Raw genomic sequence first — 57,165 nt, 5'->3', positions numbered from 1 at the left:
GTGTTCGTTACGAAGAGGTCATCCCCAACGAGCTGAACTTTGTGACCGATTTTGTCAGTAAGCAATTTGAAGCCGTCCCAGTCGTTTTCGTCGCAACCGTCTTCGATTGAGATGATTGGGTACTTGTCAACGAGCTCAGCGTAGAAGTCTACAAGCTCAGCAGTCGTCATTGACTTGCCTTCGCCAGCGAGTTCGTACTTGCCAGTCGACTTGTCGTAGAACTCAGACGATGCAACGTCCATTGCGAGGTAGATGTCTTCGCCAGCTTTGTAACCAGCTTTTTCGATCGCTTCAAGGATAACTGTGATCGCTTCTTCGTTCGACTTAAGGTTTGGTGCGAAACCACCTTCGTCGCCGACAGCTGTGTTAAGACCCATACCAGAAAGAACTGATTTGAGGGCGTGGAATACTTCTGCACCCATGCGGAGCGCTTCACGGAACGTTGGCGCGCCTACAGGCATGATCATGAACTCTTGGAAGTCAACGTTGTTGTCAGCGTGCGAACCACCGTTGATGATGTTCATCATTGGAGTTGGAAGCGTCTTCGCGTTGAATCCACCGAGGTACGTGTAAAGTGGAAGGCCGAGCTCGTCTGCTGCCGCGTGTGCTGCTGCCATTGAGACACCAAGGATCGCGTTTGCGCCGAGTTTACCTTTGTTTTTCGTACCGTCGAGCTCGATCATTTTCGCATCGAGTGCGTTTTGGTCGAAAACATCGTAGCCGATGAGTTCAGGTGCGATTGTGTCGTTTACGTTAGCAACGGCTTTGAGTACGCCTTTACCAAGGTAACGTGACTTGTCGCCATCGCGAAGCTCGACTGCTTCGTGCTCACCAGTTGATGCGCCTGATGGGACGAGGGCACGACCGAAGCCGCCGTCTTCTGTGAATACTTCTACTTCGATTGTTGGGTTACCGCGTGAATCCAAAATTTCGCGTGCGTAAATTTCTGTGATCATTGACATAAAAATCGCTCCTTTTTGTTTGGAAAGTTAATGTTACTTCGTAACGATTGACGTACCGGTCATTTCAGCCGGTTGCTCTCCACCAAGAAGGTGTAAGAGTGTTGGCGCGAGGTCGCAAAGCGAACCTTTCATAACTGGTTTCAGTTCAACGCCTGGCTTCGTGACGATACATGGTACTGGTTCAGTCGTATGGGCCGTCATCGGTGAGCCGTCCGGGTTCGTGACAAGGTCAGCGTTCCCGTGGTCCGCCGTGATGATCGCCGCGCCGCCTTTGGCGAGTAGTGCGTCCACCACTTTACCGAGGCATTCGTCGACGACTTCGACCGCTTTTTTCGTCGGTTCGAGCATGCCGGAATGACCGACCATGTCCGGGTTCGCGTAGTTGATGATGTACGCGTCGTACGTGTCTGATTCGATTCGCTCGAGAAGACCTTCTGTGAGCTCGTATGCGCTCATTTCCGGTTTCAAGTCGTACGTCGCTACTTTCGGCGACGGGACGAGGAAGCGATCTTCACCTTCGAACGGTGTTTCTTGTTGTCCGTTCAAGAAGAACGTGACGTGCGGGTATTTCTCAGTTTCCGCGGCGCGGAGCTGTTTGTACCCTTGCGCGGCGAGTGTTTCGCCGAGCGTGTTTTTCAAATCTTCCGGCGGGAAGACGATATCCGTATCGATCTCATCCGAGAATTTCGTCATCGAGACGAGCAAGACGTTCTCCGGATGCGCGCTCGAGAGCTCGAATCCTTTGAAGCCTGTCTTCTCTTTGAACACTTTCGCGAGTTCGATCGCCCGGTCCGGACGGAAGTTGAAGAACATGATCGCGTCGTTGTCTTTGATCGTCGCGACCGGTTGACCGTCTTTCTCGATGACCGTCGGCAAGACGAACTCATCTGTCAAACCGTCTGCGTACGATTGCTTAAGCACGTCGACCGCATTCGTTCCGACTTCGCCTTTCGCGTTGACGAGGACGTCGTAAACTTTCTCGACGCGCTCCCAACGGTTGTCGCGGTCCATGGCATAGTAACGTCCAGACACACTAGCGACTTGACCGACACCGAGTTCAGCGAGCTTCGCTTCCGTCTGTTCGAGGAAGCTTGCACCTGATTTCGGATCACAGTCACGGCCGTCCGTGAAAGCGTGAATGAATACTTTTTCAATGCCGTGGAGTTTCGCGAACTCGACGATGGCGAACATATGTTGAATGTGCGAGTGAATCCCGCCGTCTGAGACGAGTCCCATGATGTGGAGACTTGAATCATACTTCTTCACATGTCCAGCCAAATGGTTCATTGCTTGACGGTCGAAGAGCGACCGGTCTTTGATGGAGTTGTTGACGCGTGAAAGTGACTGATAGACGACTCGGCCGGCACCGATATTTAAGTGACCGACTTCCGAGTTGCCCATCTGACCTTCCGGGAGACCGACGTACTCACCTTGCGCGTTTAAAAGCGTGTGTGGATACTGCTCCCAGAAACGGTCGAAGTTCGGTTTGTTCGCCGCAGCGACCGCATTACCGAACGTTTCGTTCCGCATACCGAAACCATCTAAGATGATAAGGGCGACAGGTCTTGCCATTTAAATCGCCTCCAACAACTTGAGGAACGAAGCAGCTTCGAGTGAAGCACCGCCGACGAGTGCGCCGTCGATGTCTTCTTGAGCCATATACTCCTTGATGTTCTCAGGTTTGACTGAACCGCCGTATTGGATGCGAACCGCAGCCGCCACGTCTTCACCGTAAAGGCCTTTTACAACGTCGCGAACGTATTTGCATGAGCTTTGCGCGTCTGCTTCGTCCGCTGATTTGCCAGTACCGATTGCCCAAACTGGCTCGTACGCGATGACGAGTTGTTTGACTTGGTCAGCTGAAAGATCGGCGAGGCCACCTTCGACTTGCGTCTTGATGACTTCTTCGAACTTGCCGCCTTCGCGCTCGTCAAGTGTTTCACCGACACAAACGATTGGCGTAAGACCGTGTTCGAACGCTTTTTTCGTTTTGCTGTTGATGAACGCATCTGACTCGCCGAAGTACTCACGGCGCTCCGAGTGTCCAAGGATGACGTAAGTGACGCCGAGGTTGGCGATCATCGCCGGGCTCGTTTCACCTGTGTATGCCCCGCTGTCTTTGTCGTACATGTTTTGCGCACTAAGCTTTAAGTTCGATCCTTTAGCCGCTTCTACCATTGGGGCCAAGAATACTGCTGGTGCACCAATCGCCGCGTCAACTTTGTCCGTTGACGGGATATTGTTTTTAACTTCCTCTACGAAAGCGACCGCTTCCGAGAGTGTTTTATTCATTTTCCAGTTACCTGCAATAATCGGTTTACGCATCGATAATCCTCCTCAGTTTTACTTGTCGTTCAACGCTTCGACGCCTGGAAGTTTCTTGCCTTCCATGAATTCGAGTGAAGCGCCGCCACCAGTTGAGATGTGACTCATCTTGTCAGCGAGGCCGAATTTGGCTGCTGCCGCGGCTGAGTCGCCACCACCGATGATTGAATACGCGTCGCTGTCTGCGAGTGCTTGAGCGACACCTTTCGTTCCGTTAGCGTATTTATCGAGTTCGAATACGCCCATCGGTCCGTTCCAAACGACAAGTTTCGATTCGCGAATCGCTTCCGCGTAAATTTCGACCGTCTTCGGTCCGATGTCGAGACCCATGTGATCCGCAGGGATCGAGTCGATATCGACTGGTCCGACGTATGTTTCTTCGCCGAATTCTTTCGCAATCACACAGTCGACCGGCATCAAGAACTTCACGCCTTTGTCTTCTGCTTTTTTCATGAACTGACGAGCGAGGTCGAGCTTGTCTTCTTCAAGGAGTGACGTTCCGACTTCGTGCCCGAGTGCTTTCGAGAACGTGTACGAGAGTCCGCCACCGATGATGAGTGTGTCAACGATGTCAAGAAGGTGGTCGATGACCCCAATCTTATCCGCTACTTTTGAACCGCCGATGATTGCCGTGAACGGACGATCCGGGTTCAAGAGTGCCTTGCCGAGCACTTCAAGTTCTTTCTCCATCAATAAACCAGAAACTGCCGTGTCGACGTTTTGTGCGATCCCTTCTGTCGAAGCGTGGGCACGGTGAGCCGCACCGAACGCATCGTTGACAAAGACGTCAGCGAGCGCCGCAAAGCCTTTAGCAAGTTCTGGATCATTTTTCGTTTCACCAGGGTAGAAACGGACGTTTTCGAGAACGACGACGTCGCCTTCACCAAGTTTTGAAACAGCTTCTTCTGCGACAGGGCCATACGCCTCTTCTACGAGTTGTACGTCTTTGCCGAGAAGTTCAGCGAGACGTTTTGCAACTGGTGCAAGTGAGAACTCAGGATTTTTCTCGCCTTTTGGACGGCCGAGGTGGCTCGCCAAAATCACTTTCGCGCCACCGTCGATCAAAAACTTGATCGTCGGGAGAGCTGCTTGAATCCGAGTTTCATCTTGAATGACGCCATCTTTAAGTGGAACGTTGAAGTCAACGCGGCAAAAGACGCGCTTCCCTTTTACATCGATGTCACGAATAGACTTTTTGTTCATAAACCTTCGCCTCCATATGTCGTGCGTGTCAATTTCATAAATAGAGCGGAGAACAATCTCTTGTTTCCGCTCCTATTTGGTTCTATTTAGTTCACGAACTTACTTCGCGATTTCAGCAAAGTGCTTGAGTGTGCGAACCAATTGTGCAGTGTATGACATTTCGTTGTCGTACCATGCAACTGTTTTAACAAGTTGCTTGTCGCCGACTGTCATGACTTTCGTTTGTGTCGCATCGAAGAGTGAACCGTAAGTGATTCCGACGATGTCAGAAGATACGATTTCGTCTTCAGTGTAACCGAATGACTCGTTCGCTGCTTTTTTCATTGCTGCGTTGATTTCGTCAACAGAAACTGTTTTCTCGAGAACTGTTACGAGCTCAGTCAATGAACCAGTTGCAACTGGTACACGTTGTGCTGCGCCATCAAGTTTACCTTGAAGTGCTGGGATAACAAGGCCGATCGCTTTAGCCGCACCAGTTGTGTTCGGTACGATGTTCGCTGCTGCCGCACGTGCACGACGGAAGTCACCTTTAGGGTGTGGAGCGTCGAGCGTGTTTTGGTCGCCAGTGTAAGCGTGGATTGTTGTCATGAGACCTTCGATGATTCCGAACTGATCTTGGAGAACTTTCGCCATTGGCGCCAAGCAGTTTGTTGTACAAGAAGCACCAGAGATTACTGTCTCAGAACCGTCAAGGATTTCGTGGTTCGTGTTGTAAACGACTGTCTTCATGTCACCTGTAGCCGGAGCCGAGATCACAACTTTTTTCGCGCCAGCTTTCAAATGAAGCTCCGCTTTTTCTTTGTCTGTGAAGAATCCAGTACATTCGAGGACGATGTCAACACCGAGCTCGCCCCATGGAAGTTCTTCTGGGTTACGGTTAGCAAGTGTAACGACTTTCTCGCCGTTTACGAGGAAATGACCGTCGTGTACTTCAACTTCTCCGTCGAAACGACCTTGTGTCGTGTCATATTTGAGAAGGTGAGCAAGCATCTTCGTGTCAGTCAAGTCGTTGATTGCAACAACTTCGACTCCTTCGTTCTTGATGATCTCGCGGAATGCCAAGCGACCAATACGTCCAAATCCGTTAATACCAACTTTTACTGCCATAGTTAATTTCCTCCTTAGGGTAGAAGCTATTTATTAGAAGAGCCAACGGGGGTCAACTCTTTAATAACGATTTAATAATTCTGTGGCCGCACCTTCGTCTGTGACGAGGATGATGTTCGGCCTATGTTTCGCATATGCGGCAATCGCTTGTGCCTTCGACTTTCCTCCGGCGACGGCGATGACGGTGTCCATGTCGTCGAGCTCCTCTAATTGGATGCCGACCGTCTTGACCCGATGAACGATTTCGCCTTCTGCGTTGAAATAATATCCGAACGCTTCGGCGACGGCTTCGTGCCGTTCGATCATCCGCAAATGCTCCGGTGTGGCGTGACGACGTTTTGCCATCGTTTCGGCCTCACCAATTCCATGTACCACTATTCGAGCCGCTCTAATCATTTCCAGCACATTTTTTATGCTTGGTTCCTCCACCATCCGTTCAAACGTCTTTTGTGAAACCTCATCCGGAATGTGGAGTAAATGATAGTCGGCGTGGGCCCGGTCCGCCATCCGAGAACAGACGGTGTTCGCCTGTAACTCGAGCGTTTCGCCGAGTCCGCCGCGTGCCGGCACGAAATGCATCGGTCGTTCTTTTTTATCGGGCGACATCATTGCCGCAACCGATGCCATCGTCGTCCCGCCTGTGACCGCGATGATATTGTCGTCAGGTGCCAGTCGCGCTTTTAGTTGCGTGACGGCGGCCCGACCGATATCTCGCTGGACCCAGAACGTCTCGTCCGAATCTCCCGGTACGATGACGACTTGGCGAACGCCTAGTTTTTGCTCGAGGACTCGTGCGACTTGTGAAATCCCTAGGATTTCTCCCATGACCTCGTGCAAGTCTCTGAGAACGTTTCGGCCCGATTCTGTAAGTGAGATCCCTTGGGTCGCGACTGTGAGAAGACCTTGGTCTTTCAAAAAGTCGACTTCTCGTCTTAAGATTCGTTCCGTCAGCCCGAGGCTTGTGGCCAACGTCCGGCGGCCGATTGGCTGCATGAGCCGGACATAATGTAAGATGTCATAACGATGTCGGAGCGTGTCGAGCAGGTCAGGGACGATTTGCTTCTGAACTTGAATCAGTTGCTGGATCATGCTCATTCCCCCTCGACTTAAAGTGTGGACAAAATTTGTCCCGCTTTTATTTTTACGTCCCACCGCTACGAGTTCATCTTACCAATCACCTTACCGTCTGGCAACCCCTTCAAACGTTTTTTTTCGATGTAAGCGTATACTTAACAAATTCTTCAACTTTCTCATCATCGTATCGCCCTTGACTGATAAGGGTTCCTTCATGTACAACGACGGGAATCTCAAATAAATATTTTTCTTCAAGCAACGCGTCACCCGTGATGTCGATTTGCTCGAGCTCGAACGGATAATCTTCCTGTAGCCATTCGAGCATGACGAGCGCCTCCTCACAAAGCGAGCAGTTCTCCCGGCGATATAACGTCAGTACCATGTCACGTCTCCCCTTTCCATAACTGTCTTTCCCGCTCCCGCGAATTGCCAAAACCTAGCGCCTCGCGATAATTCGCGACCGTCCGCCGCGTCACGGTGTAGCCAATCTGGGCCAGCTCCTCGGTGAGCGCCTGGTCGCTCAAAGGCGCCGTCTCTTGTTGGATCAGCTCGGCGAGCGCCCGTTTAATCATGAACGGGGCTTGGCCGTGGTACGTGGCGCGGACGAAGAAGTGACGCCACTCCATCACGCCGCCCGCGGTCTTGGCGTACTTGCCTTGAATCGCGCGGCCGACCGTGGACTCATGCTTGCCGATCTCGATGGCGACTTCTTTTCGTGTGAGCGGATGCAGGACGAGCTGCCCATGGAGCCAGTCTGCCTGGCGTCGCTCGATGACGGCCCACACGGAGCGGAGCGTCTCTGCGCGCATCGCGAGCGTCTCTTGCCACCACTTCGCCTCCCGGTCCGAACCGACGTCTAAGGCGATCATCGGGCTGAACCACGTCGTGATGAGTTCCCCGTCTTGAACGACGACCTCGAGTTCGGGCAGAATATGCTCGGTTTCTTCATATAATATTGGTGTCCTCGGGAGTGTGGCGACGATTCGGCTGATTCGCTCGTATTCGTCGGTCGTCATCCCGAGCTTGTCCGCTATATGCTCGACCTTTGCGTCAAGCGCCTCGAATACGTCGAGCACGTGTGGATCGTCATGCTCGATTGCGTGACGGTATTGGCAGTCATGTTCTGAAATCGCACCGATCCCGGTCGGCTCTAAAAATAACAGTGCGCGCCGGGCCAGATCGACGTCCGCCATCTCGACACCGAATCGCTTCGCGAGGACGGCATCGGTCTCCGGCAGTAGCCCGCGATGGTCGAGCGCCATGACGAGTTGTTTTTGAAGCTGTTTTTGGGCCTCGGTCCCGCTTCCTTCGTCAATCTGTTCAAATAGCCGTGCTTCAAAACCGCCCGCCGCGTCCGCAATCCATTCGACCGTACCGCCCGTTGTGATGTGCGCGTTTCGTTTAGCCAACCGGGAGAGCTGCCACTCGAGCGCGACCCGGTCCGCCTCAAGAACCGGCAGACGCCGGACCATGTCTTGTGTCAGCTGAAGCTTCTGCAGTTGTTGCTGTTCTTGCCGTTGCATCGGTCACACCCCTCTCACTTCTAATTGTAACGAATGGTCGCCGAACGCGCTTGCAAAAAAAAGACATAACAACAGGATTGCTTTTTCAAAAAAACAATTGTATAATAAATCGTGTCAGAGAACATGCACCCGTAGCTCAGGGGATAGAGCACTGGTTTCCGGTGCCAGGTGTCGGGAGTTCAAATCTCTCCGGGTGTATCAAATCAAGAGGTCAGGCAGATGCCTGGCCTCTTTTGTCGTTTATAATTGGTCGAACGGTGGAATATGTGAGAAACAAAGACTATCGTTTGACCAACATTGACTATAACGGTTATGATAGGTTTACACGATACATACAAGGAGGCAAATTCAATGTTAATTCCAACAGTTATCGAACAAACAGGTCGCGGGGAACGCGCGTATGACATTTACTCACGCTTGCTTAAAGACCGGATCATTCTTCTCGGAAGCGCGATCGACGACAACGTCGCCAACTCGATCGTCGCCCAGCTTCTTTTCCTTGCAGCTGAGGACCCAGATAAGGACATCTCACTCTACATCAACAGCCCGGGTGGCTCGATCACTTCCGGAATGGCGATCTACGACACGATGAACTTCATCAAGCCGAACGTATCGACAATCTGTATCGGAATGGCCGCATCGATGGGTGCCTTCTTGCTCCAAGCCGGTGAAAAAGGTAAACGCTTCGCGCTTCCAAACGCGGAGATCATGATCCACCAACCGCTCGGCGGAACACAAGGTCAAGCGTCGGACATTAAAATCCACGCTGAACGAATCATCAAGATGCGTGAGAAGTTGAACCAAATCATGTCCGACAACACAGGACAGCCGCTTGAAGTCATCGAGCGCGACACAGAGCGCGACTACTTCATGTCAGCTGAAGAGGCGAGCAACTACGGTCTCATCGATAAAGTCATGACACGTTAAACCAAAAGCACCTTTCCCAGCTTCGGGAAAGGTGCTTTTTTTATTGGATCGGTAACCAAATCTCAATCAAATCATCGGCCCCTTCTTGCCCATGGATATAGCGCTCAAAATCGACTGCATCACGCAACGTCACATCCGGCAAAGCCAAAAGTTGATCGTACGTCGATGGAATGGCCGGGATCCCCCCTTCGACCGTTGCGACCAGGTAACGTCCTGCCGACAATTCGACTTGTCGGGCACCCTTCCCATGTACGGGTTCGGTCATGCCTGCCAGATAAGCTTCTTCTTTCGGCAAACAGACACCGTACGACTCGTTTGTCGTCAGCTCTGGATTTAGTTTTTCCCATACGACCGAGATTGCTGTGAGTTCGGATACGTACCCGTTCACAACTTTAGGTTGCTCCCATGTCTCATAGCGAACATTCATTTGATTCCCTCCTGTTTGCATCCATTCGATTTGTTGCTCGATTTGTCGCAACGCCTCGATTTCACGTTGGACTTCATCAAGCCTGCCTTCAAGTAACTCGCTCACACTTCCTGCGGTCTGAATCTGTTCGAGCGAAATGCCTATTTGCCGCAATAACTTGATTTCGTTCAAGCGTCTTATTTCTTCTATTCCGTATAACCGATACTGATTGTCTAAACGAGTCGGCTGGACGAGCCCTTTCGCTTCATACCACTTTATCGCTTTAATTGACAACCCCGTTAGATGGACAACTTTTCCGATTTGAATCATTGGCGTTCCCCCTTCTCGTTTATGTTAAAGCCGTCCGTAACGGACAGGTCAACTCTTTTATTCCTCCACCTCGACGCCGAACACGTAACGGCTGTCGCCTTGTGCCCAGTCCCCGCCCGTCTCGAACAAATAGACGCCGGGTTCATCGGGAACGACTTGCTCGGACGGGACGAGTTCCCCGTCGACAATCTGATTGAATGAAAAGTTCGACGGCTCGGCGTGGAACGTCACGTCGATCGCATCACCCGGTTTGACCGGGACGAGCTGCAGGTCGTCCGCTCCCGGTAACCCGTGGTCTTCACATACCCCTTGTCCCTGATCGGACCAACAAAACGTCGACTGTCTCACTTCGGCGGTCACTGAACCGACCCGGACCGTCGGCAGTGGCGGGCGTAGCGACGATTCTGTTTTCCAAAAAGACATCGCGAGCAATCCTCCCCCGACTACCAGTAACCCGATCACCAACACCCATCGCCCTTTTCGCTTCAACGCACTCATCTCCTTTCCCTGTCTATTCCCCACTCCACAAAAAAAGACCCACTTTCGTGAGCCTTCCGTTCATTTCGGGCGTCGTAGCCCTTTCAACATATATCCACCTTTGAAGTCGACCGGGTCGAACGCGACGAGGAACGCCTTCGGCTCATACTCTTCGACCATTTGGCGCAAATCCTTCATCCGCGTCCGTGCCGCCAAGACGTCAAGGCGATACCGGACCCCGTCCCGGCCTTGTCCTTGGTAATGTGTCACACCGTAACCGCTGTCGCGCATCTTTTGGATGAGCTCGGCCGGAAACTCTTGCGTGTGGACTTGGATCATGTTGTAGCCGATCGCAAGTTTCCGCTCGACGAAGCCTCCGAGAAGAATACCGAGACCGAACCCGACCGCATACACAATCATCCCGAGCGTCGTCAAATCTTGGAAGACGATGCCGAGCGCGAAGATATAGATGAGCGTCTCGAGCGTCCCAAACAATCCCGCAATCACCGTTTTCCCTTTGACGAGCATGATCGTCCGTAGCGTCAGCACCGGAACGTAAAGTAGTTGTAACAATAGGATGAGCATAATTTGCCCCATACGTTCGACCTCCATTTCGATTCAGTAACTCCACTATTCCAAATTTTTGTCACAGATGCAACCAAAAAAGGCTGACCGCGGTCAGCCCTTTTCTCATTTGCTTAAATTATCAACGCTCGTGAGCAGTTCATAGTCTTTACGGATAACTTGGTAAATCGCGTTCGTATCGCCCGACAACATCTCTTCAGCACGTAACTGGTTGAGGAAGAGGCTTGTCGCGAATGTCACGAGCGCACTTTTCGGAATCCCGATTTCTTTGGCCCGGTCCGTGATGACCCGGTCTAGCTCAGCGTCAATCGTGAGCGAGAGTCTTTTCTTTGCATTCGACATAATGTTGAAGCTCCTTTAGTTTACATTTCAAATTCCTATACACAATTGCTAATTATATAGGAAGAATGCTTTTGGCGCAACCGGTGTCAGGATGACCCGATTTCTTCGCCGCTGCGAACTTTCTCTGCAATCTGGTCGATTTTGCGAAGCCGGTGGTTGATGCCCGACTTCGAGATCGGTCCCGTCTCGAGCATCTCCCCGAGTTCTTGGAGCGACACGTCTTGATGGGTGACCCGAAGCTCGGCGATCTCACGGAGCTTGACCGGTAAAACTTCAAGCCCGACCGTCCGTTCGAGATACTTGATATTCTCGACTTGCCGGAGCGCCGCCCCGACCGTCTTGTTCAAGTTCGCCGTCTCACAGTTGACGAGCCGATTGACCGAGTTGCGCATGTCTTTGATGATGCGGGCGTCCTCAAAATCGAGCATACCGCGCGTCGCCCCGATCAGTTTAAGGAAGTCGGAGATCTTCTCGCTCTCTTTGATGTAGAGGATATGTCCTTTTTTCCGCTCGAGCGTCTTTGCGTTCAAGCCGAAGCGGTTGGCGAGGTCACGGAGCGCCTGGTTATGGTTCTCATACAGACTGTACACCTCTAGATGATACGACGACGTCTTCGGATGGTTGATCGATCCCCCGGCGAGGAACGCACCACGCAAGTAAGCGCGGGCCAGGTTCTGGTTGCGCGTCATATCCGAGTTGAGTGTCCGGATCATCTCATAGTTCTCCCCGAGGATCTCTAAGTCACGGAGCATCGTCTCGGCACGTTGCGAGACACGGACGATGTAGACGTTGTTCTTCTTCAACCGCATTTTCTTCCGGACGAACAGATCCAAGTGATGGTCGTACAGACGTTTCATGAGGGAGTAGATGCGGCGCGCGATCGCGGCGTTCTCGGTCGAGACGTCAAGCGTCATCCCCCGTCCTAAAGCGAGCGAGATGACACCGTTCATGCGGACGAGCGCGGACAATTCCGCTTTCGCCTCGGCATCGGTGACGTCGAGTTGCGTCAGTTCTTTTTTCACCTCTGAGGCAAAGCTCATCTCGGTCCCCTCCTTTCCATTCCTGCTATTTCAGTTCAAGCTCCTGGTACGAGCGTGGTTTCTTGATCCGCAGCACGCGTTGCATGACGAGCCCGGCAATCGCGTCCGAATCGTGACGGATATAGTCCCGGTTATAGTCGACGATGTCCCCGGCGAGCACGTTCGTGCCATAGTTGCGGAGCTTCTTCCGATCGAACCGGACTTCTTCCGATCCGTCTTCGAGGTAGCGCTCTAAATAAATATCTTCAATCGGTTCGTTGTTGACGACGATCGTATCGACCGTCGACTTCCCGAGGTACGCCTCGACCGACTTCAAATGCCGCATCGCGTCGTAGCCTTGCGTCTCACCTGGTTGCGTCATGACGTTACAAATATAGACGATCGGGACGCCGGCACGGACGATGGCGTCGCGCACTTCCGGGATCAACAAGTTCGGAATGATGCTCGTATACAGGCTTCCCGGACCTAGGACAATCACATCCGCCTGTTCAATCGCTTCGACGACACCCGGTGCTGCTTTGATGCCTTCTTCAAGCAAGAACATGCGCTTGATCGCTTTTCCGACGAGCGGGATCTTTGATTCGCCTTTGACGATCGTCCCGTCCTCAAATTCAGCGGCGAGCGTCATGAGCGTCTCCGTGACCGGCAAGACCTTCCCTTGGGCGTTCAAAAGTTGCGACAGTACGTCGATCGCCTTGACGAACGATCCTTCACAAATATGTGTCGCCGCCGTCAACATCAAGTTGCCGAGCGAATGCCCCTCGAGCCCGTAACCGCTGTCGAACCGATACTGTAAGATGCGGTCCATGAGCGGCTCGACTTCAGATAACGCCAAGATGACGTTACGGATATCTCCGGGCGGTAGCATATGGAACTCGTCGCGGAGCCGTCCCGAGCTGCCGCCGTCATCCCCGACCGTGACAATCGCCGTGATTGCAAGCGGATAATGCTTGAGACCACGGACGAGCGTCGATAGACCCGTCCCGCCACCGATTGCGACAACTTTTCTCTCGCGTCTCATCTTACTTCTCCTTCGTCGCGTGGACGAGGTCGCGATGGACGGTCTTGACGTTGTAGCGCTCGGCGAAATGGGCCGATACTTTTTCAGCGAACGTGATCGAACGGTGCTTCCCGCCCGTACAACCGAAAGCGACGACAACTTGCGTTTTCCCTTCCCGCTTATATTGCGGCAACAGGAACTCGAGCATATCGATCACTTTTTTATAAAACGCTCGCGCCTCAGGATGCGACATGACGTAATTTTGAACTTCTTCCGTCTGCCCAGTGAGCGGCCTGAGCTCCGGGATGTAGAACGGGTTCGTGATGAAGCGGACGTCGAACAACAAGTCGATGTCGAGCGGCACGCCGTGCTTAAAGCCGAACGACATGAAGTTGACGGTGAACGGGATCCGCTCTTCGTTGAACTGGAGCAAGATCCGGTCTTTGAGCATTTGTGGCTTCAAGTCGCTCGTATCGTAGAGCGTGTGGGCCCGGTCACGGAACCCTTCGAGCAGCGAGCGCTCCATTTTGATGCCGACGAGCGGTGCGTCTTCCGGGGCGAGAGGATGCGACCGGCGCGTCTCTTTATAACGACGGACGAGCACTTCGTCCCGTGTGTCGAGGTAGAGCAGATGCGGGTGCACGTTCTTTTGTTCGAGATCATCGATGACGATGAACAAGCTATCGATGAAGTCCGGCGTGCGCGTGTCGATCGCGACCGCGATCTTCGGACGGACCGAACTGATGACATCGATCAGCTGCGGCAACAAAACCGGCGGCAAGTTATCGACGCAAAAATAGCCGAGGTCCTCAAAACTATTCATTGCGACCGATTTACCAGCCCCACTCATCCCGCTGATGATGATCAATTCTTCTAATCCTTTAAAGTCTTCCATGTCGCTGACGCCCCCTTAAATTTGACAACCGAGCCGTGTGTTCAGCTCTCTTCTATCCTCAGTATAACGAACGCCCGAAAAAAAGAGAAGGGATTGCGGTTGCCCGCAATCCCTTCTGCCTTGGTCACGCGTTTTGTTCTTGTAATTTCTCGAGGAGACCCTCGATGAAATGTTGCGCGTTTTGAGCGGCGATCGACCCGTCGTTCGTCGCTGTGACGACTTGACGGAGCGTCTTGTCGCGAACGTCTCCGGCTGCGAAGATCCCAGGGATCGTCGTCTCCATCGCTTCGTTCGTGACGATATAGCCTTGTTCGTTCAAAATGCCGAGGTCTTTGACGAATCCAGTGATCGGGTTCATCCCGATGTAGATGAACACGCCATCGATCTCATGCTCCGACTCCGTGCCGTCGATCGTGCTGACGAGACGGGCGCCGCCGACTTTACCGTCTGCTTCCACGATTTCTTTCAACGTGTGGTTCCAGATGAAGTCGACTTTCGGGTTGTCGAACGCACGTTTTTGCAGGATCTTCTGAGCCCGTAGCTCATCGCGACGGTGGACGATCGTCACTTTGTCCGCGAAGCGCGTCAAGAACACGCCTTCTTCGACAGCAGAGTCGCCGCCGCCGATGACGAACAAGTTTTTCCCTTTGAAGAACGCACCGTCACAGACCGCACAGTAGGATACACCGCGGCCGCCGAGCTCTTCTTCGCCCGGTACGCCGATTTTTTTATACTGCGCCCCTGACGCGAGGATGATGGCGCGTGCCTTGTAGTCACGGTTATGGGCGTGGACGACTTTATATTCGGTTTCGTCCGAGATGCTTTGGACATCGCCATACGCGTACTCCGCACCGAACGCTTTCGAATGGTCAAACATTTTTTGAGATAGGTCAGGACCGAGAATGCTGTCGTAACCTGGATAGTTTTCGATATCTTCCGTGTTCGCCATCTGTCCACCTGGGATGCCTCGTTCAATCATAAGTGTCGACAAATTGGCACGCGACGCGTAAAGTGCCGCCGTCATTCCGGCTGGGCCGGCCCCGATGATAATGACGTCATAGATTTTTTCTTCTGTCATAGTGATTCCACCTCTGCATGAAATTGATTGACTTCAGTATAAGAAACCTAGGGAGGTATCGTCTATCTTTATGCTTGCTCGAGTGTCTGCTTGAACGCTTTGATCGTCCCGGTGAGCGTGTCGACCGAGATGCCGAACGTATCAGCGCATTCCTCGAGCAGGAGTGATTCGCGTTTCGCGTAAAACATCCAGACGAGCGCCGCGGCCGATGTCGTGACGTCTTCGAACGTTTCTCCCGCTAGCAGCAGTCGCGAGAAGCGCTCATAGAAATCGCCGTCGAGGCTCATCTGCTCTGCTTCCGTCACTTCTGTTTCGGCGAGAACGAGCGCGGCGTATCCTCGTTCGATCCGGGCGTCGCCCGTGAACGGAGAACCGCAAATTTCAGCGCGACACTTTTCGGCGAACGAGATCACCGTCTCGTTGTCGGTCAATCCGTTCGTCAAGGCGAGCGCCTCGAACGCTTCGTCATCGGCGAGCTTTGAGATGATCCGAATGATCTCGATGCGGGCCGTGTCTTCCTCTTGGCGCAGACCTTGGACGAGCGCCGAGCGGAACTCGAGGTTGTCGCGAATGTCGAACGGATTTTTCTCTTCAAACTGTTTCAACTCGTCACTGTTCAAATAGGTAGCCGCTTCTTCAGAACGTCCTGTCTTGTAGGCGGATACGCTGAGCCAATGCCCGAACAGTGAGTCGCCACGGAAGCCGCGTTCTTTCAATAGACGCAGTTCTTCGTAGGCATGGTCGTACTGGCCGACGAGAGCTAGCGTCGTAGCGAGCTTGTAGCGCAATTCAAATTGGATCGGACGGACGCGTGTGAGCGGGACCGACAGTTGCAGCGCCGCTTCCGACTGTCCGGCCTCATGTAATAGAAGAATCGTGTTCAAGATCGCATGCAAGTTGCCCGGATTTTGGTCGAGGACGTACTCGAGCGTCTCGAACGCCGATTCGTCGTTGCCGAGGTAAAAGTGGACGATGGCCAAATTGTTGAACGCCGGCCAAAACGTCGGATATTGATCGATCAAGCGCTCGAGCGTCGACTTGGCGGCGAAGAGCCGACCTTTGTCGATGTGTTGCTGCGCCTCGGTGTGCCACGTGATCAACTCGTCCTCTTCTTCGTCCTCAAGCTCTTGTTCAAGCTCGATCAGTTCGAGAAGGGATTGGACCGATTCCGCGTAACGACCGTGCGCTTCCTGTTCAAGATAGCGGCTCGCATACGTGGCCGCTTCTTCATACTGTGAGATATAGGCGCAGTTGCTCGCGAGGTGATAAAGTGCCTCGGTCGCCGTTTGGTCGAGTTCTAATACCCGTTTCCACACATCGTTGGCGTGGTAGACCTCCCCTACTTCGAATAACAGTTCAGCGTACTGTTTGTGGTAATCGACGCGATGGGCTGCCGCAGCAGTTGCTTCAGCCATGAAAAAAGTCGCTTCATCTAGGCGACCTTCTCGTAACGCTCGACGACCTCTATAGTAGTGGAGCTCCGCAGCAAGCGGAGATTCTGGTTCGGGTAGCGTCATTAGTGCTTCATAGTTCGCTTCCATATTCTAAATCCTCCACATCGTCTCTAGTATCTTTTTTTAGTTGCAGGATTAAGAATACCGCACTCAATCCATGAGGGCAACCGAAAAAGTTTAAAAAAATCGGGACTATATTCCTTCTATAATGAATATATTTTACTAGGTCTGACAATTGTTTTTCGACAAAAATATACATGACGGCTCACCTCGCGACACCACACAAAAAAACGGCATCACCTTCAAATAAAGTGATACCGCTCAAGTATTTTTCACACGAAGACCAATCGAACAGCTGGAAATGATTTCGCACTAAATTGTGTCTATTTCGTGTCGATGGTTTGTAGTTTGGCGCCGACGACGCGTTCACCAGGCAAGACATCGCGATGCACGACGGCGCCGGCTCCGATGACCGCCTTGTCCCCAATCGTGATGCCCGGTAAGATCGTCACGTTTGCCCCGATCAAGACGTCGTCACCGATCCGGACGTCACCGATCCGATACTCGTCGACGAGGTATTCGTGACAAAGGATCGTCGTGTTGAAGCCGATGACCGTGTTGCGTCCGATCGTGATCCGCTCCGGGAACATGACGTCAGGCGTCACCATGAGGGCGAGGGCGCTATACTCCCCGATCTTCATCCCGAGGAAGTTCCGGTACAGCCAACGCTTCGCCTTGACGGACGGGAAGTAACGACCGACGAGGACGACCGTCGTATTTTTAAAGACGCGCAAGAAGCGGATCGTCCGATACATCTGCCAGAGCGGATTGGGCCCGTCCAGATGATACCGTTCCGTCTTACGCATGGACCGTGACCTCGTCGAGCCACGTCTCGAAGTGCTCCATCGAGTCGATGATGACGTCAGGCTCGAGCGTCTCTAAGAACGCCCGACCCTTCAAGGCCCAACCGACGGCGACCGTCTTCGTGCCGGCGTTTTTGCCGCTGAAGATGTCCGTATCGTTGTCCCCGACCATGACGGCCCGCTCCGGAGTCGAACCGAGCGCGCGCAGCGCCTGCTCGACCGGCTCGGCGTGCGGTTTCTCGTTTTCGACGTCGTCAGCCGTGACGACGACGCCAAACAAGTGGTCGATGTTGAACAAGCGAAGTCCGTGTTCGACGACCGGCCGGCCTTTCGATGTGACGATGCCCATCTTATAGCCTTTGGTGTGCAGACGATGCAGTCCTTCGATCACGCCAGGATATTCGGCGACGAGCGCGTCGTGCATGGCGATGTTAAAGCTACGATAGAACGCCTGCATCTCTCTCCATTCCGGTTCATTGAGCGCTTTGAACGACTTCTCGAGCGTCGGTCCGATGAACGGGAAGATATCTTCGTCCCGATACGTCTCGTTCGGGAAGTAATATCCGAGCGTATGCCGAAAACTCGCAAGGATGAGCGGGTTCGTATCGAGCAACGTACCATCTAAATCAAATAAAATCGTATCCATCAATCAAACAGTCCTTTCTCAGAAGGGTCATCGTACCGCTTCGCTTTCCGGCGCAATACCATCATCACGATCCCGAACACGATCATCGCGATCGAGACGAGCTGTGCCGTCCGTAGATCACCGGCCATGAGGCTGTCCGTACGGAGTCCCTCGATGTAGAAGCGACCGATCGAGTACCAGACGAGGTACGACAAGAAGATATAGCCACGCGGCGGATTGCCGACCATGCGCCAAACGACGAGCAAGATGACGCCGAGGATGTTCCAGACACTCTCGAACAAGAACGTCGGCAAGTAGTACGCCCCGTCGATATACATCTGGTTGACGATCCAATCCGGTAACAATAACGTCTCTTTCAAAAACCGGCTCGTCGTCTCAGACCCGTGCGCCTCTTGGTTCATGAAGTTGCCCCACCGGCCGATCGCTTGACCGAGTAAGAGCGATGGCGCGAGGATGTCGGTCACTTTCCAGAACGACATCGATTTACGCATCGAGTAGATGATGACGACGAGCAAGGCGCCGAAGATGGCCCCGTGAATCGCGATTCCACCTTGGCGGATATCGATGATCTGCCCGAGGTTTTGGCTGTAATAATCCCATTGGAACACGACATAGTAAATCCGGGCGAAGACGATACTGATCGGGATCGCCCAGATGATGACGTCGACGATGCGCTCCGAATCATAATTGAGTCGCTTCGCTTCGAACAAGGCGAGGACGAGGCCTAGCATCGCTCCGAACGCGATGATCATGCCGTACCAATAGATCGGGAGCGACCCGATCTCAAACGCTACGCGGTCAAACGTCGGCTCCACCATCATTCCATGTCCCCTTCGTTATCGTGGATCGCGTTGGCGAGTCGTTCGGCGAACTCTTCCGCCGTGTTGATACCCATGTTTTGTAAGCGATAGTTCATCGCCGCGACTTCGACGATGACGGCCAAGTTACGTCCCGGACGGACCGGAATCGTGAGTAGCGGTACTTCACTGTCGATGATTTTCATCGTGTTATGGTCGAGCCCGACGCGGTCATACACTTTGCCGGCGTCCCAGTTCTCGAGGTTAATGATCAAGCTGATCTTTTTGTGCGAACGGACGGCGCCCGCTCCGAACAACGTCATCACATCGATGATGCCGATCCCGCGAATCTCGAGCAAGTGGCGAATCAGTTTTGGTGCCGACCCGACGAGCAGCTGGTCGCCCGTCTGCCGGATCTCGACCGAGTCGTCGGCGACGAGACGGTGGCCCCGTTTGACGAGCTCGAGCGCGGTCTCAGATTTACCGACGCCGCTCTGTCCTTTAATGAGGACGCCGACGCCGTAAATGTCGACGAGGACGCCGTGCATCGCCGTCATCGGTGCGAGTTCCATCTCAAGGAAGTTTGTGATCTGTGACTCGATCGACGTCGTCACCGCATTCGTGCGCATGAGCGGAACGTTCGCTGACTCGGCCTCTTCCTCGATTTCTTTCGGGATGTCGAAGCCGCGCGTGATGAGAATACCCGGTGTCGACTCCGTGCAAAGAATTTTGGCACGCTCGCGCCGGCTTTCTTCAGACAGGCTCGCGTAAAACGTGAGCTCCGTCTTGCCGAGCACTTGGAGACGGTTCTTCGCATAGTGTGTATAGTAGCCGGCGAGGACGAGTCCTGGTCGACTGAGGTCCGGTGTGGCGACAGGACGGTGAAGCCCTTCTTCCCCGGAAATGACTTGAAGCTTGAAGCGCTCAACGAGTTGAGCCGTGCGTACGATATTTTGCATAAGTATCTGCCCCTTTCACGCTCATTATTGTATCATAGCTCCTTAGCAGAAGCGTTAATGAAAAGTGAGGCAGAACTTGTCAATTCGAAAGGAATGAAACTAATTTGTGGCAATTGCGTAGAACGGGTATAGATGATTAAGGAGGTGAAACAAAATGAACGCACTCTTTTGGATTGCCATCGTCTTTATTTTCATCGTCGGGATCGCGGCGCTCGTCTATTTGATCAAATCGCTCATCGACATGTGGCGCGAATATACGGCGACGAAGAACGAGACGGTGCTCTTGTTGTTCATCCTGAACATCGTTGGTCTCTTCTTGTCTGGCTCGCTACTTTCAATGATCGTCGCCATCATCTTCTACTGGAACCGCTCGAAAAAAATGCGGAACCTTGGGATCTTCCTACTCATCGCTGGACCGATTCTGTTTATCCTCTTTATCATCGGCTCGTTCACGTTGTATGACGGTCAGATGATGGATTGGCAGCAAATGGAGTATGAAATGAATCTATGACGAATGGGTCCGAAGGCAATCGCCTTCGGGCTTCTTATGATTCACGCTGTACAAAAACAACCCCGAAGGCGCTCGCCTTCGGGGTTGTTCGTCATTGTTGATGGAACGGGTTGTTCAAGTCAGCCGGATTGACCGGGTCGACCGGGTCAAGCGGTTCCGTCGGTTCGTGCTTATCTTCTTCTAAGAACGTTGACGGTGTGTGGAGCGAACCGTGCTCGAGGTCGATCGTACCGGTACGTGTACCGGCCTCGACTTCGATGCGCGGCGTCTGGCCACGTCCTGACATAAACTCGAGGCGACGCTGGGCGACATCTTTACGATCGCGAACGATCTCGAGGTCGTCCAAGTCACAGTGGAGCCCACCGAAGTTCGTCTCAAGATCGCCTTCGACTTCGACGCCATGCGGCAAGACGAGTCGGATGTTGCCAGCGAGCGAAGCGAGTTCGAACTTGGCCGGACGCGCCGTCGCGAGTTCGGCGCGGATATTGCCGTTGCCTGTCTTCAATGACGCTCTGTCATACTTCCCGTTCACGATGACAGAACCGTTACCGGTCCGTACGTGGACGAGCTCAGACTCGGTCCCTTCGACTTCGACCGTACCGTTGCCCGTGTTGACGAGGATTTCTGAAGCGTGCACCTCGTGAAGCACGACGCGGCCGTTAGCTGTCTGGACACGGAGACTCTCGACGTCGATCCCGTCGGCACGGACTTCTCCGTTCAACGTTTGGACGTTCATGTGGTCGAAATGATGATGCGGGACGTATAGTTCGACGTGGGCCCGAACGAGCTTGTCACGAAGTGAGACGACGAGACGGTCACCGATGACCGAATGTTTGACCGCCGACTGGAGCTGTTCGAGCGCCTTATCAGCGTCTTGCTGCCGGAGCGGACGACCGGTGACGATCAGCTCACACTCGTCATGGTCCGACGAGACGATCGTCGCCGAGGCGTTGAACAAGTCGAGCAAGATGTCTTTCCCGGTGAACGGGAACGATTTCGAATATGTCACTTCCGGCCCGAAATTCGAACTGAACGAGAAGTCGCTGTCGCGAAGTTTCGTCACGAGTCCTTCGACCGCTGACGTCAGTTTCGTCGTGAGCGACTCGACCGAGTAGGCATCGACCTTCTCCGTCTGTTGATGCTCTTCAAGCGCTTGGATACGCTCCGGCTCCAACTTCTCGAGCCGTTCGAGTTGGGTCATCCCTTCCTCGATCGTCAGTTTGCCATCTTTCACTTGCTGGAGAATCAGTTCACGCATTTCTTGTTTCACGTTCGTTTCCCCCTTCGATTTGGTTACACGTCAATCATGTTCCCGTTTCTAAACATTTCTATACTTATTTCTTTTTTCCTGCTTTCGGTTTGGCCCGGGCCGCATCGCGTTCGAGCACCGGTTTCAAATATTTACCGGTGTACGACGCCGTGACTTCGGCGACTTCTTCCGGCGTCCCGGTCGCGACGATCGCGCCGCCGCCGTCCCCGCCTTCCGGTCCGAGGTCGATCAAGTAGTCGGCCGATTTGATGACGTCTAAGTTATGCTCGATGACGAGCACCGTGTCCCCGTTCTCGACGAGGCGCTGCAATACGATTAACAACCGGGCGATATCGTCGACGTGAAGACCGGTCGTCGGCTCGTCCAAGATGTAGATCGTCTTGCCGGTCGAACGTTTGTGCAGCTCAGACGCGAGCTTGACGCGTTGCGCTTCCCCGCCCGACAGTTCGGTCGCCGGTTGTCCGAGCTTCATGTAGCCGAGGCCGACGTCAGAGATCGTCTGGATCTTCCGCTTGATTTTCGGAATTTTGTCAAAGAAGTCGAGTCCTTCCTCGATTGTCATGTCGAGCACGTCGGCAATCGTCTTCCCTTTATACTTCACTTCGAGCGTCTCCCGGTTGTAGCGTTTACCGTGACAGATTTCACACGGGACGTAAACGTCTGGAAGGAAGTGCATCTCGATCTTGATGATTCCGTCCCCGCGGCACGCCTCACAGCGTCCGCCTTTAACGTTGAAACTGAAGCGGCCTTTCTTGTAACCGCGCATCTTCGCCTCGTTCGTCGAAGCGAACACGTCGCGGATGTCATCGAACACACCTGTATACGTCGCCGGGTTAGACCGCGGCGTCCGTCCGATCGGCGACTGGTCGATATCGATGACTTTATCGATCTGGTCAAGCCCTTCGATCGTCTTATGCTTCCCTGGCTTCGCTTTGGCGCGGTTAATATGGTGCGCTAGCGACTTGTACAGGATCTCATTGATTAGCGTCGACTTCCCAGATCCCGAAACGCCGGTGACGGCGATGAACATACCGAGCGGGATCGATACGTCGACCTCTTTCAAGTTGTTCTCTGCTGCTTTGACGATTCTGATGAAACGATCGTCCGGCACTTTGCGCTCGGCCGGCAGCGGGATGAACCGTTTCCCGGACAAGTATTGACCGGTGAGCGACTTTCGGTTCTTCATAATCTGTTTCGGTGTGCCGGCGGCGATGACTTCTCCGCCGTGCTCTCCGGCGCCAGGTCCGATGTCGATCAAATAGTCGGCTGCCATCATCGTGTCTTCGTCATGCTCGACGACGATGAGCGTATTGCCGATGTCTCGCATCTGTTTGAGCGTCGCGATCAAGCGGTCGTTGTCACGTTGGTGCAAGCCGATCGACGGCTCGTCCAAGACATACAAGACGCCGGTCAGCCGCGACCCGATTTGCGTGGCTAGACGGATCCGCTGTGCTTCCCCGCCTGATAACGTCCCGGCCGCCCGCGACAACGTCAAGTAGTCGAGACCGACGTTGTTCAGGAAGCTGAGCCGTTCTTTGATCTCTTGCAAGATGAGCCGGGCGATGGCGATATCTTTTTCGCTCAGTTCGTCCATGAGCGAATCGAACAAGGCGAGCGCATGCTCGACCGAAAGTGTCGTCACTTCCCCGATGTGGCGGTCGGTGATCTTGACGGCGAGCGTCTCTTCTTTCAACCGATAGCCGTTACATGTCGGGCAGGCGTGTGTCGCCATATACGTCTCCATCTGTTCCCGGATGTAATCCGACGTCGTCTCTTTATAGCGGCGCTCGATGTTGCGGAGCACCCCTTCAAAAAAGATCGTGTTCGTCCGGACTTGGCCGAAATCGTTCTCGTAGCGGAACAAGAACGATTCTTCTTCCGTCCCGTGCAAGACGAGGTCTTGGTCACGTTTTGACAGCCGTTCGAACGGCACGTCCATGTCGATGTCGAAATGCTGGCACATCGAGGCGAGCAGTTGCGGATAATATTGCGAGCTCGTCGGCTGCCATGCGACGACCGCGCCTTCTTTCAACGTCTTCGCCGGGTCTGGGATGACGAGTTCCGGGTCGACGTCGAGTTTCGTACCGAGACCGTCACACGTCGGGCAGGCCCCGAACGGTGAGTTGAACGAGAACATGCGCGGTTCGAGCTCACCGATCGAGAAGCCACAGATCGGGCAGGCATGATGTTCGCTAAACAACAGCTCGGTCCCGTCCATCTTGTCGATGATGGCGCGGCCGTCCGCGAGGCGGAGTGCCGTCTCGAGTGAATCGGCGAGGCGGCCTTCGACGTCAGCGCGGACGACGAGCCGGTCGACGACGACCTCGATCGAATGTTTCTTGTTCTTGTCGAGCTCGATGTCATCGGTCAGTTCGACCGTCTCCCCGTTGACCCGGACACGGACGAACCCTTCTTTTTTGAGCGAGTCGAACACTTTGACGTGCGTGCCTTTCCGTCCCGACACGATCGGCGCCAAGATTTGCAGGCGCGTCTTCTCCGGGAGCTCCATCACTTGGTCGACCATCTGTGAGATCGTCTGGCTTGAGATCTCGATGCCGTGGCGTGGACAGACCGGTTTCCCGATGCGGGCGAACAAGAGACGTAAGTAGTCATAGATCTCCGTCACCGTCCCGACGGTCGAGCGCGGGTTACGGCTCGTCGTCTTCTGGTCGATCGATATGGCCGGGCTCAACCCTTCGATCGTATCGACGTCCGGCTTGTCCATCTGTCCGAGGAACTGACGGGCGTATGCCGACAGGCTCTCGACGTAACGGCGCTGCCCTTCGGCGTAGATCGTATCGAATGCGAGCGATGACTTCCCTGATCCCGACAGACCCGTCAAGACGACGAGCTGGTCACGAGGGATATCGATATCAATGTTTTTCAAGTTGTTGACGCGCGCCCCTTTGATGACGATCGCATTTTTCTTTTCAGCCATTTAATTCCCTACCTTCAACTCCAAGATTAAGTCACGCAATTCGGCCGCCCGCTCGAACTGAAGATCGCGGGCCGCTTGTTTCATTTCTTCTTCTAGTTTGCCGATTGCCGCCTCGCGCTCGTCCGAATTCATCGAGCTGAGCGACTCGAGCACTTCTTCTTCGGCAGCGACGGTCGCGCGGATTACGCCGCGCACTTCTTTGCGGATCGTCTGCGGCGTGACGCCGTGCTCTTCATTGTATTCTTGCTGGATCGTGCGACGGCGGTCGGTCTCCCCGATCGCCCGTTTCATTGAATCGGTCATCTTATCGGCGAACAGGATGACGTGGCCGTTCGAGTTACGGGCCGCCCGCCCGATCGTCTGGATGAGTGACCGGTCAGAACGAAGGAACCCTTCCTTGTCGGCGTCGAGGATCGTGACGAGACTCACTTCCGGGATATCGAGCCCTTCCCGCAGCAAGTTGATCCCGACGAGGACGTCGTATTTGCCGAGTCGCAGGTCACGGATGATCTCGATCCGTTCGAGCGTCTTGATCTCAGAGTGCATATAGTTGACCTTGATGCCCGCTTCACGGAGATAGTCCGACAAGTCTTCGGCCATCTTCTTCGTGAGCGTCGTCACGAGGACGCGTTCGTCCTGTTTGATGCGGTCGCGGATTTGGTCCATCAAGTAGTCGATCTGTCCTTTGATCGGGTGGATCTCGATCGTCGGGTCGAGTAGACCGGTCGGCCGGATGATCTGCTCGATCATGTTTGGCGTATGCTCGAGCTCGTACGGGCCCGGTGTCGCCGAGATGAAGATCGCCTGATTCAACTTCTTCTCGAACTCCTCGAACTTGAGTGGACGGTTGTCCTTGGCTGAAGGCAGACGGAAACCGTGGTCGACGAGCATTTGTTTACGTGCCTGGTCGCCGTTGAACATCCCTCGGACTTGCGGTAGCGTCACGTGTGACTCGTCGGCGATAAGCAAGAAGTCTTTCGGGAAGTAATCGATGAGCGTATACGGCGTCGCCCCTTCTTCCGTCAAGTTCAAATGGCGCGAATAGTTCTCGATGCCTGAACAGTAGCCCATCTCGCGCATCATCTCGAGGTCGTAGTTCGTCCGTTGTTCGAGACGCTGTGCTTCGAGCAGTTTGCCTTCTTCGCGGAACTTCGCGAGCTGTTGCTCGAGCTCGGCCTCGATGTTGATGATCGCCTTTTGCAGCTTCTCGTCGCGCGTGACGAAGTGGGATGCCGGGAAGATTGAGACGTGTTCACGGTCGGCGATGATCTCGCCGGTGAGCGGGTTCATCTCGCGAATGCGGTCGATTTCGTCACCGAAGAATTCGACGCGCAAGCACTGCTCGTCGCGTGACGCCGGGAAGATCTCGACGACGTCGCCGCGGACACGGAAGCGCCCGCGCTGGAAATCGATGTCGTTCCGTTCATATTGGATGTCGATCAGTTTGCGGAGCATCTGGTCGCGCCCCATCTCTTTCCCGACGCGGAGACTCAAGACGAGACTGTTGTATTCTTCCGGGTTACCAAGACCGTATATACACGATACAGATGCGACGATGATGACGTCATCCCGCTCGAACAAGGACGACGTCGCCGAGTGGCGGAGCTTGTCGATCTCGTCGTTGATTGAGGCATCTTTCTCGATGAACGTGTCGGTCGAAGGCACGTACGCCTCCGGTTGATAGTAGTCATAATAGCTGACGAAATATTCGACGGCGTTGTTCGGGAAAAACTCTTTGAACTCGGAATAGAGCTGGCCGGCGAGCGTCTTGTTGTGGGCTAAGACGAGCGTCGGTTTCTTCACTTCCTGGATGACGTTCGACACGGTGAACGTCTTCCCGGTGCCGGTCGCACCGAGCAGCGTCTGGTAACGGTCGCCGCGGTTGACGCCTTCGATGAGCTGGCGGATTGCCTCCGGCTGGTCGCCGGCCGGACTATATTCCGAATGTAATTCGAACGGAAGCTTGATCTTGTCCATATATATTCCTCGCTTTCTATCCCTTGCATATTGACTTGATTATAGCACATACACGAACAAATATTCGCTTCTGAGACGCTTCCCAAACCGCTCTCCGATTCGCTATAGTGAGGAGGAATCTAAACAGAAATGGGTGGGTCGTCATGTGGTCACTTCTCTTTATCCCGCTCGGCGCGGTCGTCGGCGCCTTGTCCGGTTTCTTCGGCATCGGGGGCGGTGTCATCATCGTCCCGGTGCTCTTGTTCAACGGATACTCGGCGGCCGAGGCGGTCGCGACATCACTTTTGTTCGTCGTCGGCACGAGCCTGTCCGGAGCGAAGAAGCACTCGTCGCTCGGAAACGTGTCATGGTCGACCGGTCTCACGGTCGGTCTGGCCGGTGCCGTCACTGCGCAGCTGTCGAGCCGGGTCGTGCTGTCAATCTCCGGGACGTATGACTGGTTGCTGAATGTTTTCTATTTGCTTATCCTCTCTTATTTTGCCGTTACGCTTCTAAAGAAAACATCGAAGCCGTCGAAACGCAAAAAATCTGGATTCGCCGCAAGTTTCTTCATCGGCGCGATCGCCGGACTCTTGTCGGCACTCCTCGGCATCGGCGGCTGGATCGTCATCACGTTCGGTTGGGGGCTCGGGTTTTCGACGCACCGCGCCGTCGGGACGAGCCTTGCCGCCGTCCTGTTCATCTCGCTCGGCGGACTAATCGGTTACTTGCCTTCGTTGTCGCTCGATTATGTTGCCCCGCTCGCCTTGGTGACGGGCGCCTTTGTCGGTGCCCCGCTCGGTGCATCGCTCACGAATCGTTATCGGGACCATGAGATTTCAAGACGGCTCGCTTGGCTCTACTTGACTGTCATCGCCTCGATCGTACTCGACCTCGGGGCGGCATGGTGGACACCATTGTCTTTCGTGAGCTTAGGAGTTCTCTTCATCTTTCTCGTCGGGATCACCCTTGATTTTTCCAAACATTTTACCAGTCCGAACCACTTTCCTCATTAAAAAGTGGTTTTTTTCAATATCTTGGTTTTAAAGCGCTTTCAAACGGGGGATATAGAAAAGTGGTAAGCCAAATCCAATATGGAAGGAAGGGAGTATCACATGTCAGCATTTGTCAGCGAAATTATCGGTACAATGCTACTCATCTTGCTCGGTAACGGTGTCGTCGCCGGCGTCGTCCTCCGCCACTCGAAAGCCGAGAACGGCGGCTGGATCGTCATCACGTTCGGTTGGGGGCTCGCCGTTATGGTCGGGGTATACGCCGCAGGTATTTACGGAGGCGCGCACATCAACCCGGCCGTTACGATCGGACTCGCCACGAGCGGGGCATTCCCATGGGAAGATGTGCCACTGTACATCCTTGCCCAGTTCATCGGGGCGTTCATCGGGGCCGTACTCGTGTACGTACACTACAAACCGCACTATGACGCGACCGACGACCCGGGTGCCAAGCTCGCGACGTTCTCGACCGCTCCTGGTATTCGGAACACTCCGTTCAACTTAATCGGAGAAATTATCGGAACGTTCGTCCTCGTCTTCGCATTACTATCGTTCGGGGCCAACACGTTCGCAGATGGATTAAACCCGCTCATCGTAGGTTTCTTGATCGTCTCGATCGGTCTCTCACTCGGTGGAACGACCGGTTATGCGATCAACCCTGCCCGTGACCTTGGACCGCGGATCGCGCACGCGATACTCCCAATCAAAGGCAAAGGGACGTCAGACTGGGGCTATTCATGGATTCCGGTCGTCGGACCAATCATTGGCGCTGTCATCGCCGCGTTGCTCTATGGTATCCTCGTCCCATAACCACCCTAACTTCTAAGGAGGCACATTCATATGGACAAAGAAAAACGGTATATTTTAGCAATCGACCAAGGTACGACCAGTTCACGGGTCATCATCTTCGACCACGACGGCAAGATCGTCACAACCGCTCAGCGCGAGTTCAAGCAGTACTTCCCGAAACCAGGCTGGGTCGAGCATAACGCCAACGAAATCTGGGGTTCCGTCCTCGCCGTCATGGCCGAGGCGTTCGGTTCGGCCGACATCGACCCGAAAGAAATCGCGGCCATCGGCATCACGAACCAACGGGAGACAGCGGTCGTCTGGGAGAAGTCGACCGGCAGACCTGTCTACAACGCCATCGTCTGGCAATCGCGTCAGACTGCCGGTATTTGTGACGAGTTGAATGCGGCCGGTCACGCTGAAATGTTCCGCGATAAGACCGGATTATTGATCGACGCTTACTTCTCGGGAACGAAAGTGAAATGGATCCTCGACAACGTCGAAGGCGCCCGTGAGAAAGCAGAAGCGGGAGACCTCTTGTTCGGAACAATCGACACGTGGCTCATCTGGAAACTCTCGGGCGGTCACGCACACGTCACCGACTACTCGAACGCGTCCCGGACGCTCATGTACAACATTTATGAGCAGAAGTGGGACGACGAGTTGCTCGACATCCTCACCGTACCGAAGTCGATGTTGCCTGAAGTCAAGGCGTCGAGTGAAGTATACGCCAACACGATTCCTTACCACTTCTTCGGGTTCGAAGTCCCAATCGCCGGCGCGGCAGGTGACCAACAGGCCGCCTTGTTCGGCCAAGCTTGCTTCGAGTCAGGTGAAGGGAAGAACACATACGGAACGGGTTGTTTCATGCTCATGAATACGGGAGAAGAAGCCGTCAAGTCGGACCACGGATTGCTCACGACGATCGCCTGGGGCTACAACGGCAAAGTCGAGTATGCGCTCGAAGGATCGATCTTTGTCGCCGGATCAGCCATCCAGTGGCTCCGTGACGGACTGCGTATGCTCAAGTCGGCGAAAGATACGGAACAGTATGCGAACCGTGTCGACACGACCGACGGGGTCTACGTCGTCCCGGCCTTCGTCGGACTCGGTGCCCCGTATTGGGACTCGGACGTCCGCGGCGCCATCTTCGGGATCACCCGCGGTACGGAAAAAGAACACTTCGTCCGGGCGACGCTCGAGTCACTCGCCTATCAGACACGCGACGTCTTGACGGCAATGGAACAGGATTCCGGCATCGCATTGAAGACACTCCGCGTCGACGGTGGTGCGGTCAACAACGACTTCCTCATGCAGTTCCAAGCGGACATCTTGAACGTACCGGTCGAACGTCCGGAAGTGAGTGAGACGACGGCGCTCGGCGCCGCCTATCTCGCCGGACTCGCCGTCGGTTTCTGGAAAGACCAGAATGAGATCAAGCAGCAATGGAAACTCGACCATCAGTTCGAACCGAACATGGACGAGGAGCACCGTGAAGCGCTCTACAAAGGCTGGCAACACGCCGTTGAAGCGACGATGGGCTTCAAACCATCAAAACTTGAAGTGTAAGCATACGAAAAGGAGCATCCGCGACGGATGCTCCTTTTTATAATTTTCGTAAGCGTAAACGTGGGCTCATCGGTTCCCCGACGAACAAAATCCCGAGCTCGTGCGGGTCGGCCTCATACATCGCCCGTTGCACGAACCGGATATCCCCGTTCAAGTTGAGCACTTCGAGCTTGATGTACGGCTTATGGAGTTGAAGCGCCTCATAAAAGCTGCTCCCTCCGGTGATGACCGTACCGTTCACTTTGTAGATCGACTCACCTGGTATGAGCTGCATCGTCTCCCCCGGCGAATCTGGAAGCGTATCGATGATGACCGCCCCGCGGTTCCCGTTCAAGAAGACCGGTGTTGTGCCGCGGTTCTCCCGTTTGATGAGCTGCAAGGCAAGCTCGTACAAGACGAACAGACCGATCAACACATAAGCGACGTACGGGACGTCTAGGACGTATGACCCGGCGAACAAGCCGAGCGCGACCACCGCGAGCAAACCGCGATACAGGCTCAACCGGCCAAGTAGCGTTCCCGGCAGTGCCCCGGTCGATAGCAGGCTGACCCCGATCGGGATCGGTAAGATGACCGGCACCGAGAAGTCGAGCCCGAACGACGGCGGTAAAAAGACGACGAGCGGAAAGAACCAAATCCGCTTGACGACGTGTCCGCCGATGAACTGGCCGCGCTTCGACAAGATGAGCGTCGGTGACGTCTCTTTGATCCCGTTCCAACGAAGGAGGATCGCTTCGGCGAGCGTGACGATGCCGAACACGAGCGCATACACCGGCCACTCGACGCTGGCGAGCCGGTCGACCCAATTCGTGAGCCCGGCTAACGGGACAACGTCACGCAGACCGATGACCACGAGCATGATCAGGAACGGAAACGCCGGACTCATGAAGCGCGGATGCATCGTCAAGACGATCAGGGCGTAGAGGACGGTGAACGTGACGACCCACTCGAAGTTGACCGTCGTCTCGAGCAAGACGGTCGCTACAGTTCCGAGGACCGCGAGCAACAGACTCGGCCACACAAAGTGGCGCCAATCTGACTTCGGCGAGCGTCGGCGCGACCGGAACATGCTTCGCTCCCGTTTAATGCGCGTCATGGATATGTAAGCGAGGGCGACGAACGTCGCCCAGAGCAGCGGACTACCTAACAAGGTCAACAAAGCGGTAAAACTCATTCGTAGAACGTCCACACTTGTCCAATCCTTTCCCTAATCCTTATTTTGCGGCTTCTTCAAGTGCCCGGTTCAACTGGGCATCGTTCGCCTCGTCTTGGATGACTTCAAGCAACCGTGACTCGAGCGCGGACGCTGTCGCTTCATTGACGACCCCGTCCTCCGTTAAGTTGTTGTCGGCTTGGAAGTCTGAGACCGCCTGTGCCATCGTGTCACCGAAGTAACCCGCCTGACCGCCCGGCTCATAACCGATCCCGGTCAATACCGTATGCAGGTTCGACACCGGCTCGCCGTAGTCCCCGACTTTGAGCGCATCCTCTTCTGCGAGAATGCGGTTGACCCCGAAGTAATCCGGTTGATCGACCTCAACGTCAGGCTCGATACCCGTCTCGTTGATCCAATTGCCGTCCGGTGTGAGCCACTTGCTCGTCGTCAGCTTCAAGTTGCTGCCGTCTTCCAAGTCGAACGCCGTCTGGACGACGCCTTTTCCGAACGTCGTGTTGCCGACAATCGTCGCACCGGCTCCTTCCTTGAGCGCACCGGCTAAAATCTCGGAAGCCGAGGCCGAGCCTTCATTCGTCAAGACGAACAGCTTATACGGCTTCGCCTCACGGGCGCGTCCGTTTTGGGCCTCACGTTCCCCGTCGGCGTTTTCGATTTGAACGACCGGCTTATCCGTCGGGACGAACCCTTCGGTCATCGCGATAACGGCCGGCAAGAGACCACCCGGGTTGCCCCGGACGTCGATGATCAAGCTATCGATATTTTGGCTCTCGAGCGTCTCGAGCTGCTCTAAAAACTCATCGGCCGTCGGCTCTGAGAACTGGGTCACTTCGAGATAGCCGATTTTCTTGCCATCCTGCTCTTTCACTTCCGAATAGACCGTCTCGATCGGGATCGTATCCCGCGTGATCTCATAGTCGGCCTCTTGCCCGCCGCGACGAATCGTCAGCGTGACAACCGTTCCTTTTTCACCACGGATGAGCTGGACCGCCTCTTCGACGGCCATTCCTTCAATCGATTCGCCGTCGACCGCGGTGATGATATCCCCTGGGCGAAGACCTGCCGCTTCAGCTGGTGCACCTTTGATCGGAGCGACGATCAAGATGTCTTCTCCTTTCTTCTCCAAAGTCGCGCCGATTCCTTCAAAGCTCGACTCGATCGAGTCGGTGAACTGTGACGTTTCTTCCGCGTCGAGGAAGTCAGAGTACGGGTCATCGAGCGCTGCCGTCATGCCGTCAAGGGCGCCGGTCAACAAATCTTCTTCTGAGATGTCCTTTAGCGAGTGCGTCTCGATCAAGCTGCGGACTTGTTCGACTTTGTCCCAACCTTCTGCTTTCGGTTGGATCGGTAACCTCGTATCGGTAAATGCCATCGTCGCCAGGCCTGCACCGGCCCCTGCCACGAACGTCGCGCCGGCGAGTAGTCCTGCGGTTGTATTTTTCACGGGTAAGTCCCTCATTTCTTTTTGTCGGTCTTTCATCCAGTATAGCAAAAACTTCAGAAAAACGGACGCGTTCCACATATTTGGGACGCGTCCGTCTGTCAGTAGCCGATATAAGGGCCCGGGTCGACCGCATTTGGTTGCCCAGGTGCCCATTCCCCACGGTGGAGCTCGAAGTGGAGATGAGGTCCCGTCGACCAGCCCGTGTTGCCGAGCGTACCGACCGTCTGGCCCGCCCCGATCCTCTGGCCGGCCGTTACCGTGATCGAATCTAAATGACCGTAGACGGTCGTCCAGACCTGCCCGTTCACGACGTGCGAGACGAAGACGACGTTGCCGTAACCGGTCGCTTCAGCCGCCTTGATGACGATGCCTGGGGCGGCCGAGACGATCGGTGTGCCGGTCGCGTTGACGATATCGATGCCGCGGTGCGATTCGGGCGCCCCGGTGAGCGGGTTTTCACGCGGTCCGAACCGGCTCGACACGTAACCCGATACCGGGCGCAAGAACGTACTGACCGGCGCCGTGACAGCTTCCGGTTCCGTTGCTGGCGGTTCCTGTGGTGTCACGGTTTCTTGATTCGCTTCGGCTCGTTCGGCGGCTTCGGCTCGTGCTCGCGCTTCTGCGGCGGCTTTCGCCTCGGCCTCTTGTTTCGCGCGCGCCTCGGCTTCCGCTTGTTCCCGTTCAGCCGTCGCGATCGCGTCGAGCTGACTGGCGATGATGCGGCGCTGTTCGTTCATGAGCGCCTGTTCTTCGTCACGGGTCATCTGTTCAAGTTCGAGCAGTTCGACCTGCTCGTTCAGTTCCGAGAGGAGTGCATGCTTCTCTGTGGCCGCTTGGTCGAGCGCTTGTTTCGTGACGACGAGCTCGCGCTCTTTTTGTTTGACGAACGACAACTGTGTCCGTTGCGTCGTCTCAAGCGTCTCGAGGCGCTCGACTTCATGCATATAGCTATGTATGAGGTCCCGGTCTTGCTCCGCGATCGTCTGTGCGGTCATGAGCCGCGTCACGAAGTCCCCGAACGAGCGGGATTCGAATACGACTTGGAGATAAGACCGGTCCTCGTGTATTTGAAGCACACGAAGACGCTCACTAAGGAGCGCCTTCTGGCCTTCAAGATACTGCCCTTGGGCAGCGAGTTGTTGGCGGGTCGCCTCGAGCTCTGAGCGTGCCGCGTCCGCTTCGACTTGCTGGACGGCGATCTGTTCACTTAAGCCCTCAAGACGTTCATTGACGGCGCGGATCTCGGTTGAGACCGCGTCGCGCTGTGCCTCGGTGACTTCGAGCTCGGCGTCCGTCTCGACTTGCGCTTTCTTGGACTGCTCCAATTGATTGGATAGACGATCTTGTCGTTCTTTCAACGTCTCTTTCTCCGTCGCCATGACCGGCGCGGCGAGTAGCGTCAAACTTAATCCAAGCGCAAGCGAACGTTTCATCCGCCAATTCCCCCTCGTATTTAAATTAGACTTTTAAGAATCGACCGAGCGATGTCGTCGATCCCCAGATCCCGATGAACGCACCGAGCGCAAGCAAGACGAGCGAGACTTGCGTCGTGAGTACCGATGGATCGATCAATTTAAATATATCACTATTCAATTGATCTAGCGATGGTTGTAAAGCACCATATGCGACGTCATACCCGAAATAAATGACCGCGATCGGGATGAGCGCGCCGAGCACACCGAGCAGAAGCCCCTCGATGAAGAACGGCCAGCGGATAAAGCTGTTTTTCGCTCCGACGAGACGCATGATCTCGATTTCGCGACGGCGTGAGAAGATCGTCATCTTGATCGTGTTCGAGATGAGGAACATCGCCATGAGCGTGAGTCCGACGATCAACACGAGTCCACCGATGCGGATCCCGTTGAAGAAGGCGAACATCTTATCGATATAGTCCTGACCGTACGTGACCTTATCGACGTTTTCAAGTGACTGGACTGCGTCGGCGACCGTCTGCGTGTTGAGCGGGTCTGATGCTTTGACGATATAGCGGTCATGGAGCGGGTTGTCTTTCTCGACCGTACCGTACGCGTTGGCGTCTTCCCCGAGCTGGTTGCGGAAGCTTTCGAGTTCATCCTCTTTCGAGCTGAACGTCACCGAGGCGACGCCTGGGATCTGTTCTAAGTTCTCCCCTAGCTTCTCGACGTTCGCTTCCTCCGCCGTCCGTGTGACGAACACTTGGATCTCAACATCGTTCTCGACGTTCTCTGAGATCTCGTTGACGTTGAACATGACGAGGGCGAAGACGCCGACGAGTAACAAGGTGATGGTGACGGCACTGATGGCCGCAAACGACATCCAACCGTTGCGAAGCGTCCCTTTGAACCCTTCGCGTAAATGGCGTAGCCCACTTTTAAATATCATAGCCATATGCTCCTTTCTCTTCATCGCGGACGACTTTGCCGTTTTCGATCGCGATGACGCGATGACGGATCTTATCGACGATGTCACGGTTATGTGTCGCCATGACGATCGTCGCCCCGCGGCGATGGATCTCTTGGAATACTTCCATGATGCCCCATGCCGTATCCGGGTCTAAGTTACCGGTCGGCTCGTCGGCGATGATGAGCTTCGGCTTGTTGACGATGGCGCGGGCGATCGAGACACGTTGCTGTTCGCCACCTGAGAGTTCGTCCGGATAGTTACGCGCCTTATGTTTAAGTCCGACGAGGTTCAATACGTCCATGACTTGCTTACGCATCGTATTCGTGTCGGCCTGAACGACTTCAAGTGCGAACGCGACGTTCTCATACACTGTTAATGAAGGGAGCAGCTTATAATCCTGGAAGATGACGCCGAGCTGGCGGCGTAGTTTCGGGACGTGACGGTTTTTTAATTTCCCGACGTCAATCCCGTCGATCAACAGTTGACCGTTCGACGGCTTCTCCTCCCGATAAATCATTTTCATGAACGTCGATTTCCCGGCGCCGGATGGTCCGACGACGTATAAAAATTCGCCGTCTTCGATCTTCAAATCGAGGTCGTCGACTGCGACGACACCGTTTGGATATACTTTACTAACTTTTTGCATCGAGATCATAACGTATTCCCTACCCTTTTTATAAATTTTTCATGCATCTATGACGAGTGTATAGTTGTTTAGTAAGTGAATATTTTCGTCTAGCCTCAGTTCTACACGATAACTAGTGATTCTGTCAAGGCACCGTCCAAGTTTCGGAACGGGCCAAGGTTTATCCGGTTCATTAGTAGGAGCGCCTACAATTATAACAACCAGAATTTTAAATAACCATTACAGGATTGTTTCAGTTCGATTGAGTTCGGTGTGAAATTGTTGAACTGAACGTCCGTTTCACATCGCAGTCACATTTGGCGAAACTCACATTCAAATAGGCACTCGCCGGGGCGAGTGCCTATGTTCAATCGTTCCGTTTATCGGTCGGACGTTCTTTCAACGCGTCGAAGGGCGAGCGTTTCCGTTTCCGATATTTGATGTGGATCGTCGGTGACTCATACTCTTCCGACGCCCGGATGTCTTTGCTTGAGACGCGCATGAACGACCAGGCGAGGAGCACCATGATGAAGATGAGCGGGAATCCGCCGACGATGCTCGCCGTCTGCAACGTGTCAAGCCCACCGAGGAACATGAGCGTTAGCGGCATAATACAGAGAGCGAACGCCCAAAACAGACGGTTCCAGACGAGCGGCTCTTCTTCGACATGCTTTTGCGTGACCGATGCCAAGATATAGGAAGACGAGTCGAACGTCGTCGCGAGGAAGATGATCGCGAGGACGGTGAACACGGCGACGACGACTTTACCGAACGGCAACTGGCCGATGACGGCGATGATCGTCGCAGGCGGTCCGTACATGTCCATATACGAGATGACGTCGAACGCACCGGTCAAGTGGAGGTAGAGTCCATAATTGCCGAGTATACCGAAGAACAGGATACAGCCGAACGTCCCGTACACCATCGTCCCGATGATCATCCCGCGGATCGTCCGTCCCCGCGAGATCCGGGCGACGAACAGGCCGACGAACGGTGCATAGACGAGCCACCACGCCCAGTAGAACACCGTCCACGATTCCGGGAAACCTGTCTCTTCAAAGCCGCCGAGGTTGCCGAACGGCTCCATCCACGTCGCCATCAAGAAGAAGTTGTCGAGCATCGTGCCGACCCCGTTGAACGTCGTCTCCAAGATGAACCGGGTCGGACCGAAGACGAAGACGAACGTCAAGACAATGATTGCGAGCCAAATGTTCAAGTCACTCAGCACTTTGATGCCCCGCTTCAAGCCGACGTACGAGCTGATGGCGAAGATGACGGTACAGATGAGCATGATGACCGCCTGCATGCCAAGCGTGACCGGGATGCCGGTGATCTCGTTCACCCCTTCGGCGATCATCGGTGTCCCGAGGGCGAGCGTCGTGCCGGCCCCGCCGAGGAGACCGAAGATGAACAAGATGTCGATGACTTTACCGACCGGTCCGTCCGCCCATTTTCCGATGACGGGCCGGACCGCTTCGCTCACTTTCAACACCGATTTGCGGCGCACATAATAGAAGTAAGCGATCGGCAACGCCGGCAGCGTATAGATCGCCCAAGCGATCGGCCCCCAGTGGAACATGCCGTAGGCGGTCGCCCATTGGATCGCCTCGGTCGACTCCGGTGTGATACCGAACGGCGGTCCTTGATAGTAGTACACCCATTCGATGACCGACCAATACAAAATACTCGAGCCGATCCCGGCGGCGAACAACATCGCCGCCCAAGAGAACGTGCTGAACTCGGGTTCCTCATCTTCAGCGCCTAACTTGACGTGCCCATTTTCACTGAAAGCGACGAAGATCAAAAATCCGAACGCGCCAAGCCCCATCGCTAAATACAACATGCCAAAGTTCGTCGTCATGAACGTGTTGGCGGCGCCGACCCATGCCTTCCCCGTCTCCGGGAAAAAGACGAGCGGCAACGTCACCGTCAGCAACAGGACGAACGCACCGATGAACGTCGGCCAATCAATCAGTTTTGTCTTCACATCATATCCACTCCGTTTCAATGTCTTTATTGTTCCTTACCAAAATTCGATCAATCCAAAATGCGGAATGCAAAAAAACCACGGTTATCCCGTGGTCCTGATGATCACTTCTTCTCAGCGAGCCAAGCTGCGACCGCTGTGATCTCTTCGTCTTTCTCAATCACGTTCGCAGGCATCGCGCCTTGCCCGTTACGAATAACGTTCTCGATGTCTTCAGCCGAGAGGCGTGAGCCGACGTCCGTCAATGCCGGACCGCTCATGCCTTCCAAGTTCGCACCGTGGCAGGCTGCACAGTTCTGTGCGTATACCGCTTCCGCGTCGACCGAAGCCGTGTTCGAGCCCGTATCCCCATTGCTTGTCGTTTCTTCTTCATCGCCGCCGCACGCACCGAGCGTGAGCATGGCGCCGAGGCCGATGGCCATCATCCACTTCTTCATATAGGGTTCCCCTCCTAAGTTGTAGAAATTGCCTACATTATCCATTATAACCGTTATGACACGGTCTTTAACCTAATCTCACGAAAAGTACACAAAGATTCCACATCTCACGGGACGTTGCTATACCGTTTATCCGAGGTGAATCCTTGGCCCATCACCTCGTGCGCCTCGCTGAAGATGAGGAACGCGTCGGGGTCGATGCGGCGGATCAAGTCTCTCAACCGGCTCACCTCGTTCTGACGGACGACGACGAGCAACATCGGCCGGTCGAGACGTGAATAGGCGCCGATCGCTTGGATTTCGGTCGCGCCCCGGTCGAGCTCGTCGAAGACGGCGCGCGTGATGACGTCACGCTTGTCCGAGATGACATACGCCATCTTGTCTTGCGTGAAGCCGAGCTGGACGAAGTCGATCATCTTGATCGTGATGTACAAGGCGATCAGCGCGTACAGTCCCGTCGTGAACGAGAACGTGACGGCCGCGACGACCACGACGGTACCGTCGAGGATGGCGATACAGAGATAGAGCGGGATGTGGGTGAACTTATGTAGGATCTGGGCGAGTAAGTCCATCCCGCCGGTCGAGGCCCGGCCGCGGAAGATAAGCCCGAGGCCGATCCCGACACCGACGCCGCCGAACACGGCCGCGAGCAGCGTATCATCGACCGCCGCGCCCGCACCGATCGCTTCATAAAACAAGATCACACCTGGTAAGAAGATCGAGCCGACGAGCGATTTGACGCCGAAGCCGAGCCCGAGGATCATCCAGCCAACGAGGAGGAGCAACACGTTCGAGACGAGCTGGAACGCCCCCGGCGAGATGCCGAACAGTTCATACGTGATGATCGAGATCCCACTGACGCCACCCGAAGCGATGTTGTTCGGGAACAGGAACAGACTGAACGCCGAGGCGACGAACACGGAACCGGTCAATAAGTAAATATAGTCTTTGACGATTTGCTTCATTAAAGAAATTCTCCTCTACATACAACGTGGCTCAAAGACAGACGTCTTTGAGCCACATGCATCACATATTTGTCTTACGGAGGTAAGCGTCGATGAAGCCCATGATGTCTCCATCCATGACGCCGCTCGTGTTCCCGACTTCATAACTCGTGCGGTGGTCTTTGACCATCGCATACGGGTGGAAGACGTATGAACGGATTTGGCTACCCCAGCCGATGTCTGTCTTCTCACCGCGGATCTCGTCGAGCTTGCGTTGCTGCTCATCGAGTTCGCGCTGGTACAGTTTCGCCTTAAGCATCTTCATCGCCGCTTCACGGTTCTTGATCTGCGAACGCTCGGCCTGACATGAGACGACGACACCCGTCGGCACGTGCGTGATCCGGACGGCCGAGTCGGTCGTGTTGATGTGCTGACCGCCGGCGCCCGACGCGCGGTACGTGTCGATGCGGAGGTCTTCGGTTCTGACGTCGATCTCGATATCGTCATCGAATTCCGGCATGACGTCGCACGAGACGAACGACGTATGACGGCGACCTGATGAGTCGAACGGCGAGATCCGGACCAAGCGATGGATCCCTTTCTCCGCTTTCAAGTAGCCGTAGGCGTTATGCCCGACGATGCGGAGCGTGACCGACTTGACGCCGGCCTCCTCGCCCGCGAGGTAGTCGACCGTCTCGACTTTCCAACCTTGCTTGTCCGCGAAGCGCTGATACATGCGGAGAAGCATCGAGGCCCAGTCTTGCGACTCGGTACCGCCCGCACCCGGGTGTAGCTCGAGGATTGCGTTGTTCGCGTCATACGGTCCGTTCAAGAGGATTTCGAGTTCGAACGCGTCGAAGTCGGCTTTGAGCGCCATGACCATCTCTGAGAGATCACCTTGCATCTCGACGTCCGGTTCTTCCTTGATGAGTTCGAGCGTGACTTCGCCGTCCTCGTGACCATCCGCAAGCTCTTGATACTTGTCGACCATCGCTTTGAGCACGTTCGACTCGTCGATGACTTTTTGTGCCTTCTCTTGGCTGTCCCAGAAGTCCGGGTACGTCATCTCGTTCTCGAGCTCGGCGATGCGCGCCTGTTTCTCCGTTAAGTTGAGCGATTGTCTGTAATTTTCGAGGCGTTTTGCCATGCCCTCGAGTTCGTTCCGAATATCTGAAATTTCCATAGTGAGATTCACCTTTCCGTAGGAAAGAGGCGAGCAGGCTCGCCTCTTCAAAAATTAAGCTTGTTGTTTGCCGTGACAGTTTTTAAACTTCTTGCCTGAACCACACCAGCACGGGTCGTTGCGCCCGAGGCGTTGGTCTTCTGAACGGCGGACCGGTTTTTTCTTCACCGGTGCGTCGTCCTTGCCAGACACCGCCACTTCCTCCTCGACGACTTTCTCGCGTCGGAGGTTGTCGCCGACCTCGGCACGGAGCACGAAGCCGGTCACTTCTTCCGAGATGGCCGCGTTCATCGCGTCAAACATGCTGACGCCTTCCGCCTGATACTCACGGAGCGGGTCGTTCTGTCCGTAAGCACGCAAGTGGATACCTTGACGAAGCTGGTCCATATGGTCGATGTGCGCCATCCAGTGCGAATCGACGGCACGGAGCACGATGATCTTCTCGAACTCGTTGAACCGGTCCGGTGGTGCGAGTTGACGTTTCGCCTCATATTGGGCGTTCGTCCGCTCAAGCAACAGCTCAGTGATTTCCTCGCGTTCTTTGCCGTAGAAGTCTTTCCCGGCGACCGCATTCTCGAGGGCGAGCGTCTGGTTGGCCCAGTGCGCCAGCTCGTCGATATTCCATTCTTCCGGAACGAGTTCGAGCGGCGTGTATTGCGCGACGCCCATCTCGACCGTCTCACGGATCATCGAGCGGACGATCTCGGTGACCGATTCGTTCTCGAGGATGCTGGCCCGGTCTTTATACATGACTTTACGTTGGTCGGCCATGACGTTGTCGTAACCGAGCAGCTGTTTACGGGCATCATAGTTGTTACCTTCGACACGTTTTTGGGCCGACTCGACCGCTTTCGAGACCATGCGGCTCTCGATCGGTTGCGTGTCGTCCATGCCGAGGCGCTCCATCATGCTCTGGAGGCTGTCGGTCCCGAAGCGGCGCATGAGCTCATCTTCGAGTGACAAGTAGAACTGCGATTTACCCGGGTCGCCTTGACGACCGGCCCGACCGCGGAGCTGGTTGTCGATCCGGCGCGACTCGTGGCGCTCGGTACCGACGATGTAAAGACCGCCGAGCCCGATGACACCTTCGCCGAGCTTGATGTCGGTTCCGCGTCCAGCCATGTTCGTCGCGATCGTGACCGAACCTTTTTGTCCGGCGTTCTCGACGATTTCGGCTTCACGGGCGTGGTTTTTCGCGTTCAAGACTTCGTGCTTGATCTTCTTCTTCGTGAGCAGCTTGCTCAAATACTCAGACGTCTCGACGGCGACCGTACCGACGAGGACCGGTTGTCCGGTCGCGTGCGCCGAAGCGATCTCTTCGACGACGGCTTTGAACTTGCCTTCCATCGACTTGAAGATGAGGTCGGAACCGTCTTCACGGACGATCGGCTTGTTCGTCGGGATCGTGACGACTTGCATGTTGTAGATGTTACGGAACTCTTCTTCCTCCGTCTTCGCCGTACCGGTCATCCCGGCCAGCTTCTCATACATCCGGAAGTAGTTTTGGTACGTGATCGTAGCGAGCGTCATCGATTCCCGTTGAATCTCGACGCCTTCTTTCGCCTCGATCGCCTGGTGCAGCCCTTCCGAGTAGCGGCGTCCGTCCATGACCCGACCTGTGAACTGGTCGATGATCATGACTTGACCGTCGCGGATCATATAGTCGACGTCATGATGCATGACGGCGTTCGCACGCAACGCGAGCCCGACGTGGTGGTTGACCGAGACGTGCTCGATTGCGAACAAGTTGTCGATGCCGAAGAACTTCTCGGCTAGGTCGACCCCTCTGTCCGTGAGTAACACCGATTTCGTCTTCACGTCGACCGTGTAGTCGTCTTCGAGCTTGAGCGTCCGGACGAACGCATCGGCACGTGTGTACAACTCGGTCGATTTCTGGGCCGACCCTGAGATGATGAGCGGGGTCCGCGCCTCATCGACGAGGATCGAGTCGACTTCATCGACGATTGTGTAGTAGAGCTCACGCTGAACACGGTCTTCCTTATAAAGGACCATGTTGTCACGCAAGTAGTCGAACCCGAGTTCGTTGTTCGTCGAGTACGTGATGTCACAGTTATACGCCGCCTGCTTCTCGACGCGGTCCATGTTCGAGACGTTCAGTCCGACCGAGAGGCCGAGCGCGAAGTAGAGCGGTTCCATGAGTTCTTTGTCACGTTTCGCCAAATATTCGTTGACCGTCACGACGTGTACGCCACGGCCAGTCAGGGCGTTCAAGTAAACCGGGAGCGTCGCGACGAGCGTCTTCCCTTCACCGGTCTTCATCTCGGCGATGTCGCCGTTATGGAGCACATAGCCCCCGATGAGCTGGACGCGGTAGTGACGCATGCCGAGTACGCGTTCTGACGCCTCGCGACAGACCGCGAACGCTTCCGGAAGGATATCGTCAAGCGTTTCCCCTTTATCCAGACGCTCACGGAATTCGACAGACTTCGCCTGAAGTGCTTCGTCAGACAACGCCTTCGTCGGCTCAGCGAATGACTCGACTAAGTCGGCTGCTTTTTCTGCTTTTTTCAATACTCGTTTCTGTGGAGCAAATAAATCTTTCAAAAAGTTCGCCATACGTTTTATCTCCTCTGCACTCAGTCAAAAATGCATGTTTTTTCCCTAATGTACAGTTTAACCGAAGTGACCCACGCTTTCAAGGAAAGGCAAAACGAAACGGCCCTCCAAGTCGGAGGGCCGTGTGAATTCAAAGTTAGATTATTCAGGTTCGATCAAGCCGTATTTACCGTCTTTCCGACGATAGACGACGTTCGTGTTCCCGGTCTCCGCGTCTGAGAAGACGAAGAAACTGTGACCGAGCATGTCCATTTGAAGGATCGCTTCTTCCGTGTCCATCGGTTTGAGCGTGAATCGCTTCGTCCGCACGAGTTCGAGTTCTGCCTCGTCCTCGTCGTACGCAGGAATGTCTTCAGAACCTTCGAGTGATTTGAAATACTCGCCGATCCCGCCTTCTTTGGCGCGTCCTTTACGGTTGAGCTTTGTTTTGTGTTTACGGATTTGACGTTCCAATTTGTCGACGACGAGGTCGATTGCCGCGTACATATCGAGGTTGGTTTCCTCAGCGCGAAGCAATAAGTTCGTCATCGGGATCGTCACTTCTACTTTTTGCTTTTCGTTGTACACTTTCAAGTTGACGTAAGCCGTCTGTGCATCCGTAGGAGTTGTGAAATACCGAGTCAACTTCTCCAGCTTTTTCTCGACATAGTCTTTGATGGCTGGTGTGACTTCAATGTTTTCGCCGCGAATGTTATAAATCATCTTAACTCCTCCTTAAAATAACCGCTTGAACCAATGATTCGTCATTTTGGACCGAATCTCCTGCCTCATTGCTTAAAAAGATCTTAAAAAGAAAGCGGAAGCGGGTGGCTCATATATAGTATACCCCGAATTCAGTTTATTTGAAAACGTTATCATCAGAAAATAATGACAATTTTGTTCCGATGCTCACGCCTGCAATCGAATCGGTTGTATAAAAAGAAGTTACCCGTTATCACCGTTTTTAAACTCGTTTTCTTAAGGGGGAAATATTATGTAGACAAAACAAAAAACCGACTTCACGAGGAAGCCGGTTCACAGTTTGAAATTATAATTTTACAACGTTAGCCGCTTGTGGGCCGCGTTCGCCATCTACGATTTCAAACTCAACTTCTTGACCTTCGTCAAGAGCTTTGTAGCCGTCAGTTTGGATTGCTGAGAAGTGTACGAAAACGTCTTTGCCGCCTTCTACCTCGATGAAACCAAAACCTTTTTCTGAGTTAAACCATTTTACTTTACCTACCATGTGCAAATCCATTCCTTTCACCATTGAAGAATACAGAGGCTTTCCCTCTAATAGCTATATTACCACCTTATCGTCCTCGACACAAACATTTTCTGCTTTTTTGTAAATGAATCGTCTTTTGGCTTACATTGGAATTATATTTCCCTACTTTTCATATTGGCTTATTGAATTTACATTTTTTGTGATATATCATTGAAGGGATGATTTAGGTTTGTGCTCTTTGAGTATCGGCCGATCCTGAAAATCTAATACGAGGAGGATGGTGCAGCGTATGCGCCCCTACTATTCCGAGGAAAAATATCGCATCACGAAGCGAACCGTGGCGATCCTGCCTTGCTTCGACATGATGAAGCAATCGCGGATCATTCTCGAGGACGGCAGCGAAATCTCGACCCCGCTCCGGCCGTACCAGTTGCTGCAGCTCTCTTGCCGCCAGTACAACAGCTCGATCGAGGAACGGATCTTCGTCGCCAAACGCGTCGCCGGGGTCAAAGGCAAAGTGCCGGTCGTCATCGAACCGACGACGGGACTCGTCTTCTTCCCGACGAAATCGCCGAAACGTGAAGATTGCGAATGGTACGCCTGGTCCCACATTCGGGACATCGTGACTGTCGAGGGTGCCCCGAACGGCGTGATCGTCACGAAAGACGGTCACCGCATCCAGACGAACGCGACCGCGTACGTCTTAAAAAACCAGATCAAAGCGACCGGCGAATTGGTCGCCCGGTTCCAACAACTGAACATGAGCCCTGCGCTCGAATCTTGACCTGCCTTCCGTCGTTTGACGGGAGGTTTTTTTATGGTGATTTTGCTTCACTTTTTGAAAAAGAGGTCGATATATTGGTCGAGGTGACAACAATGCAAATCCAAGCGCAACTCGCTACAACTGTAGCCGCGAACGCGGGTGTCCAGATGAACCGCGTCTATAAAGCTGAAATCGTCAAGCAGACCGGTCCTGACACGGCCATCGTCAAGGTCGGCGGCGAACAAGTCGAGGTCACGTTCAAAGACGGGCTGCCGAAGACGAACCCGTTCCAACTGACGTTCGTCGAAGAAGACGGGGTGTTGCTCGGGACCGTCGTCGTGAAACCGGAAACGGAGACAGCGGACGCACCGGCGCCAGGGACGAAACCTGAGACGAAAGTCGATACGAAAATCCAAGCGCTGCTCGCATCGCTCCCGCCTGAAGTGCGGAGCGCCGTCAGCCGCTTGATCCAATCGGGACGTCTGCCTATGAACGAGGACACGGTCCGCTTGCTCGAGACCGTCTTCAAAGGTGACATGCGCGACGCCGTCTTGTTCTTGCGCACGATGGACGCACCCGTCGTCAAACCGGACGTGGCCCGTGACATCGCGGTCGCTTCATTAGATGAAGCGAAACGTCAACTGAAGGTGCCGGCACCGGACGCGCCGTACCCGCAAAAAGAGCGCTACGTCGAACTCGTCAACTTGTCGCGCCCGGCCACAGAACGGGTCACACCGACACCGGAGACGGTCGACCGGCTGATAAAAGAACTCCCGGCCGCACCACCCGCCCGTCCCGAACCGAGGGAAGCCTTGCCACCCGTAGGCGGACGCCAAGTCATGGTCAAGGAAGTGACGACGCATCTCGCTGCCGTGACGAACACGTTCCGCGCAGAACAGGCGACCGTGACGAAACAGCTCGGACAAGTCGCGGCCCTCGTTGAATCGAAGCCGCATTTGGCCCGCCCTGCCCTCGAGACAGTCGGGACGCGTCTGACGCAGCTCATCCAAAAAACGGACGCCCTGTTACATACCGACGCAAGGCAAGAGAAAGCGCTCGTCGCGATGACGGCGAAGCTCGACGTCGCCTTGTCACTGTTGTCGACGAAGCCTGCCGAGAGCGCCGCCCTCATTAAAGACGTGCGCACCGCGTTGAACGAGTTCCGTTACGTGCCGAACCAGGTCCGCGTCGAATACATCCCGCATGGCGCCACTCGTGCCGGTGAGGCCCATGTGACACCGCTCCGTCTTGATGCCAACCTGTCGGGCCGCCACGTCCAAGAGACGGCGCAGCGCGTCCAGACCGCGTCGCAACAGGCGCAAGCGCAAACGTCGCAAGCCGTTCAGGCATCGGCCTTGTCGGTCCGTTCCGAAGCAGCATCTCCGGAAGCGGCGCGCCTCGCCTCGTTCTTCCAAGTCCAACAGACGATCAACCGGCTCGATGGCGGGCAGCTCCATCAGCTCCTGCTCGCCCTGCCGGCGAAAGTCCAGGAGATCGACACCGGCATCCACGTCCACATCCAAAACCGGGAAGCCGGCGACGTCGTCGATTGGGAGAACAGTGTCCTCTACATCCGGCTCGAAACACCTCGCTTAGGCGAGATCGGCGTGAAAGTCGAAGCACTCGACCGTAACCTCCGGCTCACGCTCGAACATGATGACCCGACGGTCGAACGGATCGCGCGACCGCTACTCGGCAAGATCGAGACGACGCTCGAAGCGATCGGCTACCGGAGCGTGACGACCCAGTTCCGCCCGCTGACGAAAGCTGAGAAAGTCGAAGTCGAACCAGAGCGCACACAGACGACCGGCTATGACTTTAGAATCTAGGAGGCCCTTATGTATCAACGCATGGATTTGACGAAACGTAAGACGGCCGCCGTCGTCCGTTATGACGAGACGACCGACCGGGCCCCGATCATCGTTGCCCGCGGCACAGGTGCCGTCGCCGACAAGATTTTGGAAGAGGCACGCTCGCGCGGCGTGGCCATCGAGCACGACCATTCGCTCCTCGGCCACCTGCTCGACCTTGACCTCGGGGATGCCATCCCGCCGGAACTATATGACGTCATGGCCGAAGTGCTGCTTTTAATAGAAGAACTTGACTCGATCAAAGGAGAACAATCATGAATTCGAACCGATTATATGAAATGAGCCCGGAGGAGCTGACGCAAGCGATGCTCCACGCGCTCACCTACCATTACGAGACCGCGCTGACAACGACGATCGCCGAGCGCAACCGTCATCTGCGGCAAGCGCGCGAACTGCTCGCCAAACTGTACCAAGGACTTCATGACGGCGGCGGCATCATCTCGGCCCAGCTTGAAGAATTGTATTTATACATGGCGAAAGGTAGCCTCGAAGCCCTGATCGAACAAGACTTAGACAAGATTGAAGAGCTTCACGCGCTCGCGACCGACTTAGAGATGACATGGGACCAGGCCATCGCGAACGCTCGTCTTCAACCCGCACACGTAGGAGGAAACCGTTATGAAAATTACCAATAACATTCAAGCCTTGAAAGCCTATACGTCGCTGTCGCTCAACCAGACGACGATGAAGAAGACGATGGATCGCCTCTCGAGCGGCGTCCGTATCAACAAGGCGTCAGACGACGCGGCCGGCCTAGCCATCTCTGAGAAGATGCGGATGCGCCTCGACTCGTTGTCGATGGCCGAGCGCAACACGCTCGACGGTATCTCGCTCACCCAGACGCTCGAAGGCGGCATGAACGAGACACACTCGCTCCTGCAGCGCATGCGCGAGCTGTCGGTCCAAGCGGCGAACGGGACGCTGAGCCCGGACGATACGAAAGCAATCCAAGAAGAGATCAGTGCCTTGACAGAAGAAGTGTCCCGCATCGCCGAGACGACCGAGTTTAACTCGAAGAAGATCATGAACGGCGAATATACGGTCGGTGAGTCATCGATCTTCTTCCAGCTCGGGGCCGGCAGCGGTGAAGGCGTGCTCTTGAACGTCGCCGACATGCGCGCGGAAGCGCTCGGCATCGACGGGCTCGACGTCACGACACCAGGCGGCGCAAACGACGCCATCGCCAAGTTCGATAAGGCGATCAACGACGTCTCGCTCGAACGCTCGAAGCTCGGTGCCATCCAAAACCGGTTAGAAGCGAACGTCGGTGTCGTCACAATCGGTGCGGAGAACTTGACCGCGTCCGAGTCACGTATCCGCGACGCCGACATGGCCCGTGAGATGATGGACTTCGCCCGCCTCAACATCTTGAACCAGTCCGGCATGGCGATGATCGCCCAGTCGAACGCGTTGCCGCAAGGCGTGTTACAATTATTGAACTAACTTAAGGAAAGGACGAGGCCTTATGGACATTCGTCGAATTATGGAGACCCAGTCGCTTCACGGCGCGGGCAAAGCCAAGCGGCCTGACGCGGAACCCGGCGTCTCGTTCCAGAACGTGATCGGACAAAAACGCGAGGACCGTGAATACGAGCGCTTCCAGCGCCAAATCGCGGCCATTCACGATCAAGGTGAGCTCCTCGCCGAGAGTCAAACGGTCGAATCGCTCACCGAATATAAACGATTGATCAAAGACTTTATGAAAGACGCCGTTGACGCGGCGCTCAGCCTCGAAGACAAACGCGGGTTCAACCGCCGGGGCCGAGCCAAGATCTATAAGATCGTCGAGCAGGTCGACCAGAAACTGCTCGCACTGACGGACCAGGTTATCTCGGGGGAAGCGTCACGTCTGTCGCTCCTCGACCAAGTCGGTGAGATTCGCGGATTGCTCGTCAACGTCTACGTGTGAGGTGACGTATGGCTGAACATTTGTTTTCGAAAAAAGTGAAATGTCCGTACTGTTTAAAGGAGAGTGTGACACCACGCATCTTATCGCGCCACATCCGACCGCAAGAAGTCGCGAAGGACGGCTATACGACGTACGACGGCGAGAACCCGTACTTGTATGAGCCGGTCGTCTGTAGCCACTGCCACCTCGTCTTCCACGAATCGTTCGATAAAGTCCGGAAGAACAATCGCGAGGCGCTCGAGACGAACTATTTTTCCCGGATCAATCCGGAGACGCTTGAAGGTGACCGCACGCCTGAGCATGTCATCCAACTGTACAAGTTCGCCGTCATGACGGCCCAACTCAGCGGACAGAAGCCGTCCGTCGTCGCCATGCTCGGGATGCGCCTCGTCTGGATGAATCGCTTAATCGGGAACGGGACGGCCGAGAAGGAATGGATGCAACGGACGCTCGATAAGTATAACGAGGTGCAGGAAGTGTATACCGACCAAATCCGCACCGGCCTGCCGTACGATCAGCTCATGTTGCGAATCGCCGACTTGTCGGCCGCACTCGGTTTGTACGAGGACGCCCGGCGTTGGTACGGGATTTTGCTCGGTAGCAAAGAAGTGTCGGAGCGGATCCGGACGCAAGCGAAGGATCATTGGGAAGACTTTCGGGCTGAACATGCCTAGACGGACAGGAGTTTCTGTTCGTCTTTTCTTGATTTCGGGTATGGATGAGAGAAACTACATAAGGGGGAAACCACATGTTTGAACAACGTTACGTGACAGAAGTCCGCAGCATCTTCCAAGAACAGAAACAGCTCGCCGAAAGCGCGCTCAATCAAGTGAGCGACGACGACTTACACCGCGTGCTCGCACCGGACACGCTCTCGCTCGCCGTCATCGTGCAACATATCTCAAATAATATGAAATCAAGGTGGACCGACTTCTTGACGACGGACGGTGAGAAGCCGGACCGGAACCGTGACGCCGAGTTCGAGGACCAGCAGTTATCACGGGCCGATATGATGGCGACGTGGGACGAACGTTGGCAGTTGTTGGACGACGTCTTAGCGAGTCTCACGCCGGAAGACATCGGCAAGACCGTCTTCATTCGCGGCGAAGAGAAGAGCGTCATCTGGGCGATCGAGAAGCAAGTGTCGCACTACAGCTATCACGTCGGTCAGATTGTCTACTTGGCGAAAGTTTTCGCCGGAGAGAACTGGAACGTGTTGACGATTCCGCTCCCGCATCAACGCAAATAAGAGAAGGCGCATCGAGTTGATGCGCCTTCTCTTATTTGGTGACGTCAATCTTGTATTCGTACGACTCCTCGGCGAGATTATCATAATTCTCATCCGACGGTCCCCCGACAATCAATCGTAGTTCCGCCAACTCTTCTGGCAGCGCCTCGGCAAAGAAGAAGACGTTGCCTTCCTTCTTCACGTTTCCAAGGAAGTCGCCTCCGACATCGTCTGAGAACCAGAGATTTGCATCAATCTGTTCCCCTGTATTCGTGACGAGCGTGCTTTGATCCGGGTAAAAGCTGACTGTATCCTCGACGGTGTTTTCAGCGATTACATTGAAGACGACGACCGTCACTTCTTCTTTCCCATCAAACGAATCTCGATACGCCTCCGCGACTTTCAGACGCGACGTCTGAACTTTGTCGACTTGGAATTGGACAGAGCCCATCGCCTCAGTAATGTCGAGCGCCTTGTTTTTTAAATGAATGTGATTCGTACCGAGCTCTGTTTCTTGGACTTCTGCCTCTTCTGTTTGTGTTTCCGCTTCTGGCGCTTCTTCAGGTTCTTCCGCTACCACGACTTCTTCTGTCTCGGTTGTGGTCGCTTTCAGTTCGTCCGCCTCCCCGCAGCCGACAAGCAGCGCAAGTGGTAAGGCAAATAAGAATCGGTATCGTTTCATGTTCATTCAAAATCTCTCCTTTTAAGTTGACGAGTTGTGGTTGATACAACGAGCATAACGGATTCATCCGCCTGACCTTGGCAATAAAAAGTAACAGGTCCATACCCCATCACAATAAAAAACAAGGCTCGCAATTGAGCCTTGTTTGGTCTTGACATTTATCCGCGAGCTTTTAAGTCTTCTTCTTCATAAGGGTCGGGGTTATCTTCGATTGGTGCGTCGTCCTCGACGTACGCCTCGAGCTTCGGGTCCCGTTCCACGTATTCATCGTAAGCCCCTTCTGGACCGTAGACGAAGTAACGACGATCTTTCGATGACTTAGGTTTTACCTTTTTCTCACTCATCTCGTTTCCCTCCTCTTTCCAGAACAGAAGCAACGGGTATAATGGTATTTACCCGATATTTATCGGTTAAAGTGGTATTTCTCGATTTTATATGAAAACAGACTTGTTTGCATTTTTGTTGAAATAATAACACTTTTCAGCAATCTTCTCATACTTAGTAAACTAAGACTTCCCAAATAACAAAAGTTCGAAGGCGCGCCTTCGAACTTTTGTTATTTACCTTTATTTAACGAAGAAGTTGAAGAATAGCTTCTGGCTGTTTATTGGCTTGGGCGATCATTGCCTGAGAGGCCTGACCCAAAATATTCGATTTTGTGAATGCCATCATTTCTTTTGCCATATCTACATCTCGAATCCGTGATTCGGCAGCTTGGAGATTTTCAACGGATGCCGTAACGTTTGTCATTACGTGATCTAGTCGATTTTGCCAAGAACCCATCTTTGATCGTTCAGCAGACACAAGTTGAATCGCTTGATCAATTTTACCGATTGCCTGACTGGCACCAGCCTGCGTTGTAATGTCTAATGCGTACTCTGCTGCTCGATCTCCTTCACGATTCTGCACGACACGTTCAGATGTGAAGCCCGCCTCGCCTTTTACTGTAGAGGTCAACCCAATTCGTGCAGCTCTCATATCATTCATGTCTAATTGCATAGATTGACTAGTGTTTGCACCAATTTGAAGAGTTATCTCTTTACCTCCACGCGTTAATTTCAATTGCTGATACGTGCCTTCATGAGTATATGTTTCCCCTAATTTAATCGGGTTCGCCCACGAAGTATGACTCATATGAGGTGATACGGCGCTACTGACTTCACTCATTAATTCTGTAAAACTTCGCACATTCCCTCCTGATTGAACTGGCGCATCAGGTACAAACGTTAGTTCTATTTCGCGGTTGTCGTAAGATGACTTTCCTATCCACTCCACTTTAACCATTTCTCCCGGTTTTAAAGGCATAATGTCTTGTTCATAAATTTCAAACTCTCCTGGAATCGGTTGATTGCCACCTCTTCCTGGCCTGGTTGTATTAACTTGTAAATCAACGTATGGATTTGGTGATTTAATAATTCCAATATTCGGTGAAGACCAAGACTCTTGTCCTGTTCGATGCTCAAACACGAGCCCACTCGGAGTCGGAGTTCCTGCCATCTGCACAGTGTAGCGAGTATTTAAGTCAGACACAGAACGAATCGCAGTGGTCAAAGTCGATAAATCATTAAACTCACCTTGCAATAGTGGATTGTTAGAAGATTTTAAGAACGTATATCCATCAACTCGAACAACATCGTTCATACTCAATGAAGCTGTATCAATGCTAACTGTGTAAATTCCTCGAATCGCACCTGGAGTCCCTGGAATGCTATGTGTGACAAGTGACTCTCCTGCGATACCATTCAATCCGTTAAGAATAGATTTAGTATTGAAAGATGTCTGGTTCCCAATACGGTTTAATTCAGTAGTCATTTCATTGAACTCTTGTTGAATTGCACTGCGGTCAGTCTGATTATTCGTATCATTCGCAGACTGGACGGCAAGTTCACGCATGCGTTGTAGGATTGAATGAGATTCATTTAATCCACCTTCTCCTGTTTGAATCAAACTAATTCCATCTACAGCATTTTTAGCAGCCTGATCGAGTCCTCGAATTTGAGCTCTCATTTTTTCGGAGATTGCTAGTCCTGCAGCATCATCTGCAGCTTGATTAATTCGAAGTCCAGAAGATAACTTCTGCATAGCTTTACCAGCTTGGCCCGTATTTATTTGTGATTGACGTAACGCTTGGTTTGCATTGCTGTTATTTTTGATAATCATAAGAATCCCCTCCATAACATCCCATTTATAATTTTCCATATCCATATCATTCCATTAATATTATCGGAGGGAAGTTCATTTTTTTAACGTCACATCAATGTTTTATTGAAATAAAAAAAAGACTCTGATGAAATCAGCGTCTTTTCATGTCTGTTGATCAAATAATCCAGAGAAGTTCGAGTCGACGTCTTCGTACGGATCGACGTACGACTTGACCGTCTTCCGCTCTTGCCGCGTCGTCCCGAGCGTCATCCCGAGCCGTTGATGCTCGGCTTCGATCAAGCGGGCGATATTTTGACTGTCGTCGACGAGCTGACGGATGACCGTCTGGTCGGCCGCTTCTAAGTCGGGACCATGCGCCGACAGCAGCTGTTCGCGGTCGTCGAGCAGTTCATGGATCTGGTCCATCCACGTGTCGTACGTCGGCTCTTCTGGTACTTGCGCCAGCAAGTCTTTTAGCCGTTGCGTTTTGAGAATGATTTCATCGATCGGTCTCATCCTTGTTTCGCGAGTTTCATCGCTTCCTTCCACGTGTCGCGGAGTTCGGTCGTGAAGTCGAGCACCTCATCGAGGATCGTCGTGTCGTTCTTGACGTTCGCATCGACGAGACGGCGCCATAAGTACTCGTAGAGTGAGTCCAAGTTCGCCGAGATGGCGATGTCTTTATTGAGCGTCAGACGCAATTCTTGGAAGATGGCTTGCGTCTTTTGGATGTTCGTGTTCTTCAAGTCAGGATTGCCTTGCTCGAGCGCGAGTTTGGCGAGACGCGTGAACTTGAGCGCCCCGTCATACAGCATGAGCGTGAGTTCCTGTGGGTTCGCAGTCGTGACCGCGTTGTTTTGATATGCTGCATATGGGTTGGCTACCATTTAAATTCCTCCTCTTACATGCCTCCGCCTAGAAACTGTTGCAACGATGCTGCTTGCGAGTTTGCTTGGTTCATCGCCGTCTCCATAGCCGTGAAGCGACGGTAGTAGGCGTTTTCTTTGTTGACGAGTAAATCGTTCAAGCGCTGGATCCGTGTATCGATTTGCGCCATCTCCCGGCCCATCGAGTACGTCGGGGCACCGGAACCGTCTGCACCGGCAATCCGTGTGATGGACGACCGTGAGTTGGTCGCGGCGTCGCGAATTTGCGGAAGCAATCCGCTCTCCTCATTCGTGAACAGCTGATACACTTGCTCCGGGTCTTTCTCGATTGCAGCCTTCAGCTTCTCTTCGTTCAGCTCAATCTTTCCACCGTTTGTGAAGTCAGACCCCGTGGCAAGACCGATTTGGAACAGTTGCTTCATCGTATCGTCATTCGTCGAAGACGACGTGCTTGACCACTTACTGCGCATCGTGTCCATCGCACTACGAACGATCGTATCACCGCGCAACATCCCGCTCATCGCTTTTTCTTCCCATTTCTTGATCTCATCATCAGATAGTTCATCGCGTTGGGCTTGTGTGAGCGGTGCAAAATCACGGAATTTATCCTCTTTAACCTTTTTATTCATTAAATCAATTGTCTCGTTATATTTATCGACAAACCCTTTAATGTTGTCGAAGATTTTTTGCGTGTCGGTGGCAGCAGACAATGTGACCGGATCACCGGCCGCAAAAGATGACTTTAGCGTAACGGTCATATTATCAATCGTGACCGTATTCGAACTTTGTGTCATCGAGATGCCGTTCACCATGAAGCTAGCGTCACCACCCTTTTGCGGAAGAGCTGCCGGATCAATCTTAAAAGCAGCTTTTGTGGTGGCATCAAATTCAATGATTGATTTTTCACCAGTCTGTTTTTGGGTAAGTGATAGTTTTCCAGAAATCGGTTCGAAGAAAGCAGAAATTCCTGAGTCTTTTCCGTTTAAGGCAGTAACCAGGTTTTCCATCGTTGCGTCTTCTGCTACTTTAATTGTTTTGAAGTCTCCACCCTCGACAGAGCGGATTTGGATTTGGTAGCCAGAAGTATAAGTAGCTGTCGTACCTGTAGGGACATCTGAACCGTCATTCATCGTAACTTTTCCGGTCGCCTCGTCGTAAGTGTAGCTGGTGTCGGCAATTGGATTGTTGGTCGCATCTTTTAATGCAATTGTCTCTCCTGTTCTCGGTTTCGGGGAGAGCGTCCATTCTTTTGTAGCCGCACCTAACTTGATTTCTTGTGTCGCAGACTGTAAATTCATATCTGCCACTTTTGTTGCTTTCGTCACTTTAACTCCGTTTTTATCAACCGGCTCTACGACTTGAGTGGCCGCGGTCGCAAGCTGGCTGACGGATTCAATACGAATCGCTGTGTTCCCGCTTGACGGCCCTGCTACGACTGAGACGCGTGATTCGTCAGATGAGCTAGACGTCTTCGCATAGAAGTTACGGCTGAACATGAGATCGACCGCACTGTTACGAAGTGTCATAAGTGAGCGGTTGATTTCACGGTAGGCGTCGCGTTTCCATTCAGTCGTCTGTTTTTTTTGTTCGAGTTTGTCGACCGGTGCCCGTTCGACTTGCATTAATTGCTTAATAATTGTATCAGTATCAATTCCACTGGCGAGTCCGCCAAATCGGATTGGTGATGTCATAGTTAGCCTCCTTTAGACACGTTCGTCGAACAGTTGATTGAACTCCATGAACGCTGCGAAGAAGTCGAGTGACTTCTTGCTTGGAATCTCGCGGATGACTTCGTTGTTCGTATCCACGATTTGAATATAGTAGTCGTTCAATTTCTCGTGTTTCATAAATTTTAATCCGGTACGTTGTTGATCTAATACAAGATTCGCCTTCTCGACGGCCGTCTCTAACTTGGTCACGTGTTGAGGCGTCGGAAGAATGACGATACCTTCATCGGCGAGACGAGCATGATTCGCTTCGACGAACACGTTTTTCGTTTGTTCATACGGCAGTACAGAAGAAGGTAGGTGAAGCCGGACTTCAGAGATGGTCGGATTCATAAGCTTCTGCTCCTCTTATAGTTGTTCTCACGTACTATATCGGTCCGACACCTCATTGTTTTTAGTTTTTATACAGATGAAAGCTTTTTTATGAGCTAAAACTAAGATTTGAATTCTTAGGCGTTAGTTCTCTATGCGACAAGCCCTTCATATTAAATTTAAACATCTTTTTTCTGTGAACCTGGTTCTTTTTCTGCATTGGCGTTCAGACTAACTATGAGGTGTATCGGGAATTGAAGCATAGATAATCTTATGCGAAGGAGAGACGAACATGAAGTGGGAAGAACTGACCGTGTTCGAGAAAAGTTTGTTATTAGGAACGTTATTAGGAGATGGAACAATAACGCGGACGAAAGCAAAGATGGCTCCTAAGAACGGACTTCAGTATCGCGAACATTTTTCAGTCAAGCAGATGGAGTATCGGGAGTGGAAATTGAAAACCGCACCCCAGATTTTCGAAGGAATCAGAGTCAGAAAGACAGGAACAAGCGCGGAACTTTTTTCGAGAAAAGATGAACTCTTCACCTGGCTACGGGAACAATGTTATGACGAACGGAAAAAACGGATTCCGGTTCATTTGTTAGAGGAGTGTACTCATCCCGTATTTTTGCTTGCATTGTACCTAGACGACGGAAGCCTTTCTCTAACGAAGTCGACCCGATCAAGACTGAACCAAATGATTATTACTCCCCATATTTATCTTTATCTTCAAGCCTTTTATCCAGAGGAGCTCGAAATGTTAAGTGAGTTTATAGAGCGCACGTTTCATCATCGATTTGTATTGAGTCGCCGTTCAGATGGTCATTTCTATACACTACGCATCCAGAAAACAGAAGAAGCCATCCGCTTTTTAAATGAATTTTCTTCTTACGCTTACGCCATACCAACAATGAGAAAGAAGCTCGACTGGGATTATCGGTTGCAACTTGAACGCGAGAAGTATCCGGAAATGACCGTCATCGCTTCAAAAGCAAAAAACGATTACACAGCTGAAGAAATCGACTTTATCATTAAAGCGAAACAGAACGGAATGACGGATGCCGCAATCGCTCAACAATTAGACCGCACGTATTGGTCCGTGGTGTATAAATGGCAAGACATCAAAAAGAATCACTTGAAAGAAGAAATATTTTCCTATGCGTATTAAAAAATGTCCGTCCCTCGAAGAATGAACTGAGCCCCGTAAAATGGACAGTTTAATAAAAAGCCCGTATGTCCTATGCGGCGATTAGATGGCCCCGATATTGTTCCGGGGTCATCTTTTTTAGGTTCCACTGACCGCGTTCGCAGTTGTAATAGTTTATGTAGTCCCCGATCATTTCTCTGACCTGCTCGATTGATCCACACGATCGGTTGGTGACATAGTCCTTCAAATGGCCAAAGAATCATTCAATTGGTGCGTTGTCGAGACAGTTGCCCTTTCGGGACATGCTTTGGGTGATGCCATGTTCGCGAAGCTTCGCCGTGAACGCTCGAAATTGGTATTACCAGCCTTGATCAGAATGGAGGATCGGCCTTCTATCGCTATCGAGTCTCGCGATGGCTTGGTCCAACATCTCGCCGATGAATGGATACTTAGGCTTATCTGACATCGTATAGGCGATGATTTCACGGTTTGCCAGGT

Annotated in this window: 58 protein-coding genes and 1 tRNA gene (1 of these 59 only partly in view); 15 read left to right on the top strand and 44 right to left on the bottom strand. The window is 53.5% G+C overall.

The genetic code is table 11. The features are described from left to right. The 8 genes from eno to EVJ24_RS11425 all read right to left on the bottom strand — a co-directional run. Positions 1 to 962 carry the 5' portion of a phosphopyruvate hydratase gene (gene eno, locus EVJ24_RS11460; RefSeq protein ID WP_070328705.1) on the bottom strand. The gene continues 340 nt to the left of window position 1, outside the view, so 962 of the gene's 1,302 nt are visible here — the first part of the coding sequence; the start codon lies at positions 960 to 962; its stop codon lies beyond the left edge, outside the window. 33 nt (positions 963 to 995) lie between these two features. Further along, complete coding sequence (gene gpmI, locus EVJ24_RS11455) at positions 996 to 2,534, bottom strand: 2,3-bisphosphoglycerate-independent phosphoglycerate mutase (protein ID WP_131441401.1); 1,539 nt, start codon at positions 2,532 to 2,534, stop codon at positions 996 to 998. Next, on the bottom strand, positions 2,535 to 3,287 hold the full coding sequence (gene tpiA, locus EVJ24_RS11450) for a triose-phosphate isomerase (protein ID WP_070328703.1): 753 nt from the start codon (positions 3,285 to 3,287) through the stop codon (positions 2,535 to 2,537). Positions 3,288 to 3,305: 18 nt separating this feature from the next. Beyond that, positions 3,306 to 4,490, bottom strand: coding sequence for a phosphoglycerate kinase (locus EVJ24_RS11445; protein ID WP_131441400.1), 1,185 nt, complete (start codon positions 4,488 to 4,490; stop codon positions 3,306 to 3,308). 99 nt (positions 4,491 to 4,589) lie between these two features. Beyond that, the gene (gap, locus tag EVJ24_RS11440; protein WP_071397954.1) at positions 4,590 to 5,597 is read right to left on the bottom strand and encodes a type I glyceraldehyde-3-phosphate dehydrogenase; all 1,008 of its coding nucleotides are present in this window, start codon (positions 5,595 to 5,597) and stop codon (positions 4,590 to 4,592) included. Positions 5,598 to 5,657: 60 nt separating this feature from the next. After that, a complete protein-coding gene (locus EVJ24_RS11435; protein WP_199749306.1) occupies positions 5,658 to 6,683 on the bottom strand; it encodes a sugar-binding transcriptional regulator in 1,026 nt (341 codons plus the stop codon). Positions 6,684 to 6,795: 112 nt separating this feature from the next. Beyond that, positions 6,796 to 7,053: a glutaredoxin family protein gene (locus tag EVJ24_RS11430; protein WP_070328700.1), complete on the bottom strand. Its 258-nt coding sequence runs from the start codon at positions 7,051 to 7,053 to the stop codon at positions 6,796 to 6,798. Between the two features lies 1 nt (position 7,054). Further along, positions 7,055 to 8,194: an RNA polymerase factor sigma-54 gene (locus tag EVJ24_RS11425; RefSeq protein WP_131441398.1), complete on the bottom strand. Its 1,140-nt coding sequence runs from the start codon at positions 8,192 to 8,194 to the stop codon at positions 7,055 to 7,057. 125 nt (positions 8,195 to 8,319) lie between these two features. On the opposite strand from EVJ24_RS11425, the gene EVJ24_RS11420 reads away from it, so the two are divergent. Both EVJ24_RS11420 and clpP read left to right on the top strand, forming a co-directional pair. Beyond that, positions 8,320 to 8,392 (top strand) — tRNA-Arg (locus tag EVJ24_RS11420). Positions 8,393 to 8,506: 114 nt separating this feature from the next. Beyond that, entirely contained in the window at positions 8,507 to 9,121 is a 615-nt protein-coding gene (clpP, locus tag EVJ24_RS11415) for an ATP-dependent Clp endopeptidase proteolytic subunit ClpP (RefSeq protein WP_269089713.1), read from the top strand. Positions 9,122 to 9,161: 40 nt separating this feature from the next. Here clpP and EVJ24_RS11410 read toward each other — a convergent pair whose 3' ends face one another. The 13 genes from EVJ24_RS11410 to hprK all read right to left on the bottom strand — a co-directional run bounded on the left by EVJ24_RS11410 (position 9,162) and on the right by hprK (position 19,993). Continuing rightward, positions 9,162 to 9,857, bottom strand: a complete 696-nt coding sequence (locus EVJ24_RS11410; protein ID WP_131441397.1) for a MerR family transcriptional regulator — start codon at positions 9,855 to 9,857, stop codon at positions 9,162 to 9,164. A gap of 57 nt (positions 9,858 to 9,914) precedes the next feature. After that, entirely contained in the window at positions 9,915 to 10,280 is a 366-nt protein-coding gene (locus tag EVJ24_RS11405; RefSeq protein WP_236637643.1) for a hypothetical protein, read from the bottom strand. Between the two features lie 135 nt (positions 10,281 to 10,415). Then, the gene (locus EVJ24_RS11400) at positions 10,416 to 10,931 is read right to left on the bottom strand and encodes a DUF2179 domain-containing protein (protein ID WP_131441395.1); all 516 of its coding nucleotides are present in this window, start codon (positions 10,929 to 10,931) and stop codon (positions 10,416 to 10,418) included. A 93-nt stretch (positions 10,932 to 11,024) separates the two neighbouring features. Further along, on the bottom strand, positions 11,025 to 11,261 hold the full coding sequence (locus EVJ24_RS11395; RefSeq protein WP_016508644.1) for a hypothetical protein: 237 nt from the start codon (positions 11,259 to 11,261) through the stop codon (positions 11,025 to 11,027). Positions 11,262 to 11,347: 86 nt separating this feature from the next. After that, a complete protein-coding gene (gene whiA, locus EVJ24_RS11390) occupies positions 11,348 to 12,301 on the bottom strand; it encodes a DNA-binding protein WhiA (RefSeq protein WP_131441394.1) in 954 nt (317 codons plus the stop codon). Between the two features lie 25 nt (positions 12,302 to 12,326). Further along, positions 12,327 to 13,322 carry a gluconeogenesis factor YvcK family protein gene (locus EVJ24_RS11385; protein WP_071397965.1) on the bottom strand — a complete coding sequence of 332 codons (996 nt, stop codon included), beginning with the start codon at positions 13,320 to 13,322 and terminating at the stop codon, positions 12,327 to 12,329. A gap of 1 nt (position 13,323) precedes the next feature. After that, positions 13,324 to 14,196 (bottom strand): RNase adapter RapZ, encoded by an 873-nt coding sequence (gene rapZ / locus EVJ24_RS11380; RefSeq protein WP_071397966.1) that lies wholly within the window; start codon positions 14,194 to 14,196, stop codon positions 13,324 to 13,326. Between the two features lie 124 nt (positions 14,197 to 14,320). Next, positions 14,321 to 15,274, bottom strand: a complete 954-nt coding sequence (trxB, locus tag EVJ24_RS11375) for a thioredoxin-disulfide reductase (protein ID WP_070328693.1) — start codon at positions 15,272 to 15,274, stop codon at positions 14,321 to 14,323. Between the two features lie 68 nt (positions 15,275 to 15,342). After that, on the bottom strand, positions 15,343 to 16,815 hold the full coding sequence (locus tag EVJ24_RS11370; RefSeq protein ID WP_236637642.1) for a tetratricopeptide repeat protein: 1,473 nt from the start codon (positions 16,813 to 16,815) through the stop codon (positions 15,343 to 15,345). Between the two features lie 296 nt (positions 16,816 to 17,111). Beyond that, positions 17,112 to 17,594, bottom strand: coding sequence for an acyltransferase (locus tag EVJ24_RS11365; protein WP_131441393.1), 483 nt, complete (start codon positions 17,592 to 17,594; stop codon positions 17,112 to 17,114). After that, positions 17,587 to 18,237, bottom strand: a complete 651-nt coding sequence (gene ppaX / locus EVJ24_RS11360; RefSeq protein ID WP_131441392.1) for a pyrophosphatase PpaX — start codon at positions 18,235 to 18,237, stop codon at positions 17,587 to 17,589. Before ppaX ends, EVJ24_RS11365 begins: the two co-directional genes overlap by 8 nt. After that, positions 18,237 to 19,058 carry a prolipoprotein diacylglyceryl transferase gene (lgt, locus tag EVJ24_RS11355; protein WP_131441391.1) on the bottom strand — a complete coding sequence of 274 codons (822 nt, stop codon included), beginning with the start codon at positions 19,056 to 19,058 and terminating at the stop codon, positions 18,237 to 18,239. Before lgt ends, ppaX begins: the two co-directional genes overlap by 1 nt. Continuing rightward, positions 19,055 to 19,993 carry an HPr(Ser) kinase/phosphatase gene (gene hprK / locus EVJ24_RS11350; RefSeq protein WP_071397970.1) on the bottom strand — a complete coding sequence of 313 codons (939 nt, stop codon included), beginning with the start codon at positions 19,991 to 19,993 and terminating at the stop codon, positions 19,055 to 19,057. The genes lgt and hprK overlap by 4 nt, the downstream gene beginning before the upstream one ends. Before the next feature lie 154 nt (positions 19,994 to 20,147). On the opposite strand from hprK, the gene EVJ24_RS11345 reads away from it, so the two are divergent. Next, complete coding sequence (locus EVJ24_RS11345) at positions 20,148 to 20,504, top strand: hypothetical protein (protein ID WP_131441390.1); 357 nt, start codon at positions 20,148 to 20,150, stop codon at positions 20,502 to 20,504. 91 nt (positions 20,505 to 20,595) lie between these two features. Here the strand turns inward: EVJ24_RS11345 and EVJ24_RS11340 are convergent, their stop codons facing one another. The 3 genes from EVJ24_RS11340 to uvrB form a co-directional block, all read right to left on the bottom strand. After that, on the bottom strand, positions 20,596 to 21,774 hold the full coding sequence (locus tag EVJ24_RS11340) for a DUF4097 family beta strand repeat-containing protein (RefSeq protein ID WP_131441389.1): 1,179 nt from the start codon (positions 21,772 to 21,774) through the stop codon (positions 20,596 to 20,598). Between the two features lie 64 nt (positions 21,775 to 21,838). After that, positions 21,839 to 24,712, bottom strand: coding sequence for an excinuclease ABC subunit UvrA (gene uvrA / locus EVJ24_RS11335; RefSeq protein ID WP_131441388.1), 2,874 nt, complete (start codon positions 24,710 to 24,712; stop codon positions 21,839 to 21,841). Continuing rightward, positions 24,713 to 26,689 carry an excinuclease ABC subunit UvrB gene (uvrB, locus tag EVJ24_RS11330; protein ID WP_330857586.1) on the bottom strand — a complete coding sequence of 659 codons (1,977 nt, stop codon included), beginning with the start codon at positions 26,687 to 26,689 and terminating at the stop codon, positions 24,713 to 24,715. Between the two features lie 143 nt (positions 26,690 to 26,832). On the opposite strand from uvrB, the gene EVJ24_RS11325 reads away from it, so the two are divergent. The 3 genes from EVJ24_RS11325 to glpK all read left to right on the top strand — a co-directional run bounded on the left by EVJ24_RS11325 (position 26,833) and on the right by glpK (position 30,039). Next, positions 26,833 to 27,684 carry a sulfite exporter TauE/SafE family protein gene (locus tag EVJ24_RS11325; protein WP_131441387.1) on the top strand — a complete coding sequence of 284 codons (852 nt, stop codon included), beginning with the start codon at positions 26,833 to 26,835 and terminating at the stop codon, positions 27,682 to 27,684. A 99-nt stretch (positions 27,685 to 27,783) separates the two neighbouring features. Next, positions 27,784 to 28,491, top strand: a complete 708-nt coding sequence (locus tag EVJ24_RS11320) for an MIP/aquaporin family protein (RefSeq protein WP_131441386.1) — start codon at positions 27,784 to 27,786, stop codon at positions 28,489 to 28,491. Positions 28,492 to 28,521: 30 nt separating this feature from the next. Further along, entirely contained in the window at positions 28,522 to 30,039 is a 1,518-nt protein-coding gene (gene glpK / locus EVJ24_RS11315; RefSeq protein WP_131441385.1) for a glycerol kinase GlpK, read from the top strand. Between the two features lie 37 nt (positions 30,040 to 30,076). Here the strand turns inward: glpK and EVJ24_RS11310 are convergent, their stop codons facing one another. From EVJ24_RS11310 to cspD, 12 genes are all read right to left on the bottom strand, one after another. Further along, the gene (locus tag EVJ24_RS11310) at positions 30,077 to 31,213 is read right to left on the bottom strand and encodes a PDZ domain-containing protein (RefSeq protein WP_131441384.1); all 1,137 of its coding nucleotides are present in this window, start codon (positions 31,211 to 31,213) and stop codon (positions 30,077 to 30,079) included. Between the two features lie 40 nt (positions 31,214 to 31,253). Next, complete coding sequence (locus EVJ24_RS11305; protein WP_131441383.1) at positions 31,254 to 32,657, bottom strand: S41 family peptidase; 1,404 nt, start codon at positions 32,655 to 32,657, stop codon at positions 31,254 to 31,256. A 98-nt stretch (positions 32,658 to 32,755) separates the two neighbouring features. Continuing rightward, entirely contained in the window at positions 32,756 to 34,090 is a 1,335-nt protein-coding gene (locus tag EVJ24_RS11300) for a murein hydrolase activator EnvC family protein (RefSeq protein WP_131441382.1), read from the bottom strand. Positions 34,091 to 34,115: 25 nt separating this feature from the next. Beyond that, the gene (gene ftsX, locus EVJ24_RS11295; protein WP_131441381.1) at positions 34,116 to 35,018 is read right to left on the bottom strand and encodes a permease-like cell division protein FtsX; all 903 of its coding nucleotides are present in this window, start codon (positions 35,016 to 35,018) and stop codon (positions 34,116 to 34,118) included. After that, positions 35,008 to 35,694: a cell division ATP-binding protein FtsE gene (gene ftsE, locus EVJ24_RS11290; protein ID WP_071397982.1), complete on the bottom strand. Its 687-nt coding sequence runs from the start codon at positions 35,692 to 35,694 to the stop codon at positions 35,008 to 35,010. The genes ftsX and ftsE overlap by 11 nt, the downstream gene beginning before the upstream one ends. A 337-nt stretch (positions 35,695 to 36,031) precedes the next feature. After that, entirely contained in the window at positions 36,032 to 37,651 is a 1,620-nt protein-coding gene (locus EVJ24_RS11285) for a BCCT family transporter (protein WP_131441380.1), read from the bottom strand. A 104-nt stretch (positions 37,652 to 37,755) separates the two neighbouring features. Beyond that, positions 37,756 to 38,088 (bottom strand): cytochrome c551, encoded by a 333-nt coding sequence (gene cccB, locus EVJ24_RS11280; protein WP_131441379.1) that lies wholly within the window; start codon positions 38,086 to 38,088, stop codon positions 37,756 to 37,758. Between the two features lie 107 nt (positions 38,089 to 38,195). Further along, positions 38,196 to 39,053 (bottom strand): YitT family protein, encoded by an 858-nt coding sequence (locus tag EVJ24_RS11275; protein ID WP_071397984.1) that lies wholly within the window; start codon positions 39,051 to 39,053, stop codon positions 38,196 to 38,198. A 61-nt stretch (positions 39,054 to 39,114) separates the two neighbouring features. Further along, on the bottom strand, positions 39,115 to 40,215 hold the full coding sequence (gene prfB / locus EVJ24_RS11270; protein WP_016508664.1) for a peptide chain release factor 2: 1,101 nt from the start codon (positions 40,213 to 40,215) through the stop codon (positions 39,115 to 39,117). 54 nt (positions 40,216 to 40,269) lie between these two features. Next, the gene (gene secA, locus EVJ24_RS11265) at positions 40,270 to 42,792 is read right to left on the bottom strand and encodes a preprotein translocase subunit SecA (protein WP_071397985.1); all 2,523 of its coding nucleotides are present in this window, start codon (positions 42,790 to 42,792) and stop codon (positions 40,270 to 40,272) included. Between the two features lie 141 nt (positions 42,793 to 42,933). Beyond that, complete coding sequence (hpf, locus tag EVJ24_RS11260) at positions 42,934 to 43,494, bottom strand: ribosome hibernation-promoting factor, HPF/YfiA family (protein ID WP_016508657.1); 561 nt, start codon at positions 43,492 to 43,494, stop codon at positions 42,934 to 42,936. Between the two features lie 325 nt (positions 43,495 to 43,819). Then, entirely contained in the window at positions 43,820 to 44,017 is a 198-nt protein-coding gene (gene cspD, locus EVJ24_RS11255) for a cold-shock protein CspD (RefSeq protein ID WP_035386012.1), read from the bottom strand. Positions 44,018 to 44,276: 259 nt separating this feature from the next. Here cspD and EVJ24_RS11250 point away from each other — a divergent pair, with 259 nt between their 5' ends. The 8 genes from EVJ24_RS11250 to EVJ24_RS11215 all read left to right on the top strand — a co-directional run bounded on the left by EVJ24_RS11250 (position 44,277) and on the right by EVJ24_RS11215 (position 49,791). Further along, positions 44,277 to 44,783: a competence protein ComK gene (locus tag EVJ24_RS11250; protein ID WP_236633350.1), complete on the top strand. Its 507-nt coding sequence runs from the start codon at positions 44,277 to 44,279 to the stop codon at positions 44,781 to 44,783. 92 nt (positions 44,784 to 44,875) lie between these two features. Next, positions 44,876 to 46,591 (top strand): hypothetical protein, encoded by a 1,716-nt coding sequence (locus EVJ24_RS11245; protein WP_236637641.1) that lies wholly within the window; start codon positions 44,876 to 44,878, stop codon positions 46,589 to 46,591. A 9-nt stretch (positions 46,592 to 46,600) separates the two neighbouring features. Continuing rightward, a complete protein-coding gene (locus EVJ24_RS11240; protein WP_071397988.1) occupies positions 46,601 to 46,891 on the top strand; it encodes an EscU/YscU/HrcU family type III secretion system export apparatus switch protein in 291 nt (96 codons plus the stop codon). Next, the gene (locus EVJ24_RS11235) at positions 46,888 to 47,268 is read left to right on the top strand and encodes a flagellar protein FliS (protein WP_131441377.1); all 381 of its coding nucleotides are present in this window, start codon (positions 46,888 to 46,890) and stop codon (positions 47,266 to 47,268) included. The genes EVJ24_RS11240 and EVJ24_RS11235 overlap by 4 nt, the downstream gene beginning before the upstream one ends. Continuing rightward, positions 47,252 to 48,076 (top strand): flagellin N-terminal helical domain-containing protein, encoded by an 825-nt coding sequence (locus EVJ24_RS11230; RefSeq protein WP_131441376.1) that lies wholly within the window; start codon positions 47,252 to 47,254, stop codon positions 48,074 to 48,076. The genes EVJ24_RS11235 and EVJ24_RS11230 overlap by 17 nt, the downstream gene beginning before the upstream one ends. A 22-nt stretch (positions 48,077 to 48,098) precedes the next feature. Next, positions 48,099 to 48,542, top strand: a complete 444-nt coding sequence (locus tag EVJ24_RS11225) for a YaaR family protein (protein WP_016508634.1) — start codon at positions 48,099 to 48,101, stop codon at positions 48,540 to 48,542. Positions 48,543 to 48,550: 8 nt separating this feature from the next. Next, on the top strand, positions 48,551 to 49,216 hold the full coding sequence (locus tag EVJ24_RS11220) for a DUF2225 domain-containing protein (protein WP_131441375.1): 666 nt from the start codon (positions 48,551 to 48,553) through the stop codon (positions 49,214 to 49,216). A gap of 74 nt (positions 49,217 to 49,290) precedes the next feature. Beyond that, complete coding sequence (locus EVJ24_RS11215; protein WP_131441374.1) at positions 49,291 to 49,791, top strand: DUF1572 family protein; 501 nt, start codon at positions 49,291 to 49,293, stop codon at positions 49,789 to 49,791. A 31-nt stretch (positions 49,792 to 49,822) separates the two neighbouring features. Here EVJ24_RS11215 and EVJ24_RS11210 read toward each other — a convergent pair whose 3' ends face one another. The 7 genes from EVJ24_RS11210 to EVJ24_RS11180 form a co-directional block, all read right to left on the bottom strand. Beyond that, the gene (locus EVJ24_RS11210; RefSeq protein WP_131441373.1) at positions 49,823 to 50,458 is read right to left on the bottom strand and encodes a hypothetical protein; all 636 of its coding nucleotides are present in this window, start codon (positions 50,456 to 50,458) and stop codon (positions 49,823 to 49,825) included. Between the two features lie 152 nt (positions 50,459 to 50,610). Then, positions 50,611 to 50,796 (bottom strand): hypothetical protein, encoded by a 186-nt coding sequence (locus EVJ24_RS11205; RefSeq protein ID WP_131441372.1) that lies wholly within the window; start codon positions 50,794 to 50,796, stop codon positions 50,611 to 50,613. A 226-nt stretch (positions 50,797 to 51,022) separates the two neighbouring features. Then, a complete protein-coding gene (locus EVJ24_RS11200) occupies positions 51,023 to 52,657 on the bottom strand; it encodes a flagellin N-terminal helical domain-containing protein (RefSeq protein ID WP_131441371.1) in 1,635 nt (544 codons plus the stop codon). A gap of 99 nt (positions 52,658 to 52,756) precedes the next feature. Continuing rightward, positions 52,757 to 53,110 carry a flagellar protein FliT gene (locus EVJ24_RS11195; protein WP_131441370.1) on the bottom strand — a complete coding sequence of 118 codons (354 nt, stop codon included), beginning with the start codon at positions 53,108 to 53,110 and terminating at the stop codon, positions 52,757 to 52,759. Beyond that, positions 53,107 to 53,481, bottom strand: coding sequence for a flagellar export chaperone FliS (fliS, locus tag EVJ24_RS11190; protein ID WP_114165847.1), 375 nt, complete (start codon positions 53,479 to 53,481; stop codon positions 53,107 to 53,109). The genes EVJ24_RS11195 and fliS overlap by 4 nt, the downstream gene beginning before the upstream one ends. Positions 53,482 to 53,495: 14 nt before the next feature. Next, entirely contained in the window at positions 53,496 to 55,172 is a 1,677-nt protein-coding gene (fliD, locus tag EVJ24_RS11185; RefSeq protein WP_131441369.1) for a flagellar filament capping protein FliD, read from the bottom strand. Positions 55,173 to 55,184: 12 nt separating this feature from the next. After that, positions 55,185 to 55,541 carry a flagellar protein FlaG gene (locus tag EVJ24_RS11180; protein WP_070328657.1) on the bottom strand — a complete coding sequence of 119 codons (357 nt, stop codon included), beginning with the start codon at positions 55,539 to 55,541 and terminating at the stop codon, positions 55,185 to 55,187. A gap of 271 nt (positions 55,542 to 55,812) precedes the next feature. Between EVJ24_RS11180 and EVJ24_RS11175 the strand changes: the two genes are divergently transcribed. Continuing rightward, positions 55,813 to 56,688: an endonuclease gene (locus tag EVJ24_RS11175; RefSeq protein ID WP_131441368.1), complete on the top strand. Its 876-nt coding sequence runs from the start codon at positions 55,813 to 55,815 to the stop codon at positions 56,686 to 56,688. Between the two features lie 70 nt (positions 56,689 to 56,758). On the opposite strand, the gene EVJ24_RS15590 is transcribed toward EVJ24_RS11175, so the two are convergent. Next, positions 56,759 to 56,914, bottom strand: a complete 156-nt coding sequence (locus EVJ24_RS15590; RefSeq protein WP_442899264.1) for an IS3 family transposase — start codon at positions 56,912 to 56,914, stop codon at positions 56,759 to 56,761. Between the last annotated feature and the right edge of the window lie 251 nt (positions 56,915 to 57,165).

Origin of the sequence: Exiguobacterium sp. SH1S21 (genome assembly GCF_004337175.1) — a bacterium.
In the GTDB taxonomy this organism is placed as follows: domain Bacteria; phylum Bacillota; class Bacilli; order Exiguobacteriales; family Exiguobacteriaceae; genus Exiguobacterium; species Exiguobacterium aurantiacum_A.
This window is presented reverse-complemented; position numbering and strand designations above follow the sequence as displayed.

Coding starts and splice junctions, on each gene's coding strand:
- gpmI (WP_131441401.1), bottom strand. CDS start 2,534: ATGGCAAGACCTGTCGCCCTTATCATCTTAGATGGTTTCGGTATGCGG.
- tpiA (WP_070328703.1), bottom strand. CDS start 3,287: ATGCGTAAACCGATTATTGCAGGTAACTGGAAAATGAATAAAACACTC.
- EVJ24_RS11445 (WP_131441400.1), bottom strand. CDS start 4,490: ATGAACAAAAAGTCTATTCGTGACATCGATGTAAAAGGGAAGCGCGTC.
- gap (WP_071397954.1), bottom strand. CDS start 5,597: ATGGCAGTAAAAGTTGGTATTAACGGATTTGGACGTATTGGTCGCTTG.
- EVJ24_RS11430 (WP_070328700.1), bottom strand. CDS start 7,053: ATGGTACTGACGTTATATCGCCGGGAGAACTGCTCGCTTTGTGAGGAG.
- EVJ24_RS11425 (WP_131441398.1), bottom strand. CDS start 8,194: ATGCAACGGCAAGAACAGCAACAACTGCAGAAGCTTCAGCTGACACAA.
- clpP (WP_269089713.1), top strand. CDS start 8,507: ATGATAGGTTTACACGATACATACAAGGAGGCAAATTCAATGTTAATT.
- EVJ24_RS11410 (WP_131441397.1), bottom strand. CDS start 9,857: ATGATTCAAATCGGAAAAGTTGTCCATCTAACGGGGTTGTCAATTAAA.
- EVJ24_RS11405 (WP_236637643.1), bottom strand. CDS start 10,280: ATGTCTTTTTGGAAAACAGAATCGTCGCTACGCCCGCCACTGCCGACG.
- EVJ24_RS11400 (WP_131441395.1), bottom strand. CDS start 10,931: ATGGGGCAAATTATGCTCATCCTATTGTTACAACTACTTTACGTTCCG.
- EVJ24_RS11395 (WP_016508644.1), bottom strand. CDS start 11,261: ATGTCGAATGCAAAGAAAAGACTCTCGCTCACGATTGACGCTGAGCTA.
- whiA (WP_131441394.1), bottom strand. CDS start 12,301: ATGAGCTTTGCCTCAGAGGTGAAAAAAGAACTGACGCAACTCGACGTC.
- EVJ24_RS11385 (WP_071397965.1), bottom strand. CDS start 13,322: ATGAGACGCGAGAGAAAAGTTGTCGCAATCGGTGGCGGGACGGGTCTA.
- rapZ (WP_071397966.1), bottom strand. CDS start 14,196: ATGGAAGACTTTAAAGGATTAGAAGAATTGATCATCATCAGCGGGATG.
- trxB (WP_070328693.1), bottom strand. CDS start 15,274: ATGACAGAAGAAAAAATCTATGACGTCATTATCATCGGGGCCGGCCCA.
- EVJ24_RS11370 (WP_236637642.1), bottom strand. CDS start 16,815: ATGGAAGCGAACTATGAAGCACTAATGACGCTACCCGAACCAGAATCT.
- EVJ24_RS11365 (WP_131441393.1), bottom strand. CDS start 17,594: ATGCGTAAGACGGAACGGTATCATCTGGACGGGCCCAATCCGCTCTGG.
- ppaX (WP_131441392.1), bottom strand. CDS start 18,237: ATGGATACGATTTTATTTGATTTAGATGGTACGTTGCTCGATACGAAC.
- lgt (WP_131441391.1), bottom strand. CDS start 19,058: ATGATGGTGGAGCCGACGTTTGACCGCGTAGCGTTTGAGATCGGGTCG.
- hprK (WP_071397970.1), bottom strand. CDS start 19,993: ATGCAAAATATCGTACGCACGGCTCAACTCGTTGAGCGCTTCAAGCTT.
- EVJ24_RS11345 (WP_131441390.1), top strand. CDS start 20,148: ATGAACGCACTCTTTTGGATTGCCATCGTCTTTATTTTCATCGTCGGG.
- uvrA (WP_131441388.1), bottom strand. CDS start 24,712: ATGGCTGAAAAGAAAAATGCGATCGTCATCAAAGGGGCGCGCGTCAAC.
- uvrB (WP_330857586.1), bottom strand. CDS start 26,689: ATGGACAAGATCAAGCTTCCGTTCGAATTACATTCGGAATATAGTCCG.
- EVJ24_RS11325 (WP_131441387.1), top strand. CDS start 26,833: ATGTGGTCACTTCTCTTTATCCCGCTCGGCGCGGTCGTCGGCGCCTTG.
- EVJ24_RS11320 (WP_131441386.1), top strand. CDS start 27,784: ATGTCAGCATTTGTCAGCGAAATTATCGGTACAATGCTACTCATCTTG.
- glpK (WP_131441385.1), top strand. CDS start 28,522: ATGGACAAAGAAAAACGGTATATTTTAGCAATCGACCAAGGTACGACC.
- EVJ24_RS11310 (WP_131441384.1), bottom strand. CDS start 31,213: ATGAGTTTTACCGCTTTGTTGACCTTGTTAGGTAGTCCGCTGCTCTGG.
- EVJ24_RS11300 (WP_131441382.1), bottom strand. CDS start 34,090: ATGAAACGTTCGCTTGCGCTTGGATTAAGTTTGACGCTACTCGCCGCG.
- ftsX (WP_131441381.1), bottom strand. CDS start 35,018: ATGATATTTAAAAGTGGGCTACGCCATTTACGCGAAGGGTTCAAAGGG.
- ftsE (WP_071397982.1), bottom strand. CDS start 35,694: ATGATCTCGATGCAAAAAGTTAGTAAAGTATATCCAAACGGTGTCGTC.
- cccB (WP_131441379.1), bottom strand. CDS start 38,088: ATGAAGAAGTGGATGATGGCCATCGGCCTCGGCGCCATGCTCACGCTC.
- EVJ24_RS11275 (WP_071397984.1), bottom strand. CDS start 39,053: ATGAAGCAAATCGTCAAAGACTATATTTACTTATTGACCGGTTCCGTG.
- prfB (WP_016508664.1), bottom strand. CDS start 40,215: ATGGAAATTTCAGATATTCGGAACGAACTCGAGGGCATGGCAAAACGC.
- secA (WP_071397985.1), bottom strand. CDS start 42,792: ATGGCGAACTTTTTGAAAGATTTATTTGCTCCACAGAAACGAGTATTG.
- hpf (WP_016508657.1), bottom strand. CDS start 43,494: ATGATTTATAACATTCGCGGCGAAAACATTGAAGTCACACCAGCCATC.
- cspD (WP_035386012.1), bottom strand. CDS start 44,017: ATGGTAGGTAAAGTAAAATGGTTTAACTCAGAAAAAGGTTTTGGTTTC.
- EVJ24_RS11250 (WP_236633350.1), top strand. CDS start 44,277: ATGGTGCAGCGTATGCGCCCCTACTATTCCGAGGAAAAATATCGCATC.
- EVJ24_RS11245 (WP_236637641.1), top strand. CDS start 44,876: ATGCAAATCCAAGCGCAACTCGCTACAACTGTAGCCGCGAACGCGGGT.
- EVJ24_RS11240 (WP_071397988.1), top strand. CDS start 46,601: ATGTATCAACGCATGGATTTGACGAAACGTAAGACGGCCGCCGTCGTC.
- EVJ24_RS11235 (WP_131441377.1), top strand. CDS start 46,888: ATGAATTCGAACCGATTATATGAAATGAGCCCGGAGGAGCTGACGCAA.
- EVJ24_RS11230 (WP_131441376.1), top strand. CDS start 47,252: ATGAAAATTACCAATAACATTCAAGCCTTGAAAGCCTATACGTCGCTG.
- EVJ24_RS11225 (WP_016508634.1), top strand. CDS start 48,099: ATGGACATTCGTCGAATTATGGAGACCCAGTCGCTTCACGGCGCGGGC.
- EVJ24_RS11220 (WP_131441375.1), top strand. CDS start 48,551: ATGGCTGAACATTTGTTTTCGAAAAAAGTGAAATGTCCGTACTGTTTA.
- EVJ24_RS11215 (WP_131441374.1), top strand. CDS start 49,291: ATGTTTGAACAACGTTACGTGACAGAAGTCCGCAGCATCTTCCAAGAA.
- EVJ24_RS11210 (WP_131441373.1), bottom strand. CDS start 50,458: ATGAACATGAAACGATACCGATTCTTATTTGCCTTACCACTTGCGCTG.
- EVJ24_RS11205 (WP_131441372.1), bottom strand. CDS start 50,796: ATGAGTGAGAAAAAGGTAAAACCTAAGTCATCGAAAGATCGTCGTTAC.
- EVJ24_RS11200 (WP_131441371.1), bottom strand. CDS start 52,657: ATGGATATGGAAAATTATAAATGGGATGTTATGGAGGGGATTCTTATG.
- EVJ24_RS11195 (WP_131441370.1), bottom strand. CDS start 53,110: ATGAGACCGATCGATGAAATCATTCTCAAAACGCAACGGCTAAAAGAC.
- fliS (WP_114165847.1), bottom strand. CDS start 53,481: ATGGTAGCCAACCCATATGCAGCATATCAAAACAACGCGGTCACGACT.
- fliD (WP_131441369.1), bottom strand. CDS start 55,172: ATGACATCACCAATCCGATTTGGCGGACTCGCCAGTGGAATTGATACT.
- EVJ24_RS11180 (WP_070328657.1), bottom strand. CDS start 55,541: ATGAATCCGACCATCTCTGAAGTCCGGCTTCACCTACCTTCTTCTGTA.
- EVJ24_RS11175 (WP_131441368.1), top strand. CDS start 55,813: ATGAAGTGGGAAGAACTGACCGTGTTCGAGAAAAGTTTGTTATTAGGA.